The following is a 57,671-nucleotide window of genomic DNA, read 5'->3' on the forward strand; positions in this document are numbered from 1 at the left end:
TTAGGAGACGGTGTTTCTAAATATAAACCGAAAAATTATAAAGACTACTATGCCGATGATTTTGTGACGATGGCGCAAGCCCTTGCAGTATCAGATAACGTATATGCCGTGAAAACACATTTATTTTTAGGAGAGGACTCTTTAGCAAAAACCGCTAAACAATTTGGGATTATAAGTTCATTAAAAGATGTACCATCCCTTGCCCTTGGTACGTCTCCTGTAAAACCAATTGAAATGGTAGGTGCGTACAGTATGTTTGCCAATGGGGGAAAACAAGTAAAACCAACCTTTATTCGCCGCGTTGTCGATCATGAAGGGAATATTTTATATGATGCACATTTAGAAAGTAAACAAGTGCTCGATAAAAATAATACGTTTGTAATGGAAGAAATGATGACAGGAATGTTCAATAAAAAACTAAGTGGGTATGCTTCTGTTACAGGACAATCCCTGCTTCCAAAACTATCACGTACGTATGCAGGAAAATCTGGTTCCACAGAAACAGATAGCTGGATGATCGGCTTCACTCCGCAAATAGTAACAGGTGTATGGGTCGGATACGATCAGCCAAAATCCATCACAAACCCGGCAGAACAAGGCTACGCAAAAAAAATATGGGCTATTGCGATGGAAAAAGGACTAGAGGGTCAGCCTAAAAAGGAATTCAAGCAACCAAGTGATATTATTGCTGTAAATATCAATCCTGAAAATGGAAAAATCGCAACGAAAGGCTGTCCAGTTTCCGTGAAAATGTATTTTGCAAAAGGAACAGAACCGACTGAATATTGCATGGATCATATTGATGATAAAGAAGAATTCGAGAAGGCTAGCAAAGAGAAGAAAAAAGAGAGCTGGTGGAAAAAATACTTTCCATGGTAAATACTTATCGTATTTGTAGCATCAATATATCGGTGCTTCGACACAACATATCGACGTTCCGACAATATACGACATAAAGAGAAATACTACCATACCCCAAAAACACCAAAGGCTACCAGAATTTCTCCTGGTAGCCTTAAAATTATTCTCCTAATAATGCATGACGCAATTCTTCACTAGACTCGTTCCAAATTGCTTCATTATGCTCTTTTAAGAATGTACCAAGCACCTTCTTAGATGGTTCATCCATATGGTCAACCATGATGTAACGTTTTAATGATTTATCCATCTTGTTTACATGCTCTGGAAGTGATTTATAACCACGGCGAATTTCACGATCAACTGTCATCTCACAAGCTGTTACACCTGCATAGTAAGCACCTTTTGCCGTTCTCTCAATTGTTACCCACACAAGCCAATACGGTTTTCCATTTGGAACTTCATCTTTATTTGTTAAAAACTTAATCCCTTTTTCCACAGTACTACGCGCATGCATCGCACCAATATCAACAAATGCAGTTTGCTCTAATACATCTACAAAAACAGGTGAAATATTTTCTAAACTTAACGCCCCAACACCAAAGCCACCATGCCCATCTGTTGAATCATTCTTCACAATATTAAAACCAATTTTTTTCTTTTTCTCTGTCATATGTAAACTCCTCCTCACTCATGTATTACATTAGCCCAAATATAGGTGCAATAATACTTTGTAAAAATCCTAGTACGTGCGGGATTACTACACTGAAAATTGGTTGAATTGTATAACGGTCAAGCGGTGTAATAACAAGAATCAATAAAGCAATTGCTCCATATTTCTCATATTGCGTCATTTTCGCACGAACATTTGCCGGTGCTAAGTCTTCAATTACACGATATCCATCCAGCGGTGGAATCGGTAATAAGTTGAAAACAAATAAAACGATATTAAGAACAATAAAAATTTGGAAGAATTGACCTAATGTATCTGCCACCGCAAATGGGATGGCATCTAGTACTCCAAACCTTAACAAACTGTACCAAATGATTAAACCGATAGCACTTAAGATTAGGTTACTAATCGGTCCTGCAATAGAAACTAGTACACCAGCAAGACGTGGTCTTTTAAAGTTATAAGGGTTAACAGGTACCGGACGTGCCCAACCGAACCCAAGAATTAATACTGCAATCATTCCGATCGGGTCTAAATGAGACATTGGTGATAAAGTTAAACGCCCCTGCCTTTTCGCTGTATCATCACCAAACTTATATGCAACATATGCATGTGCAAATTCATGCATAGACAACGCGATAATAATAGCCATTGCTACCAGTGGAATTTGGTGCAGTGGATATCTAAATAACTGATCCATACTTCATCTCCTCTTCATTATGTCAAAAAAAGAAAATATTTGTTTTTTCGATTGTTCTTCCTTAGAATCCGTTATAATAAGATTGTAACTTACATAAAAGGAGCGATTGTACATGCCATACGTAACAGTGAAAATGCTAGAAGGACGCACAGAAGAACAAAAGAAAGCTCTTGCTGAGAAAGTAACAACAGCAGTAAGCGAAACAACTGGTGCTCCAGAAGAAAACATCGTTGTTTTCATCGAAGAAATGTCTAAAAATCATTATGCAGTTGGCGGAAAACGCTTAAGCGACAAATAATTTCAGTTTTCTTTACTAAGAAGCAGTCCTATGACTGCTTCTTATTTCTTTCCTTCTAATAACTCAATAATTTTCTCTTTATATTTTCCTTTTCTTCCATCTTCATAGATTAAATCATGCGGATAGAAAAGTTTTTGATCCCTTCTCTTCTTACCAGTAATCGCTTCTACAATATCAGATTCACGCGAAAGCTCTCTGAGATCTCCATTTGGCATAAGAAGCAAGATTGGAAGCCGCTCTTCTTCTTCTCCGGCACGGTAAAAGTCATACGGTAAGTCCGATGTTGAATCAACAACTAAATAGTACTCTGGATCGAGTCCAATCTTTTTAAATAAACTACTTAATTCCATCCAATTATCTAAACCATGATTCTCTGTAAATTCTACATATTTAAAGAGATTTCGGTTCATAAAACGGCGACATAAATCACTTAGAATTTGGTCATCTTCATCTTGCCATACCTGGAAATAATAATACATTACATTCTCGTCTAGCTTTAAATAATCCTCTACTGTTACCTCTTCTTCAAATAAAGAATAGAAATGAACAGGATGATACTTAAATGTATAATACTGCTCATGCAATGTTTTCGCACGGTGTAAAATCTTTGTTAAAATAACTTCTGCACTGCGCGTTACCGGATGGAAATACACTTGCCAGTACATTTGATAGCGACTCATAATATAATGCTCAACAGCGTGCATACCGCTATTTTTAATTACTACTTGATTTCCGTATGGGCGCATGACACGCAATATACGTTCCATATCAAAATTCCCGTACTTCACACCAGTAAAATAGGCATCTCTTAATAAATAATCCATACGATCTGCATCAATTTGACTAGAGATCATACTAATTGCTAATTTATTATCAGACGTTTTCGCAATAACATCTGCTACTTTTTGTGGAAACTCTCGGTCTACGCGGCCGAGTACATCATTGATTTCCGTATCACCAACAATAATTTTTTGTGTGAACTTCTCATGATCTAATGAAAAAACTTTTTCAAAGGAGTGTGAGAACGGACCATGTCCAACATCATGCAAGAGCGCTGCACATAAACATAACAATCTATCTTCTGCATTCCAATTTGGTCTGCCATCAAACACATCATCAATCATACGACGAATAATCTCATATACACCTAATGAATGAGTAAAGCGACTATGTTCCGCACCATGAAATGTAAAAAATGTCGTTCCAAGCTGCTTAATACGGCGCAAACGTTGAAATTCCTTCGTTCCGATTAAATCCCAAATTACGCGATCACGCACGTGTACATATTTATGTACTGGGTCTTTAAACACTTTTGTTTCGCTGAGTTTGTCGTTTAAATATACCATATCGACACCCTCCTTCCTTACTACATTCTTATCTTTATTATAAACGAAAGACTATAGAAATGCATAAAATTCCCCTATATATAGAAAATCACCTTCGCCAAAACGAAAGTGATTTTTCTGTATATATTATTTTCCTAAAACAAACTCAGCAATTTCGTCTAAGATCATTTCTTTACCAAGTGGGAAGTACCCTTTGTTTAGGTCTTCGTTTTTGATTGTGAATACGTGGTTGTTCTTAACAGCGTTCATGTTTTTCCAAATTGTTTCTTCTTGGAATTCTTTTAAGCGCTGAGAACCATCACCAGTTGTAAATACGAATAAGTAGTCTGGGTTGTAATCAATTAAAGCTTCTTTTTGTACTTGTACTAGCGGTTTATCAGTTGGTGTACCTTGAACAGCTGGTAATTTTAAATCTTTAAAGAGTACGCTGCCGTAACCGTAGTCACCATATACACGGAATGCATTTGGATATGCAGCCATCTTCATGAACTTCGCATCACCAGTTTTTGCAACGATTTTATCGTGTAATTTACTTGCTTTTTCATCATATTCCTTGAACCATGCAGTTGTTTCTTTTTCTTTACCGAAGATTTTACCTAGTTCTTCAAACTTGGGACGCCATTGATCTAATGGAGTTTTTAACATAACTGTTGGTGCAATTTTAGATAATTGATCATAAATTTTTTCTTGGCGGTTGTTCACAAGAATTAAATCTGGTTTTGCAGCAGCTACTGCTTCAATGTTAATTTTATCGCCCCATGCAGAGCCAACTGGTTTTACATCTTTTAATTTATCTGCAATATGTGCATCGATTTTCTCTTGAGACGTATTTGCAGTAATGATTGGTTTCATTCCAAAGATTAATAATTCTTCTGTTGAACCACTAAGGTCAGCAATTTTCTTTGGATTTGCAGGAATTTTAATTTCCCCTTTTGCATGTTGTACAGTGCGCTCTTCAACTTTCGTATCTGCTTTCTTTTCTTCTTTCTTATCAGAAGAACAAGCTGCAAATAGTACAGAAGTAACTACTAGTACCATTGCTAGTAACGTCGCTTTGAATTTCTTCATATTCCCACTCCTTCTGGATGTATTTCTCTTATAAGCTACATATCACTATAAGAAACTACAACCAACAATTTATTAATATATATTTATTAATCGTTATATGTAACCCGTTCTAACGGGCGTTCAACTTCCCAGCTCAAATGAGAAGCTCAACGTCCATTAGAATCCCTCCCCTCTATCAAAGTAAGAGGGGAAGATTCCATCTATGCTTTCTCACGTAACTGATTATTAATCATCATTAAATCGTATGTTAAACAAATTGGTTTACAGTTTACAGGACATGGAACAATTTGTGCTTCTATTTCAAACACATTGCGAAGCGTTTCACTTGTCATTACTTCATCTGGTGTCCCTTGCTTCATTAACTTACCAGCTTTCAAAGCAACCATATGATCTGAAAAACGAGAAGCATGGTTTAAATCGTGAATAACCATGACAATTGTGCGGCCTTCTTCTTGATTTAATTTTTTTAATAAATTTAATACTTCCAGTTGGTGAGCCATATCTAAGTATGTAGTTGGTTCGTCTAGTACGAGTAAATCCGTACCTTGCGCAAGAGCCATTGCAATCCAAACGCGTTGACGTTGACCACCCGATAAGGCTTCTGCTGAACGATTCGCAAATTCTGTCATCCCTGTTACCTCAAGTGCCCAGTGGATGTAGCGATAATCTTCTTCCTTCAACGTGCCAAACCCTTTTTGATGAGGGAAACGGCCATAAGAAACAAGTTCAAACACAGTAAGACCAGTTGGCACTTCTGCAGTTTGTGGCAAAATCGCCATTTTCTTTGCGATTTCTTTTGTTGGCTGTTTCTCAATTGCTTTTCCATCTAGGTAAACAGTACCTCGTTTTGCTTTCAAAATACGAGAAGCTGTTTTTAACAATGTGGATTTTCCGCATCCATTCGGCCCAATAATTGTTGTAATTTTCCCTTCTGGAATTTCAACTGACAATCCATCAATAATTAATCCTTCATTATAACCAACAGATACCGAATCAACCGCTAAAGTTGCCATACAAAATGCCTCCCTTTATTTTGTTCTCATAAGTAAATAAATGAAATACGGTGCACCAATTACAGAAATAACAAGACCGACCGGTATTTCTGATGTCGTTAACACACTTCGTGAAATTAAATCTGCAAATAACAGCAAGAGCGTTCCAATTAATGCCGCTGTAGGCAACATAATTTGATGCTTTCCGCCAACGAGTCGCCTTGCTAAATGCGGTGCCATTAAACCAATAAAACCAATTCCACCAGCAACCGCAACAGATGCTCCCGCTAAACAAACAGCAATGAATAATAATTTGCGTCTTTCTTTCTCTACGTTTACACCAAGTCCAACTGCCGCTGCATCTCCTAAATTCATTACATTTAACACATGCGCTTTCCGAATCGCAATTGGTAAAAAGATGAGCATCCATGGAAGTACGCTTAATACGAATTTCCAATCTGTTCCCCATAAACTTCCCGCTAACCAAATCGTTGCAAAACGGAAATCATTCGATGTCATTTTCATTGAAAAAATTAAGCTAACAGCGCTAAACCCAGCTGCTACTGCAATACCGACAAGTATTAAACGAGTTGATGAAACGCCGTCCTTCCATGCCAGTGCATAAATGATAACTGCTGCTAACACTGCACCAACTAATGCAAAGAATGGAAGAATGAATACAGATAGAAGTGTACCCGTCCCGACTTTTCCAAAAAAGAAATATACGAAAACAACAACTGTCAATCCCGCCCCGGCATTAATACCAATAATTCCAGGATCAGCAAGTGGATTTCGTGATAATCCTTGCATAATGGCACCGGATACCGCTAATGCTGAACCAACTAAGATGGCAATAACCATACGTGGCATACGAAATTCGAATAAAATAACGGACTGATCTTCTGCTCCTAGCCCGACCAATGACTTTAACACATCCATTGGTGGAATTTTAAACGTTCCTGTATTTAAACTAATAAGGAATACTGAAAAGATTAATCCAGCCAAAATCGTTACAATTGAAATGTTCTTTTTTGTTAAGACGCTTGTTCTCACATTTTTCCTCTCCCTTCATTACGTGCTAAGTAGAGGAAGAATGGAACACCAATTAGTGCTGTAATCGCACCGATTGGTGTTTCAAACGGCGGATTAATAATACGAGATAACATATCCGCACATTCAATTAACAATCCGCCTAATATAGCAGAACATGGAATAACCCATCTATAATCTGAACCGACAAGAAAACGTGTCATATGGGGGATTACAAGCCCAACAAACCCAACGGATCCTGCCATAGATACGGCTGAACCTGTTAAAACAAGAACAAGTACAGTTCCGATAAATTTAATTAATGTTGTATTTTGTCCAAGTCCAATCGCAATTTCTTCACCGAAACTTAAGATTGTAATGTACCTGGACATCATAATCGCAATAACGAGACAAATAAGTCCAATCGGCAATAACATATCAATGCTTTGCCACTTCACACCAGCAACACCGCCTGCATTCCACATACTCACCTCTTGAGCAAGATTGAAATACAAAGCGATTCCAGATGAAATAGCCCCAAGTAAAGCACTAATTGCCGCTCCAGCTAACGCTAACTTAACAGGTGTTAATCCTCCTGGTGAAGAAGCTCCAATGCCGTATACAATACTTGCACCAAATGCTGCTCCAACAAAAGAAGCGATAACAAACATTAAATACGGTGAATTTGGAAAAAACGCATACATAATTGCAATTCCAAACACAGCCCCATCAGTAATCCCCATTAATGATGGAGATGCGAGCGGGTTTCGCGTCATTCCTTGCATAATGGCACCGGATACCGCTAAAAACGCACCAGCAACAACACCGCCAATTGCTCTAGGCATGCGCAGCTCCCAAATCACATTATGATGCGTCAAAGAACCATCAAACTGAAAGACAGCTTGCCATACAGTCTTTAAACTAATATCCGCTGCACCAAATGAAATTGAAGTTGCCATACTTAAAGCTAATAAAATCGTTCCCGCTATTAAAATAATAGAAGCAATAAGCGGTCTGCTCTTAATCTCTTTCACATTTACTTCTTGTTGTTCTATACTCCTCGCACTAGCTTCCATCCCTCAACCATCCTAACCAACAACATATATTTAACAAAATGAGATTCATTCTCAAGAAACAGCAAAAAGAAAATTGGGTGTATCCACCCTTTTTGATAATGATTATCAGAATCACATTTTCTATTCTACCTACCATTACAAAAGGCTGTCAACCATTATTTTGCAATATAAAACTAATGTAGTTCATACGAAACCGATATCATAATAGGAAGTTTATCCACTAGTAAATGACCCAATAACAGTCCTCTACCTTTCCTTATTTAAAAATAATTTTTCTTTTTTAGAACATAAAAAAAGAAGAGTAGATTGTTCACTCTTCTTTTTCTTATTTATTTAGTTTTGCTTCAATTTTTTTAATCAGTTCATCTTCATTTGGCGCTGCAACTGGACGATTATTAACAAAAGCGAACGACTTTTTACGTCCCGGTCCACAATATGATTGACATCCAACTTCGATATTTGCACATGAATCTACCTTTTTGAGTCGTGGTATCAGCGTCTTAATATTCGTTGCCTGACAATCATCACACACACGAAATTCATTTCCCATTCTATATAACACTTCCTCTATTTTCAACTTTTCACAAGTACATTTAAAAATAAACACTAAATGGTATTTTACCGCTCTTTGAAGGTTGATGCAAGTTTTCCTCTGTACGATTCATTTCTAATATTTTCTCGTTATCCCTCTCTTTATAAGCACAATTCATCCACATATATAAGTACAAATTAAAAAAACGATATAAAAACCTTTCTTTTTAGGTAGGAGAGAGCATCCGGCCATGCATAGGCGCGGTCTCCTGCCCCATGCCAAGTAAAAACAAAGAGAGAAAACGAGTGCATCTTCATAACCGCGACTTTTATGTTAGAAAATCAAAATGGATTTGTATAGAAATTCTTCTTTATCAAAATCTACCATATTTTTAAAAGCTTTGTATAAAAGCAATTTCTTTTGTCCATTATAAAAATAGGAAGTTTATAAAAAGAAAGGGAGTTGAATCTATGAAAGTAAGACAAGATGCTTGGACAGACGAAGATGATTTATTACTCGCTGAAACCGTACTACGTCATGTTCGAGAAGGAAGTACACAATTAAATGCATTTGAGGAAGTTGGCGATCAGTTAAATCGCACATCAGCTGCTTGTGGTTTTCGTTGGAATGCTGTCGTTCGTTATAGCTATGAACAGGCGCTGCAACTAGCAAAAAGACATCGAAAAGATAAAATGAGGGCTGCTAGTGGTGAACATGCGAAAAAACGCCTGCTTTATACGCCATCAGCTTCAGCAGTAATTACAGTCGATGAAGAGCCAGTCGTAAATAACACCGTTCCACGTTCGGAACCAGCTGTATCTAGTACCTCTATAACAATGCAAGATGTAATTTACTTTTTACAAACGATAGGGTCTTCAAGCGTAAAAGTAACAGCTCTTGAAAATGAGAATGTGAGATTGAAACAAGAAATTAAGGCGCAAATGCTTCGAAATGAAGAATTAGAGAAGAAACTAGAAAAGCTAGAACAACAATCTAATACAGTACAAGAAGACTACGAAACGCTCATGAATATTATGAACCGTGCTCGTAAATTAGCATTAATGGATGATGAAGAGCAAACGCAAACCTCATTTCGCATGGATCGAAACGGTAATTTAGAAAAAATTGCAGAATAAAAAGGATGCGATGAACGCATCCTTTTTATTTTGATTCAATCATATAAGCTTCTTCTATATAAGTACAAATTGAAAAACCGACATAAAACCTAATCTTTAGGTGAGAGAGAGCAAGTGCAGGTCACCTTTTGTTCTTCGAGGCAGCGACTTATATGTTGAAAAATCAAAATGAATTTATATATTTTAGACTCTCTCTTTATATCTGGGAAATCTCTTTTTTTCGGATTTCCTTTACATGCTACTACCCCAATTGTTTTTACTGACTGACTAATTGTTTGATATGCTACATCGCTTACGATTGCGTACATATCTGCATATTTACGTGCATCGCCAATAATTACATTACCTTCATATTTCATTTTCTTTCCGTCAACCACTACATCATTTTGCTCCATGTTTGCTATAATAAAGATTGTCATTTTATAGATAAGGGGTTAGTTATATGAGCAATTCCCGTTCGATTTTATCTCAACCAGAGTGGCGTATCGTGGATCAGTCTAGTTTAGGCCAGACTTTTCATGCTCTACAGTCATTTGCAATGGATGATACGCTATGTACAACAATCGGAAATGGTACATCTGCTTCAGCAATGCGCTCTTGGGTTCATTACAATACAATTGTTCTTGGCATTCAAGATTCTCGCCTTCCTCATTTAAATGAGGGGATTTCCTTTTTAAAAAAGAACGACTTCCATGTCATTGTCCGCAATTCAGGTGGTCTTGCAGTCGTACTTGATGAAGGGGTTTTAAATATATCACTTCTATTCCAAGAAACAGAAAAAGGAATTGATATCGATCTTGGATACGATACGATGTGGCATTTAATTAAGGAAATGTTAAAAGATTACGATGTCGATATCGAGGCAAAAGAAATCGTTGGCTCTTATTGTCCAGGTAGCTATGATTTAAGTATTCGTGATCAAAAATTCGCAGGTATTTCACAGCGCCGCATTCGCGGAGGGATTGCCGTACAAATTTATTTATGTGCTACAGGCAGTGGCTCCGAACGCGCGGCACTTGTTCGTGATTTCTACAACTTAGCAATTCAAGGAAAAGAAACAAGATTCACGTATCCTGAAATTGTTCCAAGTACAATGGCCTCATTGTCTGAACTACTTGGTGAAACGATTACCGTTCAAGACTTAATGATGCGCCTGTTAAAAACATTACAGCATTTCGCACCCAAATTAACACCATCACAATTAACAGTTGATGAAGTTCCTTTGTACGAAATGAATTTACAACGTATCATCGATCGCAATAATAAAGCACTTGATCTCGAAAAGTAATAAAAGCCCCGCTATATAGCGGGGCTTTTTAATTATAGTGCTTGAGCTGCTGTAATTAAAGCTAGCTTGTACACTTCTTCTTCGTTACAACCGCGAGATAAATCGTTTACTGGCATGTTTAAGCCTTGTAAGATTGGTCCCACTGCTTCAAAGTTACCTAGGCGTTGTGCAATTTTGTAACCGATATTACCAGCTTCTAAGCTTGGGAATACAAATACGTTAGCATCACCTTTAATAACAGAACCTGGTGCTTTTTTCTCAGCTACAGATGGTACGAATGCAGCGTCAAATTGGAACTCACCGTCTAATGTTAATTCAGGAGCCATTTCTTTCGCAATGCGAGTTGCTTCTACAACTTTTTCTGTTTCTGGAGATTTCGCAGAACCTTTTGTAGAGAAGCTTAACATTGCAACACGTGGATCGATGCCGAATAACTCAGCAGTTTTCGCACTTTCAATACCAATTTCAGCTAAATCTTGGCTGTTTGGTGCAATATTGATTGCGCAATCAGCGAATACATATTTCTCATCTTCACGTACCATGATGAATACGCCTGAAGTTTTTGTAACACCTGGTTTTGTTTTAATGATTTGAAGTGCTGGACGAACTGTGTCAGCTGTAGAATGAGCTGCACCACTTACTAAACCGTGTGCTTTACCCATGTATACAAGCATTGTACCGAAGTAGTTTTCGTCTTTAAGGATTTTACGTGCATCTTCTTCTGTCGCTTTCCCTTTACGGCGTTCAACGAAAGATGCTACCATTGCATCCATTTCTTCATATGTAGCTGGATCATAAATATCAACACCTGCTAATGTTAAGTTCATGCTAGCAGCTTTTGCACTAATTTCCTCTTTATTCCCAACTAAGATTGGCTTTACTAACTCTTCTTTTGCTAAACGCTCTGCAGCGCCTAAAATTCTTTCATCAGTTCCTTCAGGAAGTACGATAGAAATACCTTTTCCTTGAACTTTTTCTTTTACTGCTGTAAATAAATCGCTCACGAATAAACCCTCCTACAAATGTTAAAAAAACTCTACTTTTAAGAATACTTCTTTTCATCTATATTTTAAACTTATAGCTCTTAAAAAATAGGTAAAATAAAAATGATTATATTTTCATAAAATTCAGCATGGTTAATTTGTTATAAAACATTGATGAAAAACCTTTCTTTTTAGATGGGAGAGAGCATCCGGCTATGCGTAGAAGCAGTCAGGAAATTTTTCCACCCCATGCCAAGTGAAAACAAAATGGATTTATACATATTCTCTTCCTAGCATTTTTAAAATGTGACAATTTTATGCACCCAAGCTTTACACAGGTGACTTTAAACCTATATATGCTATAGTTAACGTGTAAAATATCATTAACTGAGGTGAATAGAATGAGTGAAGCAGCAAAAACGTTAGATGGTTGGTATTGTTTACATGATTTACGTTCTATCGACTGGGCAGCTTGGAAAACATTATCTAGTGACGAACGCGGACAAGCAATGTTTGAATTTTTAAACGTCATCGAAAAATGGAACAAGGTCGCATCCTCAAAACAAGGTAGTCATGCAATGTATACAGTCGTTGGTCAAAAGGCGGATATTATGTTTATGATTTTACGTCCAACAATGGAAGAATTAAATGAAATTGAAACAGAATTAAATAAAACAACATTAGCTGAATATATGGTTCCTGCATACTCTTACGTATCTGTTGTTGAGTTAAGTAACTACCTTCCAGCTGATGAAGATCCATACCAAAACCCTCAAATCCTAGCACGCTTATACCCTGAATTACCAGAAGCAAATCATATTTGTTTCTATCCAATGGACAAGCGTCGTCAAGGTGATGATAACTGGTACATGCTTCCAATGGAAGAACGCAAAAAACTTATGTACAGCCATGGTAAAATTGGTCGTCAATATGCAGGTAAGGTACGTCAAGTTATTACAGGTTCTGTCGGCTTTGACGATTACGAGTGGGGTGTAACGCTATTCGCTGACGACATCCTTCAATTTAAAAAGCTTGTATATGAAATGCGCTTTGATGAAGTAAGTGCTCGCTATGGTGAATTCGGAACATTCTTTGTTGGTAACATCTTACCACGCGAAAAAGTAGCAAAATTTTTATACGTATAATACAAAAAAGGAACGAAATTCGTTCCTTTTTCTTAATATCCTACCAAAACCCTTCAAAGTCCTCTTTTTTCGTCAAATTCAAACAATATTAGACAAGAACTCGTCAAATTCCCTGTTAAATTATAACCTTCTTATATTCAAAATTATGCTAAAATGGTACGAGCTATATGCTAATAACGATGCGAAGGTGATAATGTATATGAGGAAAATTTTATCTATTTTACTAGTGTTTCTATTGTCATTTTCTTCCTTAGTAGTAACAACCTCCCATGCAGAAGAAAAAATACATATAGAAGCGGCGGCGGCCATTCTGTTTGATGCAGATACAGGAAAAATACTGCATGAGCAAAATCCAGATGAATTACTAGCTATTGCCAGCATGTCAAAACTTATTGTTGTTTACTCCGTTTTGGAAGCAATCAAAGAAGGAAAAATAACATGGGATACAAAAGTAAACATCTCTGATTACGCTTATGAAATTTCCCGTAATAATGAATTCTCTAACGTTCCTTTCGAAAAAGGACGACAATATACAGTTAAAGAATTATATCATTCTATTATTATCTTCTCTGCAAATGGATCCAGCATTGCGCTTGCTGAACTTCTTGCGGGAAGTGAAAAAAACTTCTTAAACCTTGCAAATGAACACGCAAAAAAACTAGGGTTAAAAAAATATAAATTTGTAAATGCTACCGGATTAAATAATGCTGATTTAAAAGGAAAACATCCGGAAGGAACAGATCCGAATGGTGAAAACTCTTTATCAGCTCGCGATATGGGTATTCTATCAAAAACAATTATTACAAAGTATCCAGAAATATTAGAGGATACAAAACAAAGATTTAGAAACTTTCCAGATAACCATCCAAAACCAATTCGCATGGAAAACTGGAACTGGATGTTACCAGGTGCTGCTTTTGCTTATGAAGGAACAGATGGTTTAAAAACGGGAAGTTCAGATACAGCTGGGTATGGATTTACAATTTCTGCAAAACGCGGTGACTTACGTCTTATCTCCGTTATTATTAAAACAAAATCAATGGATGAGCGCTTCACAGAATCACGTGAATTAATTGATTACGGATTTAATAACTTTGAAAAACAGAAATTAAAAATAGATAAAAATAATACAATTTCTGTTGTAAAAGGAACAGAAGATACTGTAACTGTGAAACCAGAAAAAGAGATAACGGTAATCACAAAAAAAGGAAGTAAACCACCTTATACAATTTCTACTGAGGCAGATAAATCACTTTCCAAAGATGGAAAAGTAGTTGCACCAATCAAAAAAGATGCAAAAGTAGGCTCACTCGTTTTAGAATCAACTGATCAATACGGTTTCTTAGATGGAAGTAAGAAGATGAAAATCGCTGCAAAAACAACAGAAGAAGTAGAAAAGGCAAATTGGTTCGTATTAACAATGCGATCAATCGGTGATTTCTTCTCAAATATATGGTCAAAAATATTTGGATAATAAAAGAGCTGGCATATTGCTAGCTTTTTTATTATGTTCAAGTGCATTCAATACTCATATCATGCTAAAACTTTGTTTGGTTGTCATATCTGAGTCCTTTTCCTCATACGTATGAACTAGTAATTGTTCCACAATTCATCTAGAAATAAACCTCTTTCTCTAGTGCAATCCATAAAGAGAGGTGAAACATAATGGGCGTTATCAACTATACAGAAGAAGACGTAAAATTATTAGCTAGGCTGATGCGTGCAGAAGCTGAAGGTGAAGGTCAACAAGGCATGTTGATGGTTGGAAATGTCGGTGTAAATCGCGTTCGAGGAAATTGCTTAGATTTTAAACAAATACGGAATTTACGCCAAATGGTTTATCAAAATCCAGGTGGTTTTGAAGCAACGCAGAAAGGATACTTTTATCAACGAGCCCGTGAACAGGACATTGCCCTTGCAAGGCGTACAATTGAAGGGCAACGTTTTTGGCCTGCCAATTTTGCCTTATGGTTTTTTAGGCCCGAAGGTGCTTGTCCACCAACTTGGTATAATCAACAAAATTCAGGCCGTTTTAAAAAACACTGCTTCTTTCAACCATCCGCCGGGGATTGTCCAGCAGTATATTAAGGAATGAAAACGAGGAGGGACTTGTAATGGCACAGCAACAAAATCCATACTATGGAACAGGTTTTTATCAACCTTCAGGGGGATATATGCAACCACAACAACAAATGACGCCGCAGCAGCAACAAGCTATGCAACAGCAAGCTATGCAGCAACAAACTGCTCAAGCACAACTTGCAGTATCTCAAGGTATGCTCCCACTAGAGCAATCATATATTGAAAACATCCTTCGCTTAAACAAAGGAAAACCAGCAACTATTGTTATGACATATGAGCGTGGCAGTTCACTTGGCACACAATCCTATACAGGTATTATTGAAGCAGCTGGACGTGATCACATCGTCATCAGCGAACCAAAATCCGGAAAAAGATTCTTACTACTTATGATTTACTTAGATTATGTAGAATTCCCTGGAGAAATCACGTATTTACCTAGCCAACCAGCAACCTATGCTCCAAGACCATAAAAAAAGCTGGCATTTGCCAGCTTTTTTTTTTGTCTTTATAATCCTTTTACAACTGCAGTTCCTAGTAAAATCCAGCCTACAATAAACGCTACACCACCAAGTGGTGTAATCGGTCCGAAAAACTTAATCCCCGTCGTACTTAATGCATATAGACTTCCAGAGAACATAATAATTCCCGCTACCATAAACCAGCCTGCTGTGCTTACAAGAGAAGATTGAATCTTATCCATTAATAACGCAACAACAAATAATCCTCCAGCATGAAACATTTGATATGTAACACCTGTTTTCCAAACTTCTAACATTTTTGCAGAAACCTTATTTTCTAAACCGTGTGCACCAAAAGCACCTAACGCGACAGATAACCCGGCTGTAATACAGCCCAATAAGAAGAAAATTTTCATTGGAATTCCCCTTTTTTATCTTTATAATAAGAAATTTTTACATATTAGCCAACCAATTTAGCTTTTAGAAATCAAATAACGAATTACCATTTGCACCATCTTCTTTTATATAGACAGGTTCTCCAGAAACCGCCGCAATCGGTTGAACCGTCATCGTCGGATGTGGTGTTATAACTTGTGATTGTAGCCTTGGCTCTACATATGCAGAAGTTTCAACCTGTTCATCTAATAATAAATCACATAAAGCACGAACCACTAAAAGATGTTCTTTTGCCTTTCGTCCTTCACTATTTTTTGCTTTCGCAACTTCATTTGCCATTTTATTCAAAATTTTATCGCTCGATATTTGCATTCCTAATCACCTCGTACTTTGTAGTTCTTTCTCAAATTGCCCCAGCTTCTCTACTGGACCAAATACTATTATCATATCATGTTCTTGTAATTTTTCCTGCCCTGTTGGATTATGAATAATATTTCCATCTCGTAAAATCGCTAAAATTGTAACATCAAATTGATTTCTCACATTGCTTTCTATCAATGTTTTTCCAATTAAAAAAGACCTTTCGCCAATTTGAACTTCCTCTATTGCAAAAGCCTGATCTGTTCCATAAAGTACCGTATCAATATAATGAACCGTTAACGGATTTGCGATTCCTTTTGCAATATGAATTCCAGCCATACTGGATGGATTAATAACTTTATTGGCACCAGCACGGCGTAATTTCCCTTCCGTTTCTGGCTTTTCAGCTCTAGCCACAATTTTAATTGTCCTATTTAATCCTCGCGCTGTTAATGTAATAAATACATTTTCAGCATCATTCGCAACAATTGCTACTAAGCCAGCAGCCCTTGTAATCCCCGCCTTACGTAACACCTGATCTTCCGTGGCGTCACCATGTACATATAAAAGCTTCTCTTTCTCTAGTACTGCTTCTTCTTTATCAACAACAACAAATGGAATATTCTTTTCCTGTAATTCGTGTACAACTTGAAGTCCTACTCTACCACAACCACATACAATAATATGATCTTGTATTTGCGCTATTTGTTTGTCCATTTTCTTCCTCCGCACTGCATGAAATAAATTCCCCTCAATAATCATTGCTGCTACTACCCCGATTGCATATGTAACAATTCCTACACCAACAGGAATAATAAGAAGCGCAAAAATCTTCCCAGCTTGTGTTAATGGAACTGCATCTCCATACCCAACCGTTAATACTGTAATCATTGTCATCCAAAAGGCTTGAAACAAACTAATCTCTTCTATCATCATAAATCCGATTGTTCCAAGAACTACAACAAAACACATACATATAACTGCAATCCATAATTGCCTGCGTGCATTCATCTCATTCTTCAACTCTTTTCTCTACTACAATCTTTGCCAGAGGAAATGAAATACATATATACTAGAAGCGGAATCTACGAAAGAGGTTGATATAATGAAAACATTTCTTTCTGCCTTGCAATGGGCATTATTTATTTTGGCCGGTAGCCTCATTGTACCAATTAGTGTTGCTGCTAGTTATGGCCTTGAAGGTGCTGAAGCAATTGCATTTGTACAACGAACGTTATTTGTTCTTGGCTTTGCTGGCCTTCTGCAAGCTATATTTGGTCATAGGCTACCGATTCAAGAAGGGCCAGCTGGTCTTTGGTGGGGAATCTTCTCACTATACGCGAGTTTAGGTGTCGTATTATTTGGATCAAATAATGAAACACTCCGCGTCTTACAATACGCATTTCTGTTAAGCGGCATCATCTGTATTATCCTTAGTATTTTTGGACTTATTGATAAACTTGTCCGTTATTTTACACCAACAGTAATTGGAACATATTTATTCCTTCTCGTTGCCCAGCTCAGCGGTTCTTTTCTAAAAGGAATGTTCGGCCTTGATGGACAACATACTGAAGTACAAGCAAACGTCTTTATTCTTTCACTCATTGTTATTTTACTATCTTTTTTTATTATGAAGCTACCTATTATTGGACAATACTCTGTTCTGTTCAGCATTGTCTTTGGATGGATCCTATTTGCATGCTTCGGATTATCTAATCCGGTTACACCGGTAACAGATATCATCCGTCTACCGTCTCTATTCGTGTTTGGATTGCCTCGTATCGAATGGAACATGGCAATTACCGTTGTCTTTGTCACACTGTTGCTCTTAACGAACATGTTGGCAAGCATCCGTGTTGTGCAAAAGGTTGTTTCTAAATATGAAGAAGGTGCAGTTCAAAATCGATTCAAACATGCCGGAATTATAACGGGCATAAATCAGCTTTTAGGTGGTCTTTTCTCAGCAATTGGACCAGTAGCTATTTCAGGTTCAGCTGGATTTATTGCAACAACAAATATTTATAAACGCCTTCCTTTCCTATTAGGGTCAAGTTTTATTATTATAATTAGTATATTTCCAAAGATTACATCATTCTTCGCCGCTATTCCTGTCGCCGTTGGATATGCTGCTATTTATCCTGTATTTGCAAGTATGATTGGTCTTGCCTTCCGTGAATATGACACCGTAGAAAATAAAGAGCGTTTATTCCGCGTCGCTGGTCTGTCTCTTTTCACAGGAATCGGGGTTATGTTTGTCCCGCCGCAGGCATTTTCGACCCTGCCACCATTTTTAGCATCATTTTTAAGCAATGGCCTTGTACTTGGTTCTATCATGGCTATTTTGCTTGAAGTTTTATTTTCCCGTTCAAAGGAAAAACAACCATCGTAAATTGGAAAACTTCCATTATTGCACTCTACTTTCAGAGTTGTTACGATAGAATTATCATGGGCAATATGCCCATGATAATATATACTAACAATACAGTAATCAAGCTCACTATATAAAATGAAACTTCCATCACCAATCAGGTTTTTGGTTTTTCACATATACATTACTGCTTTAAAAACAAAAGATGACCTGCACTCATTTTCTCCCTTTGTTTTAACTTGGCGTGGTGGCAGGAAAAGGATCTGACCGCTTCTATGCATGGGCGGATGCTCTCTTCCATCTAAAAAGGAAGGGTTTCTATCTTTTTTTCAATTTATGTACCTTTAAAGAGGTTCGATGTCTTACTATTTAATCCTCATCGTTTTGCTAGAACGAATTTCTAACAATATCAACTTTCAACAAAGAAAGGAACTTTCTATATGTCTTATAAAATGATTGTTTTAGATTTAGATGATACTTTACTACGTGATGACCATACGATTTCAGAACGTACAAAACAGGCCTTAATGACTGCTCAAGAACAAGGTGTAAAAGTTGTGCTTGCTTCTGGCCGCCCAACATTTGGTATGCGTCATATTGCAAAGGAGCTTCGTCTAGAAGAATATGGAAGCTTCATCTTATCGTTTAATGGTGCAAAAATTATTAATTGTAAAACGGATGAAGAATTATTCAGCAGTACACTATCTCCTGAAATCGTTCACAATCTATATGAAATTAGTAAAGAAGAAGATGTTTGGATTCATACGTATATGGGCGATGATATTATAACGGAAGAAAATAATCCATATACAGAAATTGAAGGAACTCTTACAGGCATGTCAATTATTGAAGTAGACAGCTTTATCACTGCTGTACAAGAACCTGTTGTAAAAGTATTAATGAATAAAGAAGCTGAACGCCTTGTAGAAGTAGAGAAAAAACTTCAAAAACAACTAGAAGGCAAACTAAGTGTAATGCGTTCAAAACCATACTTCTTAGAGTTCACAGAAGCTGGTGTAACAAAAGGAACAAGCTTAAATCAATTGATTCAAAAACTTGGTATTAAGCGTGAGGAAGTAATCGCAATGGGCGATAGCTACAACGATCAAACAATGATCGAGTTCGCTGGCCTTGGTGTTGCGATGGGCAATGCTCCAGATGACATTAAAGAAATTGCAAACTACGTAACAGACACGAATATGAATGATGGCGTTGCTAAAGTTGTAGAGAAATTTGTGCTAAAAACCGAAGTTCTTGTTTAATATATAAATTTTTCAACATACAAGTTACTGTTTTGAAAACAAAAGGTGACCTGCACTCATTTTCCCCCTTTTTTTAACTTGGGGCATGGGGCTAAAAAAGGACCTAACCGCTTCTATGCATGGACGGATGCTCTCTCCCATCTAAAAGGAAAGGTTTTTTGTACTTATATAGATGCATTCACAAAACCCATTTGAAGTCAAATACTTCAAATGGGTTTTTATTTAAATGTACGTAGCTTTGTGAAGATATTTTGAACTTTACAACATTCTCGTAGTGTAAACTTTGTTTTTGTATATAATGAAACAAAACATACTATTTTATTTGGAATAAGAATACAAATTTACTATATACAAGCGCATGTTTAAGGAGGCACTTTTATGTTATCTACACCAATCGGAAGATTAAGAGCAATTGGATTAATCGAAGGGATTTCCTTTCTACTACTATTATTTGTAGCGATGCCGTTAAAATACTTTGCGGGGTTTGCAACAGCAGTTAAAATTACAGGTATGGCTCATGGCGTTCTATTTATATTATTCATCTTTGCCGTGATTCAAGTAACAATCGTACATCGTAAGTCTATCTTATGGGCTTTAGGTGCGTTGATTGCTTCCGTTATCCCATTTGGTACATTTGTACTAGATGCAAAATTAAAAAATGAACCGCAGTGATTAAAAAAGGTAGCTAACAGAATGACTGTTAGCTACCTTTTTTATAGATTTGGAATTTGCCAATCAATTTTTTTCTCATCCATACTAGATAAGAGGTCATTTACTTTTGAAAACGGCTTGCTGCCAAAGAAACCTCGTCTTGCTGATAAAGGACTTGGATGTACAGATTCAATAATATGATGATTCGAGTTTGTAATCAGTTTTTTCTTTGCTTGTGCATGGCGCCCCCACAATATGAAAATTAAAGGTTTTTCACGTTCATTTAACAGTTCAATAACACGATCTGTGAAATGCTCCCATCCTTTTCCCTTATGAGAATTTGCTTCTCCTTGTCTCACAGTTAACACCGCATTAAGTAATAATACGCCTTGCTCTGCCCATTTCACTAAATAACCGTTATTCGGAATTTCACAACCAAGATCTGCATGCAATTCTTTGTACATATTTTGCAGTGATGGTGGTGTTTTCACGCCAGGTTGCACAGAAAAACTTAACCCATGCGCTTGATCTGGTCCATGATATGGATCTTGTCCTAAAATAACAACCTTTGTATCCTTATAACTTGTATAATGTAGTGCATTAAAAATATCATTAGCATTTGGGTATATGACATGGGTACTATATTCTTCTTTTAAAAACTGTCTTAGTTTCTGATAGTATGGTTTCTCGGATTCTGGTGCAAGTAACGGCTCCCAATCATTCTTTAAAATATGTTCCATCTCTTCACTTCCTATTCATTTAATTGACCATGTCTTGCTTCGTAAATACGACAAATGAAATGATAAGAGAAACTACAGCCCAAGCTGTTAAATTCATCAATGAAAAGCTCATCGATAGACCTTGCAATGCCGGTAACTTCCCTGATAAATAATCTGTGAGCGATAAATTTACGCTAAAAATATATTTTGCCCCTTCCCAAGACGTTGCGAAGGAACTTAAGATACCACCTGCAATTAACGCCGCTAGCATGACTCCCATACCAGCTGGTGTATTACGAATTAACACAGAAACCATAAAGGATATGGTTCCCACAACAATCGCAACAAACCAAGCTAATCCATATGCCATTAAAATATATTGCCACTGCGGAATGAGGTGGACAAAATTTGTATTCAATGTTTCTTTATCAATTCCAAAACCCGTCAGTACCGGTAAATTCCACCCGGCATATCCGAAAACAACGCCCGATAATACATAGGAGAAAATCCCCACCAAGAGCAATATAAGTGAGATAAATAACAACATCGTCACATATTTACTGAGAAGAATTTTAAAGCGTCGAATCGGCCGCGTTAGAAGCATTTTCATCGTTCCATCACTTCGTTCTCCCGATACAATGTCAATTGCAACAATCATTACAAGTAGCGGAATAAACAATGTAATTCCTTGTTCAATGAATGCTCGTACAAACGTTGGTGCTCCTGGTGCTGTTGGATTAATATCATGATCTAAATAATATTGTTGCTGCTCCACTCGTACTTTCAGCCAATCCCGCCATTCTTCTGGCAACCTAGAATTATTTAAACGATTTTGCGAATCAACAATTTGCTGCTGAAGTGCTACCTTCCAATCGCTTGTACCAAGGCGTTTTTGCGTTGTCTGCACTTCACGATACTGTGCATAAACAAACAAAGGAATTAAGATTGCCAATATGAGCATGACGACAACAATACGTTTCTTTCGATAGATTTTTTCTGATTCATTTAAAACAAGATTCGCAAATTCACGCATGTTTCTCACTCCCTGTGAGTTCAATAAATAAATCTTCTAGTGTAAATACAAGCTCCTTCACGCTATGTACATCTATTCCGTTTTCTACAAAGCGTTTATTCCAAGCACTAATTGTATTAATATCCATTCGGCACAATAAACGTTCATCATCTATGCTAATTTCCCTAACTTCTTTTGAAGTTTTTAAAAGTTCTAATGCTCGGGAAATCGGTGTAACAATCCATTCAACACGATCGCTCGCAGTTTTAATCAACTCTTCAATAGGTGCAACTGTAATCATTTTTCCCTTATGAATAATAGCGACACGATCACATATCATTTGTACTTCACTTAGTAAGTGACTCGAAATAAAGACACTCATGTTTTCTTCTTTCACAAGCTTATGTATAAACTCCCTCATCTCTCTTATACCAGCTGGATCTAGGCCATTTGTTGGTTCATCTAGTATAAGGAGTTTCGGGTTTCCAAGAAGAGCCTGCGCGATTCCAAGGCGTTGTTTCATACCCAGAGAATACGTTTTCACTTTATCGTGAATACGTTCATCTAAATGAACCATTTTCGCAATTTCTAAAATACGTTCATCTGATATACCGCCAAGCATACGTGCAAATTGCTTTAAATTTTCCCACCCTGTTAAATATGTATAGAGCTCTGGATTTTCCACGATGCTACCAATTTGCCGCATCGCTTCTCGAAAGTTCTCTTTAATATTATAACCACCAATAGAAATCGTACCTTCAGTCGCTTTAATAAGACCAACTAGCATCCGAATTGTTGTTGTTTTCCCTGCTCCATTTGGTCCTAAAAATCCAAACACTTCTCCTTGGTTCACATCAAATGAAATGTTTTCAACAAGCGTCTTTTTCCCAATGACCTTTTTCACATTTCGTACTGAAAGTACCGTCGTCATTTCGCCCCTCCTTCATTTAGCTTCAACTTACTTACAACGCCTTGTAATAAGCGATCCGCCATATATGAGTAGCCAATTTCATTCGGATGAAAATGATCTGAGTATAATAATTCTTTCCCTCGGTTTTGAAACAGATCAAACGTTGGCGTTATATATACATTTTTATTATCTATTGCTAACTTCTCTAAAGATGCATTCCAATCTACAACAATGGATGAAGAACCTTTTAAATCTTCAACATCCTCAAAAGGATTGTATAAACCGAGCCAGAAAATCGGGCTATCTGGATTTAGCTTTCGAATTTCTGTTAAAATTTGTTTTGCCTGATTTTGAAATGTTTCTGTATTAGGGCGATATGTTTCTAGATCTATCTTTCCAAGTGATTCCCATCCTGGAAATAAGTCATTTCCTCCAATTGTTAAAATGATAAGATCCGCTTGCTTAATTGAGTACTGTGCACCACTACTTGCTATTTGTTTCAACAAATCCGGCATTTTCGCACCACTAACAGCTAAATTCGTTAACGCTACCTTTTGTTTGTAATCCTTCTGCAAACTTTCTTTCACTCGTCCCACATAGCCAATTCCTTCTTTATCTCCAACGCCACGCGTTAAAGAATCGCCTAAACTGACAACTTGTAATGTTCCAGGGTGCTGTTTCCCCTTTACTTGTTTTTGTGCTGTCTTCATAGTTAAATTTGAAGCTTTCGGATTTAATACATCATTAATCCCCGAAATAAAACCATATGCAAATAAACAAAAAGATGCAATTGTAATGAGTAAAATTCCTTTTACTAATTTGGATCTCATGTCAAAACCCCTTTTAGCCTCATAGATTGTCCCTAATTATACCAAACGCCTTTTCGAAAAGCGATTTTCATACTTTATGCATTATGTAGTTTCACGAAGGGTCAACTGTGGTAAAAGTTCAATGTTCTTCACATCTATTTTTTCATCCTCTATCTTCTCATATAATATTTCAAATGCTTTCGCACCAACTACTTTACTAGAATGAGCAATTGTTGTAATTCCTAACACATCAGCCACCTCTTGGTCATCGCATCCAATAATTGCAAGATCTTCAGGAATACGAATTCCTTGTTTTTTTGCTTCCGTTACCATACCTGCTGCGATTGGATTACAAGAAACGAGAAATGCTGTTGGTTTCACAGACATGTTAATCCACGCTCTTATCACTTCACGACCATCCTCTACTGTAAAATGCTCTGTAAACTTCCATTCTTCTCGAGATTCTATAGAAATCTCCTGAAGCGCTTCCTCATAAGCTTGTTTTCGTTTTTGACTATTTACGCTATGACTTCTGCCAATACAATATCCAATGTGAGCGTGTCCGTTTTCTATTACGTATTTCATCCCCTGCGAAAACACCTTATAGTGATCAATATGTACGCTAGAAATACACTTAGATTCTATTTCTTCACATGTTACAATCGGACCAAACTTTGTATATTCTTCTATTGTTTTACAGCCATTCATTCTCGAGCATATAATTACACCATCAAGCTTCTTCATTTTTAACATATGCAAAATTTCAAGTTCTTTTTCGGCACTATAGTTCGTCTGACAGAGCATCATATTATAATTTTTTTTGGCCGTTTCTTTAGAAATCCCCTCAATAATTGCACTGTAATATTGATCATTTACATGCGGCAAAATAACACCTATCACATTCGTCTTTCCTCTTACTAAATGAATCGCATTCACATTTTGGGTGTAATTTAGCTCTTCAATGATTGCTAAAATTTCCTGCCTCTTTTTATCACTTACATACGGATGATTATTTAATACACGTGAAACCGTTGACACTGATACACCGGCAATTTCCGCAATCTTTTTTATATTTGTCATCTTATTTCCTCCCCTTCCCATCATTTAAATAAACCTCATCAAAAAATTCTTTCTTGACCTGGTAAGCTTTCCACAATATATCCTTTTCTAGCAAATACATTCAGAAAGGATTTGAAACATATGATACGTCTAAAACTAGACTATATATTTTTTATTAGCGGACTACTCATCCTATCTCTTGGAATTAACATGATGACAACTATTACTTCCTTTGGCCTTAGTCCTTATGATTCGTTTTTTATTGCGCTATATCAAAACTTTGGAGTAAGTATTGGCTTTTGGATTTTTATGATTAACTTCGCCTTTACACTTATTGTGCTATTTTTGAATAAGAAGCATATTACAATCGGAACAATTGTTACTATGGTTCTTATTTCTGTTTTTGTTGATTGGATTGGTTCTATTACTATCATTATGGATTCAATCCGCTCTCTTCCAAAATATATAACACTTGTGTGCGGAAATCTATTTGTTGGCGCTGGAATTGGAATTTATGTCTCCACACAATTATGTGCAGCACCACAAGAGGCCTTTGTCTTAACAATGTCTGAAAAGAAAAAATGGACGTTTCGCAGAACAGAAATTTCATTAGCTTTGCTATTTTTGACACTCAGTTTCTTATTAGATGGGCCTATTTACTTCGGAACAATTATCCTTTCCTTTACAACAGGCTGGATCATTCAAGCATTTATTCAGATTGGTACAAAAATCCTCCACATGAAAAAAGCCTATTGAGCGAATAACGCTACAATAGGCTTTTTTCATCTATTTTACCGAAAGACAGCTCCCTGAATATAATCAAAGACAACCTTCTCATCATTTTGTAACACGACTGGTTGAATTCCCTTCGTATCAATGGCGATATTTGGATCCTTCAAACCGTTACCTGTTAATACCGCTACAATTTGGCTTCCTTTTGTAATTTCCCCGCTTTGCAATTGTTTATAAACACCTGCAAGAGAAGCACATGAAGCCGGTTCTGCAAAAATTCCTTCATACTTGGCTAGCCATTCATACGCTTCAAGAATTTCACGATCTGTTACTTCGTCAATTTTACCTCGAGATTGTTCTGCAGCTAGGGCGGCTTGCTCCCAACTTGCGGGATTTCCAATTCGAATTGCTGTTGCGATTGTTTCTGGCTCTTCAATTTTATGTCCGTGCACAATCGCCGCTGCTCCTTCCGCCTCAAAGCCGCGCATCTCTGGTAAACCCGTACCAAGTCTTTCGTGATACTCTTTGAAACCTTTCCAATACGCTGTAATATTGCCTGCATTACCAACTGGAATTGCTAAAATATCCGGCGCCTTCCCAAGCGCATCACAAATCTCAAATGCAGCTGTTTTTTGCCCTTCAATTCGGTATGGATTAACAGAATTTACAAGTGTAATTGGTGATGATTCGCTAAGCTTACGTACAATTTGCAAAGCATGATCGAAATTCCCATCAATACTTATAATCTCAGCACCATACATGACAGCTTGCGCTAATTTACCGTATGCAATCTTCCCATTTGGAATAATAACGATGCACGACAGTCCTGCCCTAGCTGCATAAGCCGCTGCAGATGCAGACGTATTACCTGTAGATGCACAGATAATCGCTCCGCTCCCTGCTTCTTTTGCTTTTGCTACCGCCATTACCATACCGCGGTCCTTAAACGATCCGCTTGGATTTGCCCCCTCTATTTTCCCGTAAATTGTTACGCCCCACCGCTTTGAAAGGTTTTCTAGTAAAATAAGTGGTGTATTACCTTCATGCAATGTTAAGGGAGGTGTCTTTTCCGTAATAGGTAAAAACTCCTTATACTCAGCAAGCAAACCTTTCCACATTACCTAGCATCTCCTTCGATTCGATAGTTTGCTTTCACACAATCTATTTCTTCGTATGTCCCCAATGTATGTAAAATATATTCATAGTCTGCAAGTGATGCACGATGTGTTACGATAACAATCTCAGCCTTTCCTTTCTCCCCGAGTGGCATTTGAATAATTTTTTCAAAGCTAACACCGCGTTCAGAGAATAAAGATGTAATTTTTGCAAACACACCAATTTCATCTTTTACATGTAGGCGTAAAAACTTCTTCACAAAAATTTCATCTGGCTCTTTTAATACCTTTTCATACTGCGGAGAAACTGCGCTATTCCCAGTTACACCAAGGCGCACATTTTGCATTACCGCAACTAAATCAGAAACAACCGCTGTCGCTGTCGGTAAACTTCCTGCACCAGGTCCATAAAACATTGTTTCTCCTACCGCTTCACCATATACATATACGGCGTTATATTCATTTTGAACAGCTGCAAGAGGGTGTGTATTCGGAAGTAATGTTGGCTCAACTGTTACCTCTAACTTTTCACCATCACGCTTCGCCAGTCCAATTAATTTAATTGTATATCCTAAGCTTTTACTATATGCGATATCTTCCTCAGTAATGGAAGTAATCCCTTTCACCTTCACATCTCCAAGCTCTACATTTGTAGAAAAACCTAGAGTAGCTAAAATCGTCATTTTCCTTGCTGCATCTAAACCTTCAACGTCTGATGTTGGATCTGCTTCCGCAAATCCAAGCTGCTGCGCTTCTTTTAACACGTCGTCATATGCTCTCCCTTCGTCAGACATTTTTGTCAGAATAAAGTTTGTTGTTCCGTTCACGATTCCCATCACTTTCGTAATAAGATCCGAAGAAAGTCCTTCTACAATGCTGCGCAGAATTGGAATCCCTCCAGCTACGCTCGCCTCGTAAAATAAGTCAGCTTGATTTTCCTTTGCCACCGTCAGTAATTCTGCTCCGTGCAATGCCATTAAATCTTTATTAGCAGTAACAACATGTTTACCATTTTTCAAAGCTTGTAAAATATATGCTTTCGCTTCCTCTATGCCACCCATCACTTCAATGACAACATCAATATCAGGATTATCTATAATTTCATTTGCATTTTTCGTTAATAAGGTAGAGGGTACTTGGACCTCTCTCTCTTTTTCAATATTTTGCACTAATACTTTTGTTACTTTCACTGGGCAACCAACTTGGTGCATAAGACGATCTTGATGATTCGTAATAATACGAACCACACCGCTGCCAACCGTTCCAAGGCCTAATAAGCCCACTTGAATTTCATTCATGATACTGTCCACCCCTCTAAAGAATTGTATTTAGATGCCATTATATAAGTTAAGATTCTGAAAAACAATATATTTTGAACATTCGGAAAAATATAAAGTAATCCGTGTAAAGAAAACGTTGCCACATGTTATATAATGATCAGCCTACAAAATATAAGGGGTTTCTTGATACACATAATAATTTAACCAATTTGAAAATAATAAGTTTCCATGACTCCGCCATCTTATGAGTGGCTTTTCAGCTGGATTATTATGTTTAAAATAGTTTTTGGGAACCTTAATATCTAGCCCTCTTTGTTTATCGCGTTCATATTCTTGTTTTAACGTATCGCAGCTATATTCGCTATGACCAAGAACAAAAATATGCTTTCCATCTTGCCCCATAACAAGGTGGACACCTGCTTTTTCTGATGTTGCTAGTAATGTCAACTCTCGTACTTTTTCAATATCAGCTGCGCGTACTTCCGTATGGCGTGAATGTGGTGCAAAAAAGAGCTCATCGAATCCTTGTAACAATTTCACATGCTGCTCATGCACTTCATGCTCGAATACACCAAACATCTTTTCTTCAAGCGAGTATTTCGGAATTCCATAGTGATAATATAGACCCGCTTGTGCTCCCCAACAAATATGCAATGTAGATGTTACATTCGTTTTTGAATAGTCCATTATGCGTCCAAGTTCTTCCCAATAATCTACATCTTCAAAAGGAAGTGTTTCAATTGGGGCCCCTGTAATAATGAGACCATCAAATTTGTCTCCCTCAATATCGCGAAATGTTTTATAAAAACTTGTTAAATGGTCTTGCGCTACATTACGGGATATATGAGACTCCATATGAAGCAAATGCACATCCAGTTGAAGTGGTGTATTACCGAGTAACCTGAGCAATTGCGCTTCTGTTTCTTGTTTTGTTGGCATTAAGTTCAAAATTGCAATTTTTAGAGCACGTATATCTTGTGTTTCAGCTCGCTCTTTTGTCATCACAAAAATATTTTCTTTTTGCAATATTTTACGGGCTGGTAAATCCTTATCAACAATGATCGGCATGCGCTTTGCCTCCAACTAATGCTTCCTCTAGGTCCGCAATAATATCAGAAACATCTTCGATACCGACTGATAAGCGAATTAAATCAGATGTAACACCTGCTAAACGTTGCTCTTCTTCATTTAACTGCCTGTGCGTTGTACTAGCGGGATGAATCACACATGTTCTTGCATCTGCAACGTGTGTCACAAGAGTTGCCAGCTTCACATTTGCAATGAACTCTTTCGCAGATTCTAGTCCTCCTTTAATACCAAATGTTAAAACACCACTTGCACCTTTTGCTAAGTACTTTTGCGCTAATGGATAATTTTCATTACTTTCTAATCCCGGATAATTCACCCATTCAATACGATCATGGTTAGCAAGCCACTTCGCAACTGCAAGAGCATTTTCACTATGACGCTCCATTCGTAAATGTAATGTTTCTAAACCGATGTTGCTAATATACGCATTGAATGGGCTCATACAGTTTCCATAGTCTCTTAATAGTTGAACACGAGCTTTCACAATATATGCCGCCTGGCCAAAATTCTGCACATAACTTACGCCATGATAACTTGGATCTGGTTCGACAAGCTCAGGATATTTTCCATTTGTCCAATCAAAATTTCCTCCATCAATGACAATTCCACCTAATGAACTCGCATGGCCATCAATATATTTCGTTGTAGAATGAACAACAATATTTGCGCCATGCTCAAACGCTTGGCATAAATATGGTGTCGCCAAAGTATTATCCACGATAAACGGTACTTCCAGTTCTTTTGCCGCGTTTGAAAACTCTTTAAAATTTAAAACATTCATCGCTGGATTTCCAAGGGACTCTGCATAAATCAGCTTTGTTTTTTCAGTTGCAAGTGCCACTATCTCATCAGCAGTTAAGTTCGGATTAAAGAATGTTACATCAATACCAAGCTTGCGCAAACTTACTCCAAACAGGTTAAAGGTTCCCCCATAAACGGTTGAAGAACAAAGCAAATGATCACCACTGCCACAAATATTTAAAACAGCAAGCATAATAGCCGCTTGACCAGAGGCTGTCGCAACAGCTCCGGCTCCGCCTTCTAACTCTGTTAACTTTTGTTCAAATGCTGCTAGTGTCGGATTCCCAATACGCGTATAAATATAGCCCTCTGCCTCTAAATTAAAGAGCGCTGCTAAATCATCGGACGTATCGTATTTATACGTCGTACTTTGATAAAGTGGTAAAACACGTGGTTCACCATTCTTCGGTGTATAACCACCTTGCACACAAATGGTTCCTTTTCCCCATGATTCTCCCATTCCTTATTCTCCTTTCTTTTATAGAAAATAAAAAAACTGCTTCTTTCCCGAACAAGAAAGAAGCAGTTTGAAAACACGCTCTAAAGTCTCTTTCTTATCTCTCAGGGTTTATTACCTGCAGGATTTGGCACAATTCCGTTATTCGGCTGTTGCCAAGGTTTCATAGGGCCTGTCCCTCCACCTTTTCTTGATAAGACTATGCAATTACCGTTGATTTTATAGCAATAATTTCCTAATGTCAATTATTTTTCTGAATGTTCACAAAATATTTTATTAACTGTTTATTATAAAAATTAAAATTCAAGGAACCAAGGGAAATATCCCCTCGTCATCAAGCTAAGCTTAAATAAAAATTACAATGATGAATACGAAGAATAGTAGATACCCTAAAGGTTATGCTCTAATTACTCGAATCCCTTTTACAATATTCCAAATAAAAAAGTATAGACTAATTAGGCCGCAAATACATACCATAATCATTGCGCCAATAGCCATTGTTGTACCTGGTTGCTTAAAACCGACATCCATAATTCCCAATACTACAATTCCTATAAAAGTAGTAATTCCCGGAATAAGATGTGTCCATAGAGCTCGTTTCGCATGACCTTTTGTTTCATGATCTCCGAGAATCCAAACAATTAGCGGGAATAAGACAGGGGCAAAAAGAACACTCCAGTACGAAAAAGAAGATAAAACTTTATTTCCATTCATATGTATCACCTCATGAAATTGTGTTTGTTGTTATACCTTTATTATGTAGGGAAATCTATTGTTTTACTATCGCTAGACCTTACAACAACATGACAGTTTTGTAAGATTCTATAGTGGTAATTTGGTAAGCCTACTGCTTGATATCATGCACGTGATATTCTAAAAAAATTAAGGGCCAAGGATTTTTTGAAAGAACCCTTGGCCATTTTCGTATTTATGAAATATTTGCTTATTTTGCGTGTAAAGCATCTACTGTAAGTGATATATAGATCATATACCATAACACAATCGTTAAAGTAAGAGGTCACAAGTCGTTCAATGGTATAACAATTTATAAAATGCTTATAAAGAACAGCAAGCATGAACCATTAACATTTATGCTTTGTTGTTTTTAAACATAAGATTTTCTTTTATAATAGTCTGTTGAAACTTTCTCATAAAACGCTGCTTTTGTAGTATAAAAATATGGAATCAACCATAAGAAACCGATTCCTAAAGTAAGGATACTTAGTATAAACCAGCCAATAAAACTTAAACATATTAAGAAATAATCCATCTTATGTCCGTTCATCATACGACGACTTTCCGTAATAGCTTGGTTCATTGAAAATTCCGGATGATCATTTAAAATAAAAAATGTCATAGTGTAAGAGAAAATTTTAACAATCCCTGGAATGATAAATAGCAATGTCCATAAAGTAATATAGATATCCATTAGTAAATATATTAAAATTGATTTAATAAGCTTATTTAACCCTTTACACCATTTAAATAATTGCCCAATCCCAACTGTCTTGTCACGAACTGTATTTAAGGCAAGATAGTAAGCACCTAAAGTTAAGGGCCCAACCATTAGCATGACAATAATATCCATCATAAACGATTCTATTACTTTACTCCAGCTCCAAGACCATACGAAAGGGAATATAAAGAACAATGTAGTAACTCCTACTGCTAATCCCCATCTTTCATCAAGCTCATCAAGCGCTTGTTCTTTCAAATCACGAATCAAACAAGAAACCTCCTAAATCTAATGCGTATTTTAACTTATACTAGTATACAATTCTCGTAGGGATTACAATAGCATTTTAGACAATTTATATTTATTTCCGTACATGACATGAGCAGTATCATTTCGATGAAATCAAAAGCTTTAAACATCACTTGTATTTTGCTTCTTTAAAAGAAATAATACTAATGATGTTTATAATATATGTTGAATAAGTATTTCTTTAAAAAGATAATATGCATATTCAATTACTTAATCAATTATTTTCGTATCAAAATCCCTAACTTTTCATAATAACGTATAAATAGAGGAGGCATAAAAATTGACTATTAGGAGAAATATGCACTATTTACTCATCGTGTACGGTATATTTCTAGGTTCTATCGTTGGTGCCACAGTCTGGTTATTTTTAGTTGTCACCAATGCTGGAATTCATTTCGTTTGGGAATATTTACCCAAAGAATTTGCATTACCATCTTATTACACAATTTGTGTAACAATAATCGGTGGTTTTCTTATTGGACTATCACAAAAGTACTTTGGTACATACCCACGTTTAATGCCAGAGGTAATGGCTGAATATAAGAAAACAGGTAGGATTGAATACCGTTTTGTACATCAAGCTACATTAACAGCTATTATTGTTTTAGTATTTGGAGCAAGCTTAGGGCCCGAAGCAGCACTTGTCGGGATTATAGGCGGGCTTTGTACATGGGTTGGCGATCGCTTTCATTTTGCTGTAAAAGGAATGCAGGGACTAACAGAAATTGGAATTGGCGCTACTTTAAGTGTTATTTTTAATGCACCGTTATTCGGTTACTTAGCTCCAAGTGAAAATGAGAATGAACGACTTGCTGAAGTTTCCAAAGGGAAAAAAGCTATCGTATATGTCGCTACTACTTTGGCTGGTTTTTCTGTTTATTTATTGCTTAGTAAATTTGATAATCGAGGATCTTTTATTGTTAATTTTGGAGAAGGATCTTTTGCGCTTCATGAATGGGTTGCCTTTCTACCTCTTGCTTGTATAGGTGCTAGTATAGGCTATTTTTACTTCAAGGTAGAACATACATTGGAAAAAGTAGTACATCCTTTTCAAGAATATAAACTAACATTAGGGATTATAGGTGGCATTATTTTAGGGATTGCCGGAACTTTCCTCCCATATACTATGTTTTCAGGAGAACACCAATTAAAAGAATTAGTGAATGAGTGGACAGAATTATCATTTGGGGTGCTGTTTCTTTCAGGTGTTTTAAAATTATGTATAACGGCAGTTTGTTTAAATACAGGTTGGCGTGGAGGACACATTTTTCCGATTATATTTGCTGGAGCAAGTATTGGATATGCTATGGCCACTGTCATACCGCTAGATCCAATTGCTTCTGTAGCTATCGTGACGACAGCCATTTCAAGCTATGCATTACGAAAACCAATCGCTATTACAGTGCTATTACTTATGTTTTTCCCAATTAATTTATTATTACCGATGCTTGGAGCTGCAATGATTGGAAATTTATTTCCACTTCCTAACAATAGTGAGAATAAACAAGCGACTAGCGCAAATATTGAATAGTAAATTGAACTACCCCCACCTTCACTTCGTTTAGAGGAGGGGGTCTTCTCGGTTAAAATGATAAAATTTTCCTTAAAACCTTAAAAGAACTAACATTTTAAAATTTCATACAGCTCATCAAAAGTTTGAATTTCATAAGTCGGAACTATCCCGCTATCGTTTAACTTCTTTTCAGGATTAAACCAGCAAGTATCTAGCCCGGCTAGCTGCCCACCTTTAATATCTGCACTTAAAGAATCCCCGATAATTAATCCTTTCTCCACAGAAAAATTAGAAATTCGTGCAAAGACATAATCGAAGTATTCCTTCATTGGTTTTTGATAACCAGTGTCTTCTGAAACAAAAATACCCTTAAAGAATGAATGTAATCCTGAATTATGCAGACGTTTATCTTGCGTTTTAGAAACACCATTTGTCACAATATATAAATCATATTGGGTTTGAATATTTTGTATGAATTCAAACACTCCATGAATAAGCTGATTTCCTTCTTCTAAATAACTACGATATTTTTTTTCAAGCAAAAGGCCATCCACCTCTTGACCATACTTCTTAAATAAAATTGAAAATCGAGTATTCACTACCTCATCACGCTCTATTTTTCCTTCTTCAAAGGATTTCCACAGATTTTGGTTTATTTTTTTGTAATGTGCTGCAATTTCATCAGTTAAAGGAATTTTTTGTTCCTCAAAAAGCAAATGTAACGCTGTTCTTTCCGCTGCTTTAAAATCTAATAACGTATCGTCTACATCAAATAGTAATGTTTGATATTTCTTCATGTTGCTTCTCTCCCTTTCTTCTATCAAAATACGCTTTTTCTTTTGTCATCAAACAAATCGTATCACTCCTGCTTGTAAAAAGAATAGGAGATATCTCATACTAAATGCGAGGTGAAAAAATGAAAATCGAAAAAGATTCAGATAAGATTCCTAGTTATGTAAAATGCTTCAACTTTCAAACGTTCTTTTCGTTTGACATTTTGCCATATATAGAAGTTCATTCGTTTCAAAAAAAAGAAACCATTTGTAACGAAGGAGAGGAATTTCCCTACCTTTATTACTTAATTTCGGGAAAAGCAAAAATATATATGAGCCATCAGAATGGCAGGATTTCCTTAATTAATTTTATAAAAGCACCATCAATCATTGGAGAATTAGGATTAATTGGAGTAGAGACATTAACAAAAGGGATTGAAGCTATGGAAGCATGTATCTGTTTAGCTCTTCCCTTGAAAGATTGTCGCCATCTCTTATTACAAGACGCCCATTTCTTACAGCAATTGTGCAAATTCATTGGAGAAAAAACAATTACTCGAACTGAACAATATGCCAAAAGCTATAACTACCCTTTAGAAAATCGATTAGCGGCGTTCATTTTGTTAACAGAGCAAAGCAATTGTTACCTTGAAAAACATACAGAGGCCTCTGAATACTTAAACGTTAGCTACCGTCATCTCTTATATGTATTAAAGCAATTTTGTCAGCAAAATTGGTTAAAAAAAGAAGGAAGAATGTATTTGATACAAGACAGAAAGCAATTACAACAGTTAGCAGATGAACTCAAACGACAATAAAAAAAGCAGTACCAATGCCATAAAGACATTGATACTGCTTATTGAGTAACGATTATTTTGTTCATTAGAATATGCTTGCTACTTTAACAGCTTTCTCAAGACCTTCTGCAATAATCTCTTCTGCTTTATCTGGGAATTGATTATGACCTTCAATGATAACAGTTTCCATATTTGTTACACCGAAGAAGCCCATCATGCTTGCTACATATTTAACAGCCATTTCTACTTCTGCTGCTGGTCCTTCAGAATATACACCACCGCGTGCGTTTAATAACGCAATTTTCTTATCTCCAATAAGACCTACTGGGCCTTCTGGTGTATATTTAAATGTTTTACCAGCGCGGTTTAAGTAATCGATATATGTGTGCAGTACAGCTGGAATTGTTAAGTTCCATAACGGGAAACCAAATACTACTTTATCAGCTGCAAGGAATTGATCTAAATATTTATCAGCAACAGCTACTGCTTTTGCTTCTTCTGCTGTTAAATCAAATCCTCTACTTGCTTTAAATGTGCCGTTAATCATATCTACGCCTACATATGGTAATTCTTCATTGTATAAATCAAGTTCTACCACTGTATCATTAGGATGTGCTTCTTTATAACTTGCTAAAAACGCTTCATATAATTTCACACTAACTGCTTGGTCTGCTGGACGGTTGTTAGCTTTTACAAATAAAACTGTTGTCATGCCTTTTTTCCTCCTATTACTCACTCTTACGTTGTTTATTATCTACTCACTAAAAAGGGGCAATCCCCTGTAATTATTGTTGTTTACAAATACATTTTATCCTCTCATCCTAACAATTTCTTCCTCACATAGACGTATCTTTTCATAAAAAAAGTCCACCTCCTAAAGGCGAACTAGTCCTACGACTTTTGTCTTATACGATCCCATTTTTCACTGCATATAAAGCTGCTTGTGTACGATCCGATAAATTTAATTTTCCTAAAATACTACTTACATGAGCTTTTACTGTTTTTTCTGTGATCACTAACACGGATGCAATTTCCTTATTACTCATCCCTTTTGCCAAGAGCTGCAACACTTCATTCTCCCTTGCCGTTAGTACATCTACATGAATATTTGATGACTCCTGTTGCTCTTCTTGCGGAAAAGTTTGGGAAAGAAGCGCACTTGCTATATCAGGATGAAGCTGAATATTTCCTTTATATGCACTACGGATAGCTTCCACAAGTTGATCTGGTTCAACATCTTTTAGAATATATCCGCTTGCCCCAGCTTTTAAAGCCGGCAAGACATGCGCTTGATCGGAAAAACTAGTTAATACGAGTACTTTCACATTTGGATATTCCTTTTTGATGCATGCGGTCGCTTCAATCCCATCCATCTCTGGCATATACAGGTCCATCAAAACTATATCTGGCTGTACTTCTTGAACCTTTACCAACGCTTCTTTCCCATTATTCGCCTCTCCAACCAATTCAAGATCCTCTTGTGTGCTTAAAAAAAATGCTAATCCTTTTAAAACAACTGTATGATCATCAACTAATAATACTTTTATCTTCACAAGTTTCCCTCATTTTCACATCGCATTATAATGGTACGATAACTTTTATACTTGTTCGCTTTTTCTCACTTACAATCGTAATCCATCCGCCAATTAACTCTGCGCGTTCACGCATTGTTGTCATACCGAGCGATTTCTTCTCTTTTATATCTTTTTCTATAAAACCGAGGCCATAATCAACTACCTCTAAGGACACTTCTTTCTCTGTTACTTTCAAATAAATTGTCGCCTCTGTTACCCTCGCATGTTTACTCACATTATTTAAAGCCTCTTGTCCAATTCGCCATAATGTTTCTTCCACTACACGCGGTAACTCACGCACACCTTTAACTTGCTCACGAATGTTCAGCCCTAAGTTCTCTCCATATTGCTTTAAAGCGAGTAGCAAACCTTTTTCTAACCCTGCTGGACGAAGTTGCCAAATAAGTGCTCGCATTTCTTTTAAGGCACCTTGTGCTAATTCCCTCATCTCATGAAGAGATTGATCTACCGTTTCATTTTGTCCCTTTAAAACAGCTTCGGCACCCTTCGTCATAAATGTTAATGAAAATAACTTTTGTGAAACTGAATCATGCAGATCCCTTGCCAAACGGTTTCGTTCTTCCATCCGAGCAAGTTCACGCCGCTGTTCATTTAACCGTAAATTCTCAATCATTAATGAAATATGATTCGTTAACGCTTGTACAATATCTACAGTGTTCTCATCAAACTCTCCATGCTTCGAACTCACGCATAAAACACCAAACACTTGATTTCGAATTTGTATTAGAGCAACAATGCTAGAGGCATTAGACTGTCTTTTCAACAAAACAGGCTGATTTTTTTCTATCGCTTCTTTTGCAATACTCTCTAACTCCATATCTCTTTCCGATACATATTTCTTATAGCAAGCTCGCATGGATATCTTTTTTTCTTCTTGTATAAAAAATGCAACTTGCTCCCATAGAAATACATCTCCCACTTGTTTTACAACTTCTTCTGGTAATGTATTTAACTTATGAATTTTTCTTAGTTCCTGAATAAAACGCTCTAGTTTCACATAATAATGAGCCCGTTTCTTTTCATTTTCATATAGTTTCGTTCGTTTTAAAGCTGTTCCAATTTGCAGGGCAACCGATTGTAATAGCATCAGTTCTTCTTCAGAAAAATGTGTTTTCCCTGGACTAGCGACATTTAAGACTCCAAACTCTTCTCCGCCAGCTTTTAATGGAACGGTTGCATGATGAAGAATTCCTTCTGTATCACCCCAATTATTTTCAACCGCATTGTTAATTCGTTTACATTCAATAATATTAACCGCTCGTTCTAATTTCCCCTCCACAAAACGGCGTAAACACCAGCATTCTCCTTCGCACATTGGCTTTTTATCTTGAAAGGTAAGCGCTGCTGGTAAATGATAATCAATTAATTTTGTATACCTACCATTTTCATCAGCAAGAAAAATCCATCCTGTTGTTAATCCTGTTACATGCAGCAATTTTTCTAATACCGCTTGTAGCACATGATATGTATCATTGGATGTATTTAATGTTTCTGCAATCTCTTTTAATATCGCTAATTCGCTTATACGGTTCTCCTGAAACATAAATTGTCTCCTACATACAATATTTTCTTTTCTCATTGTACCAAATTCAATGTATTCTCAAACAAACAAGTAACTTTTTCACTTTGTACTTATTCATAAGATTGATATAATGGTTAAAAATGTAGTTTTCATTATATCACCTGAGGGGGCTTTCACAATGACATTAAACAAAGCACTTACAATCGCTGGTTCTGACACAAGCGGTGGCGCTGGTATACAAGCGGATTTAAAAACGTTTCAAGAACTTGGTGTATACGGAATGACGTCTCTTACAACAATCGTAACAATGGATCCACATAACGGCTGGGCACATAACGTATTCCCGATTCCTGCTTCTACACTCAAACCACAATTAGAAACAACAATTGAAGGTGTTGGTGTTGATGCTTTAAAAACGGGTATGCTTGGATCTGTTGAAATCATTGAAATGGTTGCTGAAACAATTGAAAAGCATGATCTACAAAATGTAGTAGTAGACCCAGTTATGGTTTGTAAAGGTGCAGATGAAGCATTGCATCCTGAAACAAATGACTGCTTACGCGATGTACTTGTTCCAAAAGCATTAGTTGTTACACCAAACCTATTTGAAGCATATCAACTAAGCGGTGTGAAAATTAATTCTCTTGAAGACATGAAAGAAGCTGCTAAAAAAATCCATGCTTTAGGTGCAAAATATGTACTAATTAAAGGCGGTAGCAAGCTAGGTACAGAAACTGCAATCGATGTATTGTACGATGGAGAAACATTTGATCTTTTAGAATCAGAGAAAATTGATACAACAAATACACACGGCGCAGGTTGTACATACTCTGCAGCAATTACAGCAGAACTTGCAAAAGGTAAATCTGTAAAAGAGGCGGTAAAAACTGCAAAAGAATTCATCACAGCAGCAATTCGTCACTCATTCAAAATTAACGAATATGTAGGACCAACACATCACGGTGCATATCGTAAATTTGCTGCTGGAAAAGAACTTGTATAAGGAATAAAGTGAAACTTTAATCAGCCCTCACCAATCGGAATTTTACGGGTAGTTTATCTCCCACGTAATTTCTTTGCTTTCGCTGAACTTTGAGGTGGGAGTATTACTGCCCGCAAATAGCATCATAAAAAACAAGCTATCTATAGATAGCTTGTTTTTTATGATGCTAAACTTATTTTACTTCTATCAATTCCAAAACTTTTTACTTTCTTGCTGTTTCACGTGAAACAACAAAAAAGTAAAAAAAGAGCGACGAATCGCTCTTTCTCTTCAACAACACCTTGATATTTTTCCACCTTTCGCATTGAACCTAGCTTCTTGCGCCTCAGCAAAAAACTGTTTTCGACATAAAATCGGTGCTTCTGGGTGGTACTCTTTCATATGAGTAACGTACGTTTCATAACTTGGTACTCCAACAAGCAAACTAATAAATTGCTTTCGTGTTCTCCACACCTTCTCCAATTTTTTAAGCATAATTTCTCGACTCACTTTCATCTCTTGGAATATATGGTGCTTCTTTTAATGGTATAGATTTATTTTGCAATACTTTAATCCATATACGAATAGCAGAAATAAGAACTGCTATTACAACTAACATGAAAATTCCACAAAGCGTAGCATCGATATAATCATTGAAGATAATTTGCTTCATTTGTGCCACATTTTTGGCCGGTGCTAGTATTTTCCCTTCATCTAAGGCGCTCTGGAATACTTTTGCATGCGATAAAAATCCAATTTTCGGATTCTCATGGAATAATTTTTGGTAGCCTGCTGTCATCGTCACAATCAGTAAACCTACCGTTGGGATAAGCGTAACCCAAACGTACGCCTTTTTCCCCATTTTGAACAATATCGTTGTTCCGAGCAATAACGCAATACCCGCTAACATCTGGTTAGCAATTCCAAAGAGTGGCCATAATGTATTAATTCCACCGAGCGGATCAACTACACCTTGGTATAAGAAATACCCCCATCCTAACACACATAACGTTGTTGCAATCACATTAGCCAGTGTACAATCTGTTTTCGCAAATGGTTTATATACATGCCCTAAAATATCTTGAATCATAAATCGCCCTACACGTGTACCAGCATCAATTGTCGTTAAAATAAATAGTGCTTCAAATAAAATAGCAAAATGATACCAGAATGCCATCATCGCAGTTCCACCGATTACTTGTGAAAAGATGTAGGCCATCCCAATTGCTAATGTTGGCGCTCCTCCTGTACGAGATAGTATCGTTTGTTCACCAACATTTACAGCAAGATCCTTTAATTCATTTGGTGTAATTGCAAATCCCCAAGAAGAAATAACCTGAGCTGCTTGTGATACATCCGTTCCAATAAGAGCTGCCGGACTATTAATTGCAAAATATGTCCCTGGTGTTAATACACAAGCTGCGATCATGGCCATCGCCGCAACGAACGATTCCATTAACATTGCCCCGTAACCAATTGGTTGTGCGTGCCCTTCTCTTTCAATCATCTTCGGCGTAGTACCAGAGGAAACTAAAGCATGGAATCCTGATACAGCCCCGCAAGCAATTGTAATAAATAGAAACGGAAATAGATTTCCGGAAAACACTGGACCTGTTCCGTCAATGAACTTGGATACAGCCGGCATTTGTAAGTTTGGTGCTACAATTAGAATTCCAATTGCTAGCCCAACAATCGTTCCGATCTTTAAAAATGTACTTAAATAATCACGTGGAGCAAGGAGCATCCACACCGGTAATGCAGACGCAATAAAACCGTATACAATAAGCATAATTGCAATTGTTTCACCGCTAAAAGTAAACATGCTTGCAAGCGTAGGATTCTCAGCTACATACTGTCCTCCAACAAGAGATAAAAGAAGTAAAATAATACCGATAACTGATCCTTCTCCAACACGCCCTGGGCGAATATAACGCATATAAACACCCATTAAAATAGCGATTGGAATTGTCGCTGCGATCGTAAACATTCCCCAAGGGCTACCGACAAGTGCTTTCACAACTACTAAAGCTAATACTGCTAATAAAATGATCATAATACCTAAAATACCAATCATCGCAATTAATCCTGTTACAGGACCAATCTCATCTTTAATCATTTCGCCTAATGATTTTCCATTACGTCTCATGGAAGCAAATAAAATAACAAAATCTTGTACTGCTCCTGCAATTACAACTCCAACAATAATCCAAATTGTTCCTGGTAAATATCCCATTTGCGCTGCTAAAATCGGCCCTACTAATGGACCCGCTCCTGCAATTGCCGCAAAGTGATGTCCAAATAATACCCATTTATTTGTTGGAACATAATCCTTTCCATCATTTAGCGTCTCAGCAGGTGTTTGCCGATTATTATCTAGCTCAAATACTTTTTGTGCAATAAATCTACTATAAAAACGATAAGCAACTGCATATACAGAAACAGCTGCTACTAATAGCCATACAGCATTAATTGTTTCACCTTGTGATAGGGCAATTACACCAAATCCGGTTGCTCCTAATGCTGCGATGATACCCCAAAGTAAAATTGACTTAAACGCCTTCACATACAATCCCCCCTATACTACTTCTTAGTGGAGATTGTACTAAATTTTCTGAATATTTAATTTGAATCCTCCTTATCATGAAGGATTCTTATGTTAACATGTTGAAATTCACTTACAACTTGTCATAGTTCAATTTTATTTCGAAGTCGCTTTACATAGTTTCGACTAACAGGAATCGGTTTCTCATCATACCTATCTAAATAAAGGTTATACGTTCCATTATAATAAGGCTTTAATGCCTGAACATGCATAACATTTATTAAATAACTTTTATGAACACGTAAAAAGTCATATGCTGTTAATTTATTTTCCAATTCTTGAAGTGTATATGTTGAAATATACTGATTATTCGCTGTATAAATTGAAACTGTTTTATTCTCCTTATTCTTACTTACATATACAATATCCTCTGGAAAAATATACGTAATCCCTTCATGACTTTCAATCGGAAGTTTTCGCAAATGGCTTTTTATTTTCTTTCCTTTGTCTTGTTCCATTCTATATACGAGAAATTGTAAATCTTCTTCACGAAATGGTCGTAGTAAATAATAAAACGCTTGGAAGCGAAAAGCTGTTATCGCCTCTTCTATATCCTCACCGATAAAAATAAACTTTGTATCGCAATTTAATTGTTGTAATAAATTAGAGAATTCAAACCCTGTACCATCTTTTAATTCTGTATCCAAAAAAACGAAATCAGGAATATGCTTTTTAGCTACTTGTAAAGATTCCATTCCTGTTCCTGCTTCAAAGCACTCTACATTTCGCATATTTTCTGTAAATATCTCAATGAATCGATTTCGATGTTCTGCATCTTCCATGATAAGTAAAATTTTCATCTGCCCAACCACCTAATTCTTTTGTCCATATGTCTTGTTGTATACATTCGCCTTAGTAAGAAACAATCCCTTTTTCTAGCCTTATTTTCTATTTACTATACCATCACTTTCCTTAAAAACAACAAAAAAGGAAGCCTCTTGGACTCCCTTCTTTCGTTATACCAACTCTTGCTGCTTCGTTTCTTGCCCTAGCATAACTACTGCAAGCACTCCAATTAAAATGGAACCGCAAAAAATTGTAAAGATCAATGAAAGAGACGCTTGTGAAGCAACAAGATAACCTACTAGCAATGGACCGAGAATACCACCAATACGGCCAAATGCTGCAGCCATACCTGCTCCAGTACCGCGAATTACTGTCGGATACTGCTCAGGTGTATATGCATATAACGCACCCCATGCTCCTAAATTAAAGAAGGACAGTAACATTCCTGCTATCACCAATGTTGTAAGCGATTCGGCTACTCCAAAGACGTACGCACTGCATGCTGTGCCAATTAAATACGTAACTAACACAAACTTACGGCCGAGGCGTTCAATAAACCATGCAGCAGTAAAATATCCGGGAAGCTGTGCCAATGTCATAATTAATACGTACTGGAAACTTTTTATTAGACTAAATCCTTTTAGTACCATTACACTTGGTAACCAAAGAAACATGCCATAATAAGAAAAGACAACACAGAACCATAAGATCCATAACATAATCGTCGCTTTTCGATATTCTCCAGACCAAACCGCCTTTATATTTGTAATAACAGATTGTTTGTTCTCAACTTTTTCAAATTGCGGCGAATCTGGTAGATTCCATCGTAAATATAGTGCATAAAGAGCTGGAATCGCACTTAATACCATCGCTACTTGCCAGCCATACTTTGGAATTACAAAATAAGAAATTAGAGCTGCAATTAACCAGCCAACCGCCCAAAAGCTTTCTAGTAATACAACAATTCTCCCGCGTTCATGAGCCTCAACACTTTCAGATACAAGTGTCGAAGCTACTGGTAATTCTCCACCAAGCCCCATACCGATTAAAAAACGCAATATAAGAAACATAGCTAATGTTGTTGTTAATGCCGTTAACCCACTACCGATAGAAAATAATAATAATGTCATAATAAAAACAGACTTGCGCCCCAACTTATCTGCTAATATGCCAAATAAAAGTGCTCCCACCGCCATACCAATAGAATTGATACTTCCGATCCATCCCATCTCCTGACTACTTATTCCCCATTCTTTTTGCAGCGCAACGATGACAAATGAAAGCATGCCAACATCCATTGCATCAAATAACCAACCAAGCCCCGCTATTCCAAGAAGCTTGCGCTTTGAAATTTCTTTTATATCCCCCACTAGAAGTCCTCCTCACACAGGTGTCTTTACACTTCATTTTACATGTGTATATTGTATAAGTAAAATACTTTTATCCCTATTTTCACTTAAAAGTTTCCTTTTAATCTTCCCATAAAATAGAGCTTCCATTAGTGGAGAATACTACATTTTTAGCTTTCACAAATAAAAAAAGTAGCGAAATATCGCTACTTTTTCGAACGCATCACTTCTTTTAGAAATTCAGCTAATACAAGCTGACGACGCCAACGCGTCGGATTGCTACATAGACGGTAAAACCATTCTAGATGAATTGCTTGAATCCATTTTGGTGCACGTTTTACTTCTCCTGCCCAAACGTCCAGACTGCCACCTACACCAACAGCTACTTTTGTTTGTAAGCGATGCTTATTATTTTGAATAAAGTTTTCTTGTCTTGGGAATCCAAGAGCTACAAGTAAAATATCCGGTTTTACTTCTTGAATGCGAGCAATGATGCCCTCTTCCTCTTCTTGTTTAAAATACCCATCCTGCGTACCAACAATAGATACAGCTGAATAAGTTTTTGTTAAATGATCAGCAGCACCCTTCACAACATGTGGTTTCGCTCCCAGTAAAAAAACAGATACAGATTTATTCTCTTTCGATAACGCTCCAAATAAATCACTCATTAAATCAAAACCTGCTACGCGCTCTTTTAATGGTGTCCCTAGCATACCACTTGCCTTTACAACACCAATACCATCCGGTGTAATCAAATCTGTTTCTAAAAGGGTTTGATGAAAACTTGGGTCTTTTTTGGCACACATTACGATTTCTGGATTCGCTGTTACAACTTGAAATGTATGAGTTTGTTCTGATTCTAGCTGCTTCATGATATATTGAATTGTCTCTTCCATTGTCATCGTAGAAAAAGGGACACCTAAAATATCAACTGTTTGTACTGCCATAATTATAATCCTCTCTATTTCAATAAAAGTTTTTTATATGCTTTATAAGTATCTTCATATAGATTTCGTAATGAGAAATGAGAAGAAGCATGCTCATACAAACGTTCACCCATCGCCGCTAATTCGCCATTCTCCCACTTCTTATATCCTTCCTCTAATGCACTTGCTAATGCATGTGCATCACCAATTGGCACAATCCATCCGTATGTAGGATCGACAATCAACTGTTCCATATCACCAACATTCGTTGCAATAGACGTTAAACGTTGATTTGCAGCTTCTAATAACACAAGCGGAAAGCTTTCACTATAAGAAGTTAATAAATTAATATCGGCGGATGCATATAATTCTTTTACATCCGAACGATGACCTAAAAATAATACTTTATCTTCTAACCCTTTCTGCCTTACTGCTTCTTTCAACTCTTCTTTAATCGGGCCATCGCCAACTAACAATACTTTCATATTAGGAATTGTTATTTTTTGCAAGGCATCGAATAAAATATTATGCCCCTTTACAGGGTGAAGGCGGGCTACTTGAATCGCTGTAAATACTCCTTCTTGTATACCTAATTCATCTTTTAAGTTATAAGGTTTCGCTGGAATGTCATCATACTCAATCCCGTTATAAATGGTACAAATTTTATCTGCTGGCACACCGAGTGCTACAGTATTTTGCTTAAAACGTTCTGTAATTGCAAAAAACAAATCAACTTTCTTATATGAATGTAAATTTAACTTTGTAAAGATCCAACCTTTCAAACCACGCTTCATAAAATCAAGAGTTGGATCACTATGAACTGTTGTTACCCATTTTGCACGTATCTTCCTTTTTAGAAGAGAAAGATAAAAGTTCGCGCGCGCACCATGTGTATGCACAATATCAAAGTGTCCTTCGTTAATAAACGTACGTATTTTAGAAAGAATCGATATGTCATAACGAGATGATTGAGAAAAAACGTGCACTTTAATTCCGAGCCCTCTTGCTTCTCTAGCAATTGCACCTTCTTCAAACACAACTAGTTCAACTTCAGCTTTTGGAAATTGCGACAAAAGTGAAATAATGTGGGTTTTCCCGCCACCTTCTTCTGCTCCAGCATTCATATGCAACACTTTCATCTCTTTCTTCCTCCATCTTTATGTTCTCTTATAGTTTACTATAACAAAAAATAAAAGCTAACGTGACGCTAGCTTTTATTTTTCTATCATTCAATTTCTAAATCAACGATTAAATATGCAAAAATCACAGCAAAATAAATACTTACTCCAGGCGCTGTAAATACATGTCCCGCTACAAATGCAATACCCATACCTAATCCTAGTGCGGTTGCTAATAACCCGTATCTTACTGTAAATACCTCTTTAAACCTAGTTACTAGTACGAGAAGAATTTTTACACCGAAGTATAAAAATGGGATTAAAAGTAGAATGAAACCGACAATCCCAAATGTATAGAACCAATCATGAAAGTCCCTTTCAATTAACTTCGGTTTCTCTTTGAAATTCCCAGCATATCCCATACCGAATAATTTTTGAGATGTTGGAGCTTCTGCATAGTAATCTTTATACATTTTCTCAAATATCTCACGTCCACTGAAGATTATTGCTTGTGTTTCCTCTTTCTTCTCTATTTCTTTTTCTTTTGCTTTTTCTTTTGCTTTTTCCTTTTCTGTTACAGGCGGTTTATGGTGTGCCTTGTCTTCTTTCTTTTCTTCCGCCTTTTTCACTTCTTTTTTCTGTTCAAGAATTTGGACGTGAAATCCCATATTTTTTAAGAATGGCGAAAACGGTGTATATGCTAGTGTTCCAGCAAAAACAACAGTCGCAAGGATGCCATTCAGTAAATATGACTTCTTATTTCTATCTTTACGCTGTAAAAATGCCTGAACAAAACACATGAAAACAGCAACAACCATTGTGCCAAAAATGGCTCCAACTCCCACCTTCGTACCAACAGCAAATAATGAGAAGATAATTAAAATAGAAGGAATCCAAAAATAACTTTTCGCTATGCTTGTTGTTTTTTCAATTGAATATAGAACGACGATTGGGCATACAACTGCTAAAATGGCCCCTAATTCATTTCCTGCATAGAACCAACCACGTGAACCAAGTTTCACCCAATCGTAGCTATTATAATCAGTTCCTGTCGCAATCGAAATAACCATGATACTATTTATAATTAATGCTGAATACACAATATAGTTACGCATTTTTGAATATGCATTTGCTTTTTTACGTAATGATTTAAACACAAAAATGTAACAAGTAAGCATAATAAATGGGTATAATGCTTTTGCTATAAATTTAATTTCTTCTCCCAACATGATAGGGCTTTTAACCAATTTATTATTTACTAAACCTGCAGCAAGAACAATTCCAACTACTATTAAATATATGATATATTTACGATTTTCTTTTTCTCTTGCCTGAAATAAAATATAGATTCCACCAAGAACCATTACAAATAGACGCGTAATAATTCCAATTGTCGTATCAATCTTTAAAACCATGATGCAAAATGACGTGAGTAAGTCTAAAACCGGCTGTAACATAATGAAAATCAATAAAAAATTCCCGAATTTATTACTTAAATTATTATTTCCTAACATCTCGAACCCCCATAACTATCATTACCTTATCTCACTTTATACAATTTACAATAAACCTCTAACTCGTCTCAAATATTTATTATACCATAATTTTTTAGTTAACCACTTCCTATTTATGCAGATAAAAGATAATAAATCCCCTTCTCACATGTCATATATCTCGTATCTTCAAACGCTTTCTTTCCCCATTTTTTCTTTTTTTCTACATGTAACGAAAAGTAATTGTTATTTCTAAAACTTTAGTGTATATTTTGCTCTGGAACATCTTTAAGAGGAAGGGATTAGAGCTATGTTATTAATCGAAATATTTACGTTTCTTGGCATTGTCGCCGCTGCCATTTCTGGTACATTAGTTGGTTTAAAGAAAGATCTAGATTTATTTGGTGTCCTTTGTTTAGCTGTAGCTACTGCACTCGGTGGCGGAATTATTCGTGATATTATGATTGGTAACCTACCTCCCGTTGCATTTGTACAACCGATTTACTTTTTGGTCAGTGTATTAGCAGCTCTCTTTACTTGTATGTTTTTTGAACGCATTAATAAACTTCAAGTTGTAATCATGCTTTCAGATGCTGTCGGTTTAGGCGTTTTTACTGCTATTGGCGCAAACGCTGCAATGTCGCATCACGTTGATGCTTCATTTTTAGTTGTTTCGATGGGTGTTATTACAGGTATTGGTGGAGGGATTATGCGCGATATTTGCGCTCAAGATATTCCCTATGTATTCCGTAAAGAGATCTATGCAATTGCTTCTATTCTAGGTGCAATTAGTTTCCTAATTACGTATGAAATGGGTGCACACGTATTAGCCTTTTATATCTGCTTACTAGTAACGTTCATCATACGTGTAGTCACTGTTATATATAATGTGCATTTTCCAGTCTTCTTTAAGGCTCATGCAAAAGCTAATAAAAGTCATTAAGAGAATTCAAATCGAATTCTCTTTATTTATAATAGTTACTCCTTATTGCCTAAATATAAGAAAAAACTCACCATTTTAAAAAACGGTGAGTTTTCTTTTATCACACGCTTCAAGATTCCCCTAAAAATATAAGATCAAACCTTCCTGCTACGCAAGGCTTCACTTTATTTTTTGAAAAATAGCTTTTGACAATAGGATGACAACATATATACACCTAAACTTTGTAAAATGAAAAGACTTGGTATCGTTAAACCATCGTACACAATATCTGTATTAAAAAGCTTCATTCCAATATATCCTGTTATAAGTAACAGTAACAACATATAGCCTTCGCTCTTTTGTTTCTGAATAAGGAAATGTAAAAGCGCAATTGACATAAATAAAGTTACAGCTATAAAGATGAGTTTTTCACCTTTTAGCAATATCCCATTCATTCCCTCTGATGATACCTGATCTATACTTGGCTTAACCACAGCTAACCGCTCTGTTTCTAACTCTTTTAACTTTTGACTCAAGCGCTCTTTCATACTTTGTGCTTGAACGGTTTCTTGTTTATTACGCTCTTCCCCGATTAAAACCGATTGCACATACGCATCGTTAGAAATGGCATACTGTTTTATTCCCATTGCTTGAATCCCATAATTCACAGCAAAATGAGTAACATAAAATACGACTAAAATCCCTATCAATTTTAACAATACATTTTGTTTATCTGCACTTTGGAACACTTCCACTAGCAAGACATACACAATTACTAAAATAAGTATAAATATGCCTACTGGATACATCATATTACTAAGAGCAAATAGTATCGCAGCACATGCCCACATGTAAGAATGACTCAATCCTTTATGTAGTAATATATAACTCGCAAAGTAAAATAAAAATATAGAGAATAATTCCCCTGTTAATAATGAACATGAAAGAATATTTGGCAAATATAGCGAGTAAAACACTGCAGCAATTCGGCCACATTCTTCTTGAAATAAACTTGCAGCAATTCGATAAATGAAAAACGCTGTTCCTGCGCAATACAAAACATTAAAAAATTGCAAAACAAATGTAGCATCGCCAAACACACGAATCAATACTGACTCATATATAATGAAAGGTAATTGACTAACAACAGTTACATTATTGCTTCCTAGCGCAACTTGTTTTGCAGTCTCATACATAGCTCTCATATCACCTATAACTGGAGCATCAAAAAAGAGAACTGCTCCAAGCCTAACCAGCACTGTCATACTCATTAGAAAAATGAGAAACTGTTTATCCGTAAATCGATATTGCAAAATAGAAGCAAGAAGTAAAAGGAGTATCACGAAAATTGATAGCACAATCGTTAAACTTGTGGCGCTTCCTTCCAAAAATTGCTTACTTCCCTCGAAGGCGTTCCAGCAAGAATAAACAAAAAAGGCAAGCATAGTTCCAATAATTATTTTACTAAAAAAAGATGAAAACCCTGTTTGTATGTTATTCATATGTATATTGCACCTCTATTTCCATTCATAACACAACGATTCTATCATGAATGGGCACATGACAGTTAGAAAATTTATCCCGCTATTTGCGAGCAAGTAATACTCTCACCACGAAATTCAAACAGAAGGAGCGGAATTAACTAGGAGATGAACTGCCTGTAAAAGTACTGATTGATTAGTGCTAATAATCAGTGAGGGATGAAAAAAACTACTGATTAAAGTTTCACTTTATATAGAAAAATATAACATTCACTTTTTCGCTTGCAATGTAAGCGAAACCTCTTTTACACTACAATCTATACAAATTAAATTTTCTTTCAGTTACACGCATAGAAATACAATATTATTCTATTTTAATGAAGTAAACTTTTTATCGGATCTCAATCGTCTAAATAACAAATAATATTCGATAGAAAATACCCATCTTTTTTATATAGGAAACAGAAATAGGAGTAGATTATATGGATAAGAAATTTATGAGAGAATCAAAAGCAATTAAAACAACGCGTGTTTTCCCAAATGATTTAAACAATCATCAAACATTATTTGGCGGAAAATTATTAGCGGAAATTGACAGCATCGCATCTATTGCAGCAGCAAGACATAGTAGGAAACATTGCGTAACGGCCTCCATTGATTCCGTTGACTTTTTAACTCCAATCCATCAAACGGATTCCGTTTGCTATGAGGCATTCGTTTGCTATACGGGAAAATCATCTATGGAAGTATTTGTGAAAGTCGTTGCAGAAAATTTATTAGAAGGGGAACGCCGCATTGCTGCTACTTGCTTTATTACATTCGTAGCATTAAAAGATGGCAAGCCGTCTTCTGTACCTCAAGTGTTACCAGAAACAGAAGAAGAACATTGGTTATACAAAACCGGAAAAGAACGTGCACAAAGCAAAAAAGAAAACCGTTCAAAAAGTAAAGAAATGGCTGATGTATTAACACTGAGCAAACCTTGGAGTGTATAAGTGAAAACCTTTTAGCGAATATAGTCTTACTATATTCGCTATTTTTTATCAAAAAAATGCATAGTCAGACTTTTCATTTTACAAAAATTACATACTTTATCCTTTATTTTGTTATAATTTTAATGATATATTATGTAAAGTATGCTTAAATTAGCTCATTTAATTTAATGTCATTACATATTTTTTATATAGAGGATGGTGCAAAAATGTCTGTTGAAGTACCAATTTCAATACCTAAAACATTGATTATTATTCCTGCCTACAATGAAGAAGAAGCAATCGGAGATACATTAACAAGACTATTAGAGCTTAAACAACATTTCACGCAATTAGATATTTGTGTTATTAATGATGGTTCACGCGATCGAACATCAGAAATTGTAAAAAAATTTCCAGTTAATATTGTAAATTTACCATACAATTTAGGAATTGGCTCTGCTGTACAAACTGGCTATAAATATGCTGATATAAACGGATATGACATTGCAATTCAATTTGATGCAGATGGTCAACATAATCCTGAGGACTTATACAAAATCATTCAACCTATCGCTGAAAATAAGTGCGATATGGTACTAGGTTCACGTTTTACTGAGAAAACAGCTTATAAAGGTAGCCTCTCACGCAGAATTGGTATTTTTTACTTTACAGCCTTATTAAAATTATTAACAAGACAAACATTTATGGATCCAACATCTGGTTACCGTGCAATTAACCGAAAAGTAATTGAAATCTTTTCTTATAACTATCCAAAGGATTATCCAGAACCAGAGGTCCTAATCCACTTAAAGAAAAAAGGTTTACGTATCAATGAAATTTCTGTAAATATGCAAGAAAGACAAGGAGGACAATCATCTATTACTCCTTTAAAATCTGCATATTACATGATTAAAGTAAGTCTCGCTATATTAATGCAAAAAATCGTGAAGGGTTGATCATAAATGCCAATAATTACCTTTTCGTTTATCTTCATTATCTTACTGTTTTTAATTATTATTAACTCCATTCGTAAAGGAGCCCTAGAAACAAAATACTCAATTCTATGGATTTTCGTTTGTATATCCATGGCTATCTTAAGTTCTACTGATAGAATTATAAATTGGATTGGGAAACTACTGAAAGTAGAATATCCACCATCTATTTTATTCTTGTTCGGCTTGTTATTTTGCTTTATCTTAATTTTTGATTTGACTCGAAAATTATCTAAACAACATCACCAGCTTGTGACATTAACACAGGAATATGCATTATTAAAACAAAAGCTAGCAAAAGACAGAGAACAGGCAAAATAAAATATATTAAAAGTGAATTTTATTTTACCAGAGAACCCCAAACAATGAATTTTAAACAAAATTCATTGTTTGGGGTTTTATCTATTTTCATCTATATCCTTTAGTTACATCCTAGGTTGATTCAAATCAAAAAAAGATGACCCTTGCATAGCGGAGGCCACTGAAAAAGTCCTTATAGTTAAAAAAGTGAAAGCTTCCTCGATTTCATCGAGGAAGCTTTCACTTTTTTCATGTATAATGGTTGTACTAATTTTAGGTGGTGTCTCGGATGATTTCAAAACAACAATCTCTTAACCTTAGCCCATTCATGGCGATTTACGATATCGTCATGCCAAAAGATAATATGCTCCGTCAATTTAATGAAATGGTAGATTTTTCTTTTGTTTTAGAGGAACTGAAAGATAAATATTGCCTCGATAACGGTCGCAACGCAGTGCCGCCTGTTCGTATGTTCAAATATTTATTACTAAAATCTATTTTTGACTTATCAGATGTAGATGTTGTTGAACGCTCAAAATACGATATGTCCTTTAAATATTTCTTAGATATGGCACCAGAAGATATGGTAATTGACCCTAGTTCATTAACGAAATTTCGTAAGCTCCGCCTAAAAGATGTAGGATTACTTGACATGCTCATCCGAAAAACAGTGGAAATCGCACTGGAAAGGGATTTGATTAAAAGTAAATCTATTATCGTCGATGCTACGCATACTAAGGCACGCTTCAATCAGAAATCACCGAAAGAATTTTTAATGGAGAAATCAAAACTACTCCGTAAAGCTGTTTATCAAATCGATGAAGGAATGAAAGGAAAATTCCCGCCCAAAACAACAACGGACGACTTAGGTGACGAACTTGACTACTGTCAAAAAATCATTGAGGATGTAGAAAAAGAAGAAATCATTCGTGAATATCCAAATGTGAAAGAAAAACTCAACTATTTAAAAGAAATTGTAGAAGATCATCAAGAACACCTACAATTTTCGCAAGATCCTGATGCCCGAATTGGTCATAAAACAGCCGATTCTTCCTTCTTTGGGTATAAAACACATATTGCGTTGAACGAAGAACGTATCATTACAGCGGCCGTGATTACAACAGATGAGAAAAGCGATGGGAAATATCTTCAAACATTAGTTGAAAAAAGCCGTGAAACAGGAATATAAATTGATACAGTCATTGGAGATACCGCTTATTCGGAAAAAGGGAATATTCAATATGCGAACGAACATAAATTGCAATTAATATCAAAATTAAATCCCAATATTACACAAGGTACACGTCAAAAAGAAGATGAATTTGAGTTTAACAAGGACGCCGGCATGTACGTGTGTAAAGCTGGACATATGGCTATTCGTAAAGCACGACACGGAAAGAAAAATATAAGTGAAAATCAAAGAGATACCTATTACTTTGATATAGAAGAATGTAAACGATGCCCTTTCAAAGAAGGATGTTATAAAGAAGGTGCAAAATCAAAATCGTATTCAGTCACTATCTATTCAACAGAACATAGTAAACAAAAAAATTTCAAGAAAGTGAGCTGTTCAAAGAAAAATCAGAAGAACGCTATAAAATTGAAGCTAAAAATAGTGAACTCAAACATAGACACGGGTATGATATGGCATCTTCCTCGGGTCTCATTGGCATGCAAATGCAAGGAGCAATGGCAATATTCGCTGTTAACTTAAAACGAATTATGACCTTATTAAAAGGAAAACAGTAACAAAACTGAACGAAAAGTCGCCTTTTTTGTTTTACATGTGTTTTATGAGATGAAAAACGAAAGTTTTTCAGTGGCCTCGCATAGCGCGGCCACCTTTTAAATAATAAAGCTTTCATGTCACTTTTTAAAATCCCTTTGATAGGTGATGAATTATACCTATATAAAACTAAATAACTTTTACTTCAGATTTCAATTTCACTTAGATAATACATTCTTTCCTATATTTCTTATAGCCATGAATGACGTTGTGATACCCATTCCTATCATAATGAATAAAAACGGCATAAGAGGCAACGCGTACCGATTATAGGCAAAATATAAAGTATTAAAGTATGTTTGAAGAACAATTAACGCTAATAAGAATGTGCACTCTCTCCACTTCGAAGGGGCCAATAAAAATGTGATAATCGTACAAACTAAGAATATGACCTTGATATAATCATAAATAACTCTCATGTCTTTTCCATCAATACCAAAAATAGAAATTTGGTGATACGGGTAATAATATGGTGTATCCCAAAAAATCTGCGGTTTTAAAAGCAAATAACTTTTTAACATCGAGGTTTTATCTGTTTCCCACCACGTTTTCATTCGTTCGACTGCTATTTTTTGCTCCATCTCCATCCATTGATGTGCTTGAATATCTGGATACTCACTAAATATCTCTTTTTCAATCTCTTCTATACTCTTCCCGCCTGGATACCCTTCACCTTGATACGTCCCTAATAATAATGGGTTTCCAGAACCAGCTGTTAGAGGTATAAATTTATCAAATTGGATATAGTTTCGCACCCACCAAGGACCAAGCACTAAAAATAATGCCACTATACTGACAAGGAGTTGCTTCATCATAATTTTAAACGGATATCTCTTTATTAGTAAATAACCGAATAGGAAGATTGGATAGATTGCAATTTGAACACGGAAAAATAATGCTAAAAAGTAAAACAATAAAAGCAAAAGAAAATCTTTCATTGAATGACTATCTGCTAGTTTTAAACTCCAATAAAGAAGAGCTAATGATAAAAATAAGAATGGGCTCTCAGTCAATGTTAAGTTATCTATTACTATTTCTGGAGGATATATCGCTAATAAAAATGCTCCTATCAATCCAACTGTAGGATTAAATATATACTTTCCAATACGAAAAGTCATATAAATACTAAGAACCCCAAAAGAAATCATCGTCATTTTTGCTACAAATAAACCTAATTTAGCCTTACCAAATATCCCAAAAATTGCAGCTAGCAGAAATGATTGCCCTGGCATAATATGGATAGTTGGTTGATCTGCATTATGGTATGTAAGCATTCCACTTTCTAACAAATTTTTCGCACTAGTTTGATATCCTAAATCATCACTAACAATATTTAAATCCACACCATATTTAACCAAAACAGTCCATCTTAATAAAAAACCTAAAAAAAGAACAACTAATAATGGTAGAAAATACGGTTTTTCAATATATTTCTTGAACAAATGAATTCTACTCCTTCAATTTAAAATATACACATAATAAAATTAAATCATTCAAAGTCCTAACAAAGGAAATTTCACTTTATGTAGTTCCTTATCCTCTTCTTATTTTCTAAATCCTTCTATATTTTACCATTTAAAACTTAAAATGTACTACATTAACTTCCTTGCATTATATTTTATCCTCTTTTTAAACCAAATTATGTGGAATAGAGAGTATCTTGAGCGAGCCATCCTTACAATTTCTCAAGGTCCATTGTAAGTGTACAAACAATTTGTGTCCATACAACTATAAATAAATTTAAATATAATCTGCCTTTATCAATTCCTTGTTTTTCTATATTTTCATAAAACTGGTCACATTTGTGGAAATAATCTATAATGGAATTTTGAGTGATACTTTAGAGAAAGGAAAGTGAATTATATTGCGACGATATTTAAGTGAGCTACCCAAATCATTATATATAATTTTAGCGTTTTCACTGCTACTACATATTTTTTGCCTAGTAAAGCAACCTGGTGTAGATGAAAAGATAATTAAACAAAATTTTGGTGCAGTCGATGCTTATAATTATACTTTAACTGCTAAACAGCTATTAGAACATGGTATTTTTGGATTTATTTATCTCGAACCAAGCGATCCACCATCGAAAAATGCCTATGTTACACCGGCTCAACCTTTAATGCTTGCTGGAGCCATGATTATATCAAAGGTAACACATATACCCTATTATTATGTAGCTACTGGGTTTAACTTAATATTTGATTTACTCACTATACTAGTTCTCTACCTTATCGGGAAAGAATTATTTGAGAGAAAAGCATATGGAATTATAGCGGCTGGACTATATGCCTGTTACTTTAGTATTTATCAATATTTCCGCATGCTTTTAACGGAACCACCTTCCATGTTTTTGCTATGTTTATCCCTGTATGTTTTTATATTATGTTGGAAATATAACAAAGTAAAATACCATATTTGGTTTGGGGTTGTAGTTTCTATTCTATTGATGTTCCGTCCAAACCCAGCCCCTATGCTCCTTATTCCAATACTTGTTGTTATTTATACTTATGGAGTTTGGAAGTCAATTAAAATTGGTCTCCTATGGTGCATCGGTCCCTTCTTTATTATAGGTGCATGGGTATTAAGAAACTGGATTTCTTTAAATGAGTTCATTCTATTTTCGACCCAAGGCGGTAATCCATTACTAGCTGGCGCAAACCCATTTTCCAGATCGGCAGATATAGGGAAAGATATGATTGCTGCAGGATATACAGACTCTACTGTTTATGCTAAAGATCTCATTAAACAAGGTTTTACCACAGACTTTACTTATTGGTTCTCCTGGTTTACTGTTGGGAAAACAATTGAATTATTTATACGACCATCTTGGGTAGGAAGTTATCCCTTCTATCCATTTTTGAAAAAATATCATCAACTGTTAATCGCTTTTACTGCTCTAAGTTCTTTCTGCTTTATGCTAAATTCCTTTAAGCACAAACGATTTATGATGTTAGTAAGCAGTGTGATCGTATACGTAGCATCTACAAATATATTCCTTGCTATAGACCGCTACGGATATTTCATAATGCCACTGATATGTCTAATTGCCTCCTATGGTATTGTACGTATCATACAGGCACTTTCTAATTTAAAATATAGATAAAGCAAATGCCCCAATTTTATTTGGGGCATTATTTATATCTCTTCCGAATCAACCAATGGTTGCTTTACAAAGTTTATGTGAGGTAAACTTATACCCGTGGTTATTAACTACGGGTAGTAATTGATTCATTAAGGAATCTATTCCAATAACTAATATGATTCACATGAAAGGTACTTTATTTGACTTTCATTTGTATGGAAAGGTG

General features: G+C 36.0%; 56 protein-coding genes, 2 pseudogenes and 1 riboswitch (1 of these 59 cut by a window edge). Of the genes and pseudogenes, 21 read left to right on the top strand and 37 right to left on the bottom strand.

The genetic code is table 11. The features are described from left to right. Nucleotides 1-879 carry the final stretch of a transglycosylase domain-containing protein gene (locus NSQ40_RS27290; RefSeq protein WP_033796599.1) on the top strand. It extends 1,173 nt beyond the left edge of the window, so 879 of the gene's 2,052 nt are visible here — the last part of the coding sequence; its start codon lies off the left edge, out of view; it ends in the stop codon at nucleotides 877-879. 142 nt (nucleotides 880-1,021) lie between these two features. Here NSQ40_RS27290 and NSQ40_RS27295 read toward each other — a convergent pair whose 3' ends face one another. Both NSQ40_RS27295 and NSQ40_RS27300 read right to left on the bottom strand, forming a co-directional pair. Continuing rightward, complete coding sequence (locus tag NSQ40_RS27295) at nucleotides 1,022-1,531, bottom strand: YwhD family protein (RefSeq protein ID WP_003202432.1); 510 nt, start codon at nucleotides 1,529-1,531, stop codon at nucleotides 1,022-1,024. Between the two features lie 25 nt (nucleotides 1,532-1,556). Continuing rightward, nucleotides 1,557-2,231 (bottom strand): site-2 protease family protein, encoded by a 675-nt coding sequence (locus NSQ40_RS27300; protein WP_003202430.1) that lies wholly within the window; start codon nucleotides 2,229-2,231, stop codon nucleotides 1,557-1,559. A gap of 112 nt (nucleotides 2,232-2,343) precedes the next feature. On the opposite strand from NSQ40_RS27300, the gene NSQ40_RS27305 reads away from it, so the two are divergent. Continuing rightward, complete coding sequence (locus NSQ40_RS27305; RefSeq protein WP_001147172.1) at nucleotides 2,344-2,529, top strand: 2-hydroxymuconate tautomerase; 186 nt, start codon at nucleotides 2,344-2,346, stop codon at nucleotides 2,527-2,529. 41 nt (nucleotides 2,530-2,570) lie between these two features. Here NSQ40_RS27305 and NSQ40_RS27310 read toward each other — a convergent pair whose 3' ends face one another. The 6 genes from NSQ40_RS27310 to NSQ40_RS27335 all read right to left on the bottom strand — a co-directional run bounded on the left by NSQ40_RS27310 (nucleotide 2,571) and on the right by NSQ40_RS27335 (nucleotide 8,590). After that, nucleotides 2,571-3,875, bottom strand: coding sequence for an HD domain-containing protein (locus NSQ40_RS27310; protein ID WP_016112734.1), 1,305 nt, complete (start codon nucleotides 3,873-3,875; stop codon nucleotides 2,571-2,573). Between the two features lie 126 nt (nucleotides 3,876-4,001). Next, nucleotides 4,002-4,943, bottom strand: coding sequence for an ABC transporter substrate-binding protein (locus NSQ40_RS27315; protein ID WP_003202425.1), 942 nt, complete (start codon nucleotides 4,941-4,943; stop codon nucleotides 4,002-4,004). Nucleotides 4,944-5,143: 200 nt separating this feature from the next. Continuing rightward, entirely contained in the window at nucleotides 5,144-5,956 is an 813-nt protein-coding gene (locus tag NSQ40_RS27320) for an ABC transporter ATP-binding protein (RefSeq protein WP_003202423.1), read from the bottom strand. A gap of 15 nt (nucleotides 5,957-5,971) precedes the next feature. Further along, the gene (locus NSQ40_RS27325; RefSeq protein ID WP_018764889.1) at nucleotides 5,972-6,988 is read right to left on the bottom strand and encodes a FecCD family ABC transporter permease; all 1,017 of its coding nucleotides are present in this window, start codon (nucleotides 6,986-6,988) and stop codon (nucleotides 5,972-5,974) included. Continuing rightward, the gene (locus tag NSQ40_RS27330) at nucleotides 6,985-8,040 is read right to left on the bottom strand and encodes a FecCD family ABC transporter permease (protein ID WP_003202419.1); all 1,056 of its coding nucleotides are present in this window, start codon (nucleotides 8,038-8,040) and stop codon (nucleotides 6,985-6,987) included. The genes NSQ40_RS27325 and NSQ40_RS27330 overlap by 4 nt, the downstream gene beginning before the upstream one ends. A 325-nt stretch (nucleotides 8,041-8,365) precedes the next feature. Next, on the bottom strand, nucleotides 8,366-8,590 hold the full coding sequence (locus NSQ40_RS27335; RefSeq protein WP_003202417.1) for a DUF1450 domain-containing protein: 225 nt from the start codon (nucleotides 8,588-8,590) through the stop codon (nucleotides 8,366-8,368). 452 nt (nucleotides 8,591-9,042) lie between these two features. Here NSQ40_RS27335 and NSQ40_RS27340 point away from each other — a divergent pair, with 452 nt between their 5' ends. Further along, nucleotides 9,043-9,708 (top strand): RsfA family transcriptional regulator, encoded by a 666-nt coding sequence (locus tag NSQ40_RS27340; RefSeq protein ID WP_003202411.1) that lies wholly within the window; start codon nucleotides 9,043-9,045, stop codon nucleotides 9,706-9,708. Nucleotides 9,709-9,887: 179 nt separating this feature from the next. Here NSQ40_RS27340 and NSQ40_RS27345 read toward each other — a convergent pair. Next, a pseudogene (locus NSQ40_RS27345) lies at nucleotides 9,888-10,109 on the bottom strand (lipoprotein BA_5634 family protein); the annotation flags it as partial. A 41-nt stretch (nucleotides 10,110-10,150) separates the two neighbouring features. On the opposite strand from NSQ40_RS27345, the gene NSQ40_RS27350 reads away from it, so the two are divergent. Then, the gene (locus NSQ40_RS27350; protein WP_098158867.1) at nucleotides 10,151-10,996 is read left to right on the top strand and encodes a lipoate--protein ligase family protein; all 846 of its coding nucleotides are present in this window, start codon (nucleotides 10,151-10,153) and stop codon (nucleotides 10,994-10,996) included. 32 nt (nucleotides 10,997-11,028) lie between these two features. Here the strand turns inward: NSQ40_RS27350 and pta are convergent, their stop codons facing one another. After that, nucleotides 11,029-12,000 carry a phosphate acetyltransferase gene (pta, locus tag NSQ40_RS27355; RefSeq protein WP_003202407.1) on the bottom strand — a complete coding sequence of 324 codons (972 nt, stop codon included), beginning with the start codon at nucleotides 11,998-12,000 and terminating at the stop codon, nucleotides 11,029-11,031. A gap of 380 nt (nucleotides 12,001-12,380) precedes the next feature. Here pta and hemQ point away from each other — a divergent pair, with 380 nt between their 5' ends. The 4 genes from hemQ to gerQ all read left to right on the top strand — a co-directional run bounded on the left by hemQ (nucleotide 12,381) and on the right by gerQ (nucleotide 15,676). Beyond that, complete coding sequence (gene hemQ / locus NSQ40_RS27360) at nucleotides 12,381-13,124, top strand: hydrogen peroxide-dependent heme synthase (RefSeq protein ID WP_006096706.1); 744 nt, start codon at nucleotides 12,381-12,383, stop codon at nucleotides 13,122-13,124. Between the two features lie 193 nt (nucleotides 13,125-13,317). Then, a complete protein-coding gene (locus tag NSQ40_RS27365) occupies nucleotides 13,318-14,598 on the top strand; it encodes a D-alanyl-D-alanine carboxypeptidase (RefSeq protein WP_258248474.1) in 1,281 nt (426 codons plus the stop codon). Nucleotides 14,599-14,789: 191 nt separating this feature from the next. Then, a complete protein-coding gene (locus NSQ40_RS27370; RefSeq protein ID WP_003202402.1) occupies nucleotides 14,790-15,212 on the top strand; it encodes a cell wall hydrolase in 423 nt (140 codons plus the stop codon). 26 nt (nucleotides 15,213-15,238) lie between these two features. Further along, nucleotides 15,239-15,676: a spore coat protein GerQ gene (gene gerQ / locus NSQ40_RS27375; RefSeq protein ID WP_003202400.1), complete on the top strand. Its 438-nt coding sequence runs from the start codon at nucleotides 15,239-15,241 to the stop codon at nucleotides 15,674-15,676. Between the two features lie 35 nt (nucleotides 15,677-15,711). Here the strand turns inward: gerQ and NSQ40_RS27380 are convergent, their stop codons facing one another. From NSQ40_RS27380 to NSQ40_RS27390, 3 genes are all read right to left on the bottom strand, one after another. Then, nucleotides 15,712-16,080, bottom strand: a complete 369-nt coding sequence (locus tag NSQ40_RS27380; protein ID WP_003202398.1) for a DUF423 domain-containing protein — start codon at nucleotides 16,078-16,080, stop codon at nucleotides 15,712-15,714. A gap of 64 nt (nucleotides 16,081-16,144) precedes the next feature. After that, nucleotides 16,145-16,432, bottom strand: coding sequence for a YwdI family protein (locus NSQ40_RS27385; RefSeq protein ID WP_018764884.1), 288 nt, complete (start codon nucleotides 16,430-16,432; stop codon nucleotides 16,145-16,147). A gap of 6 nt (nucleotides 16,433-16,438) precedes the next feature. After that, a complete protein-coding gene (locus NSQ40_RS27390; RefSeq protein WP_141521849.1) occupies nucleotides 16,439-17,431 on the bottom strand; it encodes a potassium channel family protein in 993 nt (330 codons plus the stop codon). 94 nt (nucleotides 17,432-17,525) lie between these two features. Between NSQ40_RS27390 and NSQ40_RS27395 the strand changes: the two genes are divergently transcribed. The 3 genes from NSQ40_RS27395 (at nucleotide 17,526) to NSQ40_RS27405 (ending at nucleotide 20,722) form a co-directional block, all read left to right on the top strand. Further along, entirely contained in the window at nucleotides 17,526-18,809 is a 1,284-nt protein-coding gene (locus tag NSQ40_RS27395) for a purine/pyrimidine permease (protein WP_003202393.1), read from the top strand. Between the two features lie 419 nt (nucleotides 18,810-19,228). Beyond that, nucleotides 19,229-20,050, top strand: a complete 822-nt coding sequence (locus NSQ40_RS27400) for a Cof-type HAD-IIB family hydrolase (RefSeq protein ID WP_003209257.1) — start codon at nucleotides 19,229-19,231, stop codon at nucleotides 20,048-20,050. A 378-nt stretch (nucleotides 20,051-20,428) separates the two neighbouring features. Further along, nucleotides 20,429-20,722 carry a DUF3817 domain-containing protein gene (locus NSQ40_RS27405; RefSeq protein WP_098100863.1) on the top strand — a complete coding sequence of 98 codons (294 nt, stop codon included), beginning with the start codon at nucleotides 20,429-20,431 and terminating at the stop codon, nucleotides 20,720-20,722. 41 nt (nucleotides 20,723-20,763) lie between these two features. Here the strand turns inward: NSQ40_RS27405 and NSQ40_RS27410 are convergent, their stop codons facing one another. The 5 genes from NSQ40_RS27410 to NSQ40_RS27430 all read right to left on the bottom strand — a co-directional run bounded on the left by NSQ40_RS27410 (nucleotide 20,764) and on the right by NSQ40_RS27430 (nucleotide 25,231). Then, complete coding sequence (locus tag NSQ40_RS27410) at nucleotides 20,764-21,441, bottom strand: uracil-DNA glycosylase (protein WP_003202387.1); 678 nt, start codon at nucleotides 21,439-21,441, stop codon at nucleotides 20,764-20,766. 19 nt (nucleotides 21,442-21,460) lie between these two features. Beyond that, nucleotides 21,461-22,453 (bottom strand): ABC transporter permease, encoded by a 993-nt coding sequence (locus tag NSQ40_RS27415; protein WP_018782401.1) that lies wholly within the window; start codon nucleotides 22,451-22,453, stop codon nucleotides 21,461-21,463. Next, nucleotides 22,446-23,363, bottom strand: a complete 918-nt coding sequence (locus NSQ40_RS27420; protein ID WP_018782402.1) for an ABC transporter ATP-binding protein — start codon at nucleotides 23,361-23,363, stop codon at nucleotides 22,446-22,448. Before NSQ40_RS27420 ends, NSQ40_RS27415 begins: the two co-directional genes overlap by 8 nt. Further along, a complete protein-coding gene (locus NSQ40_RS27425) occupies nucleotides 23,360-24,172 on the bottom strand; it encodes an SGNH/GDSL hydrolase family protein (protein ID WP_003202379.1) in 813 nt (270 codons plus the stop codon). Before NSQ40_RS27425 ends, NSQ40_RS27420 begins: the two co-directional genes overlap by 4 nt. Before the next feature lie 81 nt (nucleotides 24,173-24,253). Continuing rightward, complete coding sequence (locus NSQ40_RS27430; RefSeq protein WP_018764878.1) at nucleotides 24,254-25,231, bottom strand: LacI family DNA-binding transcriptional regulator; 978 nt, start codon at nucleotides 25,229-25,231, stop codon at nucleotides 24,254-24,256. A 120-nt stretch (nucleotides 25,232-25,351) separates the two neighbouring features. Between NSQ40_RS27430 and NSQ40_RS27435 the strand changes: the two genes are divergently transcribed. Beyond that, nucleotides 25,352-25,966: a YczE/YyaS/YitT family protein gene (locus tag NSQ40_RS27435; protein ID WP_026008491.1), complete on the top strand. Its 615-nt coding sequence runs from the start codon at nucleotides 25,352-25,354 to the stop codon at nucleotides 25,964-25,966. 35 nt (nucleotides 25,967-26,001) lie between these two features. On the opposite strand, the gene thrC is transcribed toward NSQ40_RS27435, so the two are convergent. From thrC to NSQ40_RS27465, 6 genes are all read right to left on the bottom strand, one after another. Next, complete coding sequence (gene thrC / locus NSQ40_RS27440; RefSeq protein WP_003209265.1) at nucleotides 26,002-27,060, bottom strand: threonine synthase; 1,059 nt, start codon at nucleotides 27,058-27,060, stop codon at nucleotides 26,002-26,004. Further along, nucleotides 27,060-28,355, bottom strand: a complete 1,296-nt coding sequence (locus NSQ40_RS27445) for a homoserine dehydrogenase (protein WP_003202371.1) — start codon at nucleotides 28,353-28,355, stop codon at nucleotides 27,060-27,062. The genes thrC and NSQ40_RS27445 overlap by 1 nt, the downstream gene beginning before the upstream one ends. Nucleotides 28,356-28,499: 144 nt before the next feature. Next, nucleotides 28,500-29,405 carry a homoserine O-acetyltransferase MetA gene (gene metA / locus NSQ40_RS27450; RefSeq protein ID WP_098100860.1) on the bottom strand — a complete coding sequence of 302 codons (906 nt, stop codon included), beginning with the start codon at nucleotides 29,403-29,405 and terminating at the stop codon, nucleotides 28,500-28,502. Then, nucleotides 29,389-30,687, bottom strand: a complete 1,299-nt coding sequence (locus tag NSQ40_RS27455) for a bifunctional O-acetylhomoserine aminocarboxypropyltransferase/cysteine synthase (protein WP_018764875.1) — start codon at nucleotides 30,685-30,687, stop codon at nucleotides 29,389-29,391. Before NSQ40_RS27455 ends, metA begins: the two co-directional genes overlap by 17 nt. Before the next feature lie 91 nt (nucleotides 30,688-30,778). Then, a riboswitch (SAM riboswitch) is annotated at nucleotides 30,779-30,884 on the bottom strand. A 196-nt stretch (nucleotides 30,885-31,080) separates the two neighbouring features. Continuing rightward, nucleotides 31,081-31,398, bottom strand: coding sequence for a DUF4870 domain-containing protein (locus NSQ40_RS27460; RefSeq protein WP_003209270.1), 318 nt, complete (start codon nucleotides 31,396-31,398; stop codon nucleotides 31,081-31,083). A gap of 391 nt (nucleotides 31,399-31,789) precedes the next feature. After that, a complete protein-coding gene (locus NSQ40_RS27465) occupies nucleotides 31,790-32,410 on the bottom strand; it encodes a DUF975 family protein (protein ID WP_003202364.1) in 621 nt (206 codons plus the stop codon). Between the two features lie 337 nt (nucleotides 32,411-32,747). Here NSQ40_RS27465 and NSQ40_RS27470 point away from each other — a divergent pair, with 337 nt between their 5' ends. After that, complete coding sequence (locus NSQ40_RS27470; protein WP_371388580.1) at nucleotides 32,748-33,980, top strand: chloride channel protein; 1,233 nt, start codon at nucleotides 32,748-32,750, stop codon at nucleotides 33,978-33,980. Between the two features lie 89 nt (nucleotides 33,981-34,069). On the opposite strand, the gene NSQ40_RS27475 is transcribed toward NSQ40_RS27470, so the two are convergent. Next, entirely contained in the window at nucleotides 34,070-34,759 is a 690-nt protein-coding gene (locus NSQ40_RS27475; RefSeq protein WP_003209272.1) for a YjjG family noncanonical pyrimidine nucleotidase, read from the bottom strand. 119 nt (nucleotides 34,760-34,878) lie between these two features. Here NSQ40_RS27475 and yeiL point away from each other — a divergent pair, with 119 nt between their 5' ends. Continuing rightward, complete coding sequence (gene yeiL, locus NSQ40_RS27480; protein ID WP_029427499.1) at nucleotides 34,879-35,553, top strand: transcriptional regulator YeiL; 675 nt, start codon at nucleotides 34,879-34,881, stop codon at nucleotides 35,551-35,553. Between the two features lie 64 nt (nucleotides 35,554-35,617). Here the strand turns inward: yeiL and NSQ40_RS27485 are convergent, their stop codons facing one another. The 3 genes from NSQ40_RS27485 to NSQ40_RS27495 form a co-directional block, all read right to left on the bottom strand. Next, nucleotides 35,618-36,244 (bottom strand): FMN-dependent NADH-azoreductase, encoded by a 627-nt coding sequence (locus NSQ40_RS27485; protein ID WP_003202357.1) that lies wholly within the window; start codon nucleotides 36,242-36,244, stop codon nucleotides 35,618-35,620. A 193-nt stretch (nucleotides 36,245-36,437) separates the two neighbouring features. Next, nucleotides 36,438-37,085, bottom strand: a complete 648-nt coding sequence (locus tag NSQ40_RS27490; RefSeq protein WP_003202355.1) for a response regulator — start codon at nucleotides 37,083-37,085, stop codon at nucleotides 36,438-36,440. Between the two features lie 25 nt (nucleotides 37,086-37,110). Beyond that, complete coding sequence (locus tag NSQ40_RS27495) at nucleotides 37,111-38,670, bottom strand: GAF domain-containing sensor histidine kinase (protein ID WP_003209275.1); 1,560 nt, start codon at nucleotides 38,668-38,670, stop codon at nucleotides 37,111-37,113. A gap of 157 nt (nucleotides 38,671-38,827) precedes the next feature. Here NSQ40_RS27495 and pdxK point away from each other — a divergent pair, with 157 nt between their 5' ends. Continuing rightward, a complete protein-coding gene (pdxK, locus tag NSQ40_RS27500; RefSeq protein WP_098100859.1) occupies nucleotides 38,828-39,652 on the top strand; it encodes a pyridoxine/pyridoxal/pyridoxamine kinase in 825 nt (274 codons plus the stop codon). Between the two features lie 270 nt (nucleotides 39,653-39,922). Here pdxK and NSQ40_RS27505 read toward each other — a convergent pair whose 3' ends face one another. The 7 genes from NSQ40_RS27505 to NSQ40_RS27535 form a co-directional block, all read right to left on the bottom strand. Continuing rightward, nucleotides 39,923-40,126: a YbdD/YjiX family protein gene (locus NSQ40_RS27505; RefSeq protein WP_026008488.1), complete on the bottom strand. Its 204-nt coding sequence runs from the start codon at nucleotides 40,124-40,126 to the stop codon at nucleotides 39,923-39,925. Further along, nucleotides 40,119-42,194: a carbon starvation protein CstA gene (cstA, locus tag NSQ40_RS27510; RefSeq protein WP_098158865.1), complete on the bottom strand. Its 2,076-nt coding sequence runs from the start codon at nucleotides 42,192-42,194 to the stop codon at nucleotides 40,119-40,121. Before cstA ends, NSQ40_RS27505 begins: the two co-directional genes overlap by 8 nt. Nucleotides 42,195-42,316: 122 nt before the next feature. Beyond that, nucleotides 42,317-43,033, bottom strand: coding sequence for a LytR/AlgR family response regulator transcription factor (locus tag NSQ40_RS27515; protein ID WP_258248472.1), 717 nt, complete (start codon nucleotides 43,031-43,033; stop codon nucleotides 42,317-42,319). Between the two features lie 156 nt (nucleotides 43,034-43,189). After that, nucleotides 43,190-44,389, bottom strand: a complete 1,200-nt coding sequence (locus NSQ40_RS27520; RefSeq protein WP_003202523.1) for an MFS transporter — start codon at nucleotides 44,387-44,389, stop codon at nucleotides 43,190-43,192. A gap of 185 nt (nucleotides 44,390-44,574) precedes the next feature. Beyond that, complete coding sequence (locus NSQ40_RS27525; RefSeq protein WP_003202522.1) at nucleotides 44,575-45,315, bottom strand: WecB/TagA/CpsF family glycosyltransferase; 741 nt, start codon at nucleotides 45,313-45,315, stop codon at nucleotides 44,575-44,577. Nucleotides 45,316-45,329: 14 nt separating this feature from the next. Beyond that, entirely contained in the window at nucleotides 45,330-46,433 is a 1,104-nt protein-coding gene (locus tag NSQ40_RS27530) for a glycosyltransferase family 4 protein (RefSeq protein ID WP_003202519.1), read from the bottom strand. A gap of 86 nt (nucleotides 46,434-46,519) precedes the next feature. After that, nucleotides 46,520-47,926, bottom strand: coding sequence for an O-antigen ligase family protein (locus NSQ40_RS27535; protein ID WP_033796603.1), 1,407 nt, complete (start codon nucleotides 47,924-47,926; stop codon nucleotides 46,520-46,522). Nucleotides 47,927-48,215: 289 nt separating this feature from the next. Here NSQ40_RS27535 and NSQ40_RS27540 point away from each other — a divergent pair, with 289 nt between their 5' ends. Next, nucleotides 48,216-48,848, top strand: a complete 633-nt coding sequence (locus NSQ40_RS27540) for a trimeric intracellular cation channel family protein (protein WP_003202516.1) — start codon at nucleotides 48,216-48,218, stop codon at nucleotides 48,846-48,848. 164 nt (nucleotides 48,849-49,012) lie between these two features. On the opposite strand, the gene NSQ40_RS27545 is transcribed toward NSQ40_RS27540, so the two are convergent. Then, on the bottom strand, nucleotides 49,013-50,329 hold the full coding sequence (locus tag NSQ40_RS27545) for a glycosyltransferase family 39 protein (protein ID WP_003209285.1): 1,317 nt from the start codon (nucleotides 50,327-50,329) through the stop codon (nucleotides 49,013-49,015). 461 nt (nucleotides 50,330-50,790) lie between these two features. Between NSQ40_RS27545 and NSQ40_RS27550 the strand changes: the two genes are divergently transcribed. The 4 genes and pseudogenes from NSQ40_RS27550 to NSQ40_RS27565 all read left to right on the top strand — a co-directional run bounded on the left by NSQ40_RS27550 (nucleotide 50,791) and on the right by NSQ40_RS27565 (nucleotide 54,323). Further along, a complete protein-coding gene (locus tag NSQ40_RS27550; protein ID WP_003209287.1) occupies nucleotides 50,791-51,303 on the top strand; it encodes an acyl-CoA thioesterase in 513 nt (170 codons plus the stop codon). A gap of 206 nt (nucleotides 51,304-51,509) precedes the next feature. After that, on the top strand, nucleotides 51,510-52,238 hold the full coding sequence (locus NSQ40_RS27555) for a glycosyltransferase family 2 protein (protein WP_098158864.1): 729 nt from the start codon (nucleotides 51,510-51,512) through the stop codon (nucleotides 52,236-52,238). Nucleotides 52,239-52,244: 6 nt separating this feature from the next. Next, complete coding sequence (locus tag NSQ40_RS27560) at nucleotides 52,245-52,595, top strand: DUF2304 domain-containing protein (protein WP_018764858.1); 351 nt, start codon at nucleotides 52,245-52,247, stop codon at nucleotides 52,593-52,595. A gap of 268 nt (nucleotides 52,596-52,863) precedes the next feature. Further along, nucleotides 52,864-54,323: pseudogene (locus NSQ40_RS27565) on the top strand (IS1182 family transposase). A 195-nt stretch (nucleotides 54,324-54,518) separates the two neighbouring features. Here the strand turns inward: NSQ40_RS27565 and NSQ40_RS27570 are convergent. Continuing rightward, nucleotides 54,519-55,802 carry an ArnT family glycosyltransferase gene (locus NSQ40_RS27570; protein ID WP_018764857.1) on the bottom strand — a complete coding sequence of 428 codons (1,284 nt, stop codon included), beginning with the start codon at nucleotides 55,800-55,802 and terminating at the stop codon, nucleotides 54,519-54,521. 422 nt (nucleotides 55,803-56,224) lie between these two features. Here NSQ40_RS27570 and NSQ40_RS27575 point away from each other — a divergent pair, with 422 nt between their 5' ends. Beyond that, on the top strand, nucleotides 56,225-57,466 hold the full coding sequence (locus NSQ40_RS27575; RefSeq protein ID WP_018764856.1) for an ArnT family glycosyltransferase: 1,242 nt from the start codon (nucleotides 56,225-56,227) through the stop codon (nucleotides 57,464-57,466). The last annotated feature ends 205 nt before the right edge of the window (nucleotides 57,467-57,671 follow it).

Origin of the sequence: Bacillus sp. FSL K6-6038, from assembly GCF_038050455.1 — a bacterium.
GTDB classification, from domain to species: domain Bacteria; phylum Bacillota; class Bacilli; order Bacillales; family Bacillaceae_G; genus Bacillus_A; species Bacillus_A pseudomycoides.

What these genes read in the sequence shown, in the direction of transcription:
- NSQ40_RS27295 (WP_003202432.1), bottom strand. Translation starts at nt 1,531, where the DNA reads ATGACAGAGAAAAAGAAAAAAATTGGTTTTAATATTGTGAAGAATGAT.
- NSQ40_RS27300 (WP_003202430.1), bottom strand. Translation starts at nt 2,231, where the DNA reads ATGGATCAGTTATTTAGATATCCACTGCACCAAATTCCACTGGTAGCA.
- NSQ40_RS27305 (WP_001147172.1), top strand. Translation starts at nt 2,344, where the DNA reads ATGCCATACGTAACAGTGAAAATGCTAGAAGGACGCACAGAAGAACAA.
- NSQ40_RS27310 (WP_016112734.1), bottom strand. Translation starts at nt 3,875, where the DNA reads ATGGTATATTTAAACGACAAACTCAGCGAAACAAAAGTGTTTAAAGAC.
- NSQ40_RS27315 (WP_003202425.1), bottom strand. Translation starts at nt 4,943, where the DNA reads ATGAAGAAATTCAAAGCGACGTTACTAGCAATGGTACTAGTAGTTACT.
- NSQ40_RS27320 (WP_003202423.1), bottom strand. Translation starts at nt 5,956, where the DNA reads ATGGCAACTTTAGCGGTTGATTCGGTATCTGTTGGTTATAATGAAGGA.
- NSQ40_RS27330 (WP_003202419.1), bottom strand. Translation starts at nt 8,040, where the DNA reads ATGGAAGCTAGTGCGAGGAGTATAGAACAACAAGAAGTAAATGTGAAA.
- NSQ40_RS27335 (WP_003202417.1), bottom strand. Translation starts at nt 8,590, where the DNA reads ATGGGAAATGAATTTCGTGTGTGTGATGATTGTCAGGCAACGAATATT.
- NSQ40_RS27340 (WP_003202411.1), top strand. Translation starts at nt 9,043, where the DNA reads ATGAAAGTAAGACAAGATGCTTGGACAGACGAAGATGATTTATTACTC.
- NSQ40_RS27350 (WP_098158867.1), top strand. Translation starts at nt 10,151, where the DNA reads ATGAGCAATTCCCGTTCGATTTTATCTCAACCAGAGTGGCGTATCGTG.
- hemQ (WP_006096706.1), top strand. Translation starts at nt 12,381, where the DNA reads ATGAGTGAAGCAGCAAAAACGTTAGATGGTTGGTATTGTTTACATGAT.
- NSQ40_RS27365 (WP_258248474.1), top strand. Translation starts at nt 13,318, where the DNA reads ATGTATATGAGGAAAATTTTATCTATTTTACTAGTGTTTCTATTGTCA.
- NSQ40_RS27370 (WP_003202402.1), top strand. Translation starts at nt 14,790, where the DNA reads ATGGGCGTTATCAACTATACAGAAGAAGACGTAAAATTATTAGCTAGG.
- gerQ (WP_003202400.1), top strand. Translation starts at nt 15,239, where the DNA reads ATGGCACAGCAACAAAATCCATACTATGGAACAGGTTTTTATCAACCT.
- NSQ40_RS27380 (WP_003202398.1), bottom strand. Translation starts at nt 16,080, where the DNA reads ATGAAAATTTTCTTCTTATTGGGCTGTATTACAGCCGGGTTATCTGTC.
- NSQ40_RS27385 (WP_018764884.1), bottom strand. Translation starts at nt 16,432, where the DNA reads ATGCAAATATCGAGCGATAAAATTTTGAATAAAATGGCAAATGAAGTT.
- NSQ40_RS27390 (WP_141521849.1), bottom strand. Translation starts at nt 17,431, where the DNA reads ATGAATGCACGCAGGCAATTATGGATTGCAGTTATATGTATGTGTTTT.
- NSQ40_RS27395 (WP_003202393.1), top strand. Translation starts at nt 17,526, where the DNA reads ATGAAAACATTTCTTTCTGCCTTGCAATGGGCATTATTTATTTTGGCC.
- NSQ40_RS27400 (WP_003209257.1), top strand. Translation starts at nt 19,229, where the DNA reads ATGTCTTATAAAATGATTGTTTTAGATTTAGATGATACTTTACTACGT.
- NSQ40_RS27405 (WP_098100863.1), top strand. Translation starts at nt 20,429, where the DNA reads ATGTTATCTACACCAATCGGAAGATTAAGAGCAATTGGATTAATCGAA.
- NSQ40_RS27410 (WP_003202387.1), bottom strand. Translation starts at nt 21,441, where the DNA reads ATGGAACATATTTTAAAGAATGATTGGGAGCCGTTACTTGCACCAGAA.
- NSQ40_RS27415 (WP_018782401.1), bottom strand. Translation starts at nt 22,453, where the DNA reads ATGCGTGAATTTGCGAATCTTGTTTTAAATGAATCAGAAAAAATCTAT.
- NSQ40_RS27420 (WP_018782402.1), bottom strand. Translation starts at nt 23,363, where the DNA reads ATGACGACGGTACTTTCAGTACGAAATGTGAAAAAGGTCATTGGGAAA.
- NSQ40_RS27425 (WP_003202379.1), bottom strand. Translation starts at nt 24,172, where the DNA reads ATGAGATCCAAATTAGTAAAAGGAATTTTACTCATTACAATTGCATCT.
- NSQ40_RS27430 (WP_018764878.1), bottom strand. Translation starts at nt 25,231, where the DNA reads ATGACAAATATAAAAAAGATTGCGGAAATTGCCGGTGTATCAGTGTCA.
- NSQ40_RS27435 (WP_026008491.1), top strand. Translation starts at nt 25,352, where the DNA reads ATGATACGTCTAAAACTAGACTATATATTTTTTATTAGCGGACTACTC.
- thrC (WP_003209265.1), bottom strand. Translation starts at nt 27,060, where the DNA reads ATGTGGAAAGGTTTGCTTGCTGAGTATAAGGAGTTTTTACCTATTACG.
- NSQ40_RS27445 (WP_003202371.1), bottom strand. Translation starts at nt 28,355, where the DNA reads ATGAATGAAATTCAAGTGGGCTTATTAGGCCTTGGAACGGTTGGCAGC.
- metA (WP_098100860.1), bottom strand. Translation starts at nt 29,405, where the DNA reads ATGCCGATCATTGTTGATAAGGATTTACCAGCCCGTAAAATATTGCAA.
- NSQ40_RS27455 (WP_018764875.1), bottom strand. Translation starts at nt 30,687, where the DNA reads ATGGGAGAATCATGGGGAAAAGGAACCATTTGTGTGCAAGGTGGTTAT.
- NSQ40_RS27460 (WP_003209270.1), bottom strand. Translation starts at nt 31,398, where the DNA reads ATGAATGGAAATAAAGTTTTATCTTCTTTTTCGTACTGGAGTGTTCTT.
- NSQ40_RS27470 (WP_371388580.1), top strand. Translation starts at nt 32,748, where the DNA reads ATGCACTATTTACTCATCGTGTACGGTATATTTCTAGGTTCTATCGTT.
- NSQ40_RS27475 (WP_003209272.1), bottom strand. Translation starts at nt 34,759, where the DNA reads ATGAAGAAATATCAAACATTACTATTTGATGTAGACGATACGTTATTA.
- yeiL (WP_029427499.1), top strand. Translation starts at nt 34,879, where the DNA reads ATGAAAATCGAAAAAGATTCAGATAAGATTCCTAGTTATGTAAAATGC.
- NSQ40_RS27485 (WP_003202357.1), bottom strand. Translation starts at nt 36,244, where the DNA reads ATGACAACAGTTTTATTTGTAAAAGCTAACAACCGTCCAGCAGACCAA.
- NSQ40_RS27495 (WP_003209275.1), bottom strand. Translation starts at nt 38,670, where the DNA reads ATGTTTCAGGAGAACCGTATAAGCGAATTAGCGATATTAAAAGAGATT.
- pdxK (WP_098100859.1), top strand. Translation starts at nt 38,828, where the DNA reads ATGACATTAAACAAAGCACTTACAATCGCTGGTTCTGACACAAGCGGT.
- NSQ40_RS27505 (WP_026008488.1), bottom strand. Translation starts at nt 40,126, where the DNA reads ATGCTTAAAAAATTGGAGAAGGTGTGGAGAACACGAAAGCAATTTATT.
- NSQ40_RS27515 (WP_258248472.1), bottom strand. Translation starts at nt 43,033, where the DNA reads ATGAAAATTTTACTTATCATGGAAGATGCAGAACATCGAAATCGATTC.
- NSQ40_RS27525 (WP_003202522.1), bottom strand. Translation starts at nt 45,315, where the DNA reads ATGGCAGTACAAACAGTTGATATTTTAGGTGTCCCTTTTTCTACGATG.
- NSQ40_RS27530 (WP_003202519.1), bottom strand. Translation starts at nt 46,433, where the DNA reads ATGAAAGTGTTGCATATGAATGCTGGAGCAGAAGAAGGTGGCGGGAAA.
- NSQ40_RS27535 (WP_033796603.1), bottom strand. Translation starts at nt 47,926, where the DNA reads ATGTTAGGAAATAATAATTTAAGTAATAAATTCGGGAATTTTTTATTG.
- NSQ40_RS27540 (WP_003202516.1), top strand. Translation starts at nt 48,216, where the DNA reads ATGTTATTAATCGAAATATTTACGTTTCTTGGCATTGTCGCCGCTGCC.
- NSQ40_RS27545 (WP_003209285.1), bottom strand. Translation starts at nt 50,329, where the DNA reads ATGAATAACATACAAACAGGGTTTTCATCTTTTTTTAGTAAAATAATT.
- NSQ40_RS27550 (WP_003209287.1), top strand. Translation starts at nt 50,791, where the DNA reads ATGGATAAGAAATTTATGAGAGAATCAAAAGCAATTAAAACAACGCGT.
- NSQ40_RS27555 (WP_098158864.1), top strand. Translation starts at nt 51,510, where the DNA reads ATGTCTGTTGAAGTACCAATTTCAATACCTAAAACATTGATTATTATT.
- NSQ40_RS27560 (WP_018764858.1), top strand. Translation starts at nt 52,245, where the DNA reads ATGCCAATAATTACCTTTTCGTTTATCTTCATTATCTTACTGTTTTTA.